Origin of the sequence: Parasphingorhabdus halotolerans (assembly GCF_012516475.1) — a bacterium.
GTDB classification, from domain to species: Bacteria; Pseudomonadota; Alphaproteobacteria; order Sphingomonadales; family Sphingomonadaceae; genus Parasphingorhabdus; species Parasphingorhabdus halotolerans.
In genome coordinates this window covers 460320-517990 of the sequence record NZ_CP051217.1, presented here as the reverse complement: position 1 = coordinate 517990, position 57671 = coordinate 460320, and the positions used below count along the sequence as shown (strand labels likewise).

At 53.4% G+C, this 57671-nt stretch carries 49 protein-coding genes, 2 pseudogenes and 1 riboswitch (2 of these 52 cut by a window edge); of the genes and pseudogenes, 30 read left to right on the top strand and 21 right to left on the bottom strand.

Translation table 11 applies throughout. The features are described 5' to 3' along the window. The 3 genes from HF685_RS02415 to murI form a co-directional block, all read right to left on the bottom strand. Nucleotides 1-579 carry the 5' portion of a ligase-associated DNA damage response exonuclease gene (locus tag HF685_RS02415; RefSeq protein ID WP_168818142.1) on the bottom strand. The gene continues 420 nt to the left of window position 1, outside the view, so only the first 579 of its 999 coding nucleotides appear in the window; the start codon lies at nt 577-579; its stop codon lies off the left edge, out of view. Between the two features lie 58 nt (nt 580-637). Continuing rightward, nucleotides 638-1852, bottom strand: coding sequence for a 5-aminolevulinate synthase (gene hemA / locus HF685_RS02410; RefSeq protein ID WP_168818141.1), 1215 nt, complete (start codon nt 1850-1852; stop codon nt 638-640). A 110-nt stretch (nt 1853-1962) separates the two neighbouring features. After that, nucleotides 1963-2775, bottom strand: coding sequence for a glutamate racemase (gene murI / locus HF685_RS02405; RefSeq protein ID WP_168818140.1), 813 nt, complete (start codon nt 2773-2775; stop codon nt 1963-1965). Between the two features lie 145 nt (nt 2776-2920). Between murI and plsY the strand changes: the two genes are divergently transcribed. From plsY to topA, 3 genes are all read left to right on the top strand, one after another. Then, entirely contained in the window at nt 2921-3514 is a 594-nt protein-coding gene (gene plsY / locus HF685_RS02400) for a glycerol-3-phosphate 1-O-acyltransferase PlsY (protein WP_168818139.1), read from the top strand. Next, entirely contained in the window at nt 3511-4641 is a 1131-nt protein-coding gene (gene dprA, locus HF685_RS02395; protein WP_168818138.1) for a DNA-processing protein DprA, read from the top strand. Before plsY ends, dprA begins: the two co-directional genes overlap by 4 nt. Before the next feature lie 103 nt (nt 4642-4744). Further along, nucleotides 4745-7318 carry a type I DNA topoisomerase gene (gene topA, locus HF685_RS02390; RefSeq protein ID WP_168818137.1) on the top strand — a complete coding sequence of 858 codons (2574 nt, stop codon included), beginning with the start codon at nt 4745-4747 and terminating at the stop codon, nt 7316-7318. Nucleotides 7319-7366: 48 nt separating this feature from the next. Here the strand turns inward: topA and era are convergent, their stop codons facing one another. Genes era through lepB form a run of 3 tightly spaced genes read right to left on the bottom strand, consistent with a single transcriptional unit; the run spans nt 7367 to nt 9725 of the window. Beyond that, a complete protein-coding gene (era, locus tag HF685_RS02385) occupies nt 7367-8260 on the bottom strand; it encodes a GTPase Era (RefSeq protein ID WP_168818136.1) in 894 nt (297 codons plus the stop codon). Beyond that, complete coding sequence (gene rnc, locus HF685_RS02380; RefSeq protein ID WP_246218709.1) at nt 8257-8925, bottom strand: ribonuclease III; 669 nt, start codon at nt 8923-8925, stop codon at nt 8257-8259. The genes era and rnc overlap by 4 nt, the downstream gene beginning before the upstream one ends. Then, nucleotides 8922-9725, bottom strand: a complete 804-nt coding sequence (lepB, locus tag HF685_RS02375; protein WP_168818134.1) for a signal peptidase I — start codon at nt 9723-9725, stop codon at nt 8922-8924. The genes rnc and lepB overlap by 4 nt, the downstream gene beginning before the upstream one ends. Nucleotides 9726-9862: 137 nt before the next feature. Between lepB and pgi the strand changes: the two genes are divergently transcribed. The 19 genes and pseudogenes from pgi (at nt 9863) to rnr (ending at nt 31772) form a co-directional block, all read left to right on the top strand. Then, a complete protein-coding gene (pgi, locus tag HF685_RS02370; protein ID WP_168818133.1) occupies nt 9863-11338 on the top strand; it encodes a glucose-6-phosphate isomerase in 1476 nt (491 codons plus the stop codon). A gap of 17 nt (nt 11339-11355) precedes the next feature. Continuing rightward, entirely contained in the window at nt 11356-12702 is a 1347-nt protein-coding gene (gene gor / locus HF685_RS02365) for a glutathione-disulfide reductase (RefSeq protein WP_168818132.1), read from the top strand. 123 nt (nt 12703-12825) lie between these two features. Further along, nucleotides 12826-14352, top strand: a complete 1527-nt coding sequence (locus tag HF685_RS02360) for an acyl-CoA carboxylase subunit beta (RefSeq protein WP_168818131.1) — start codon at nt 12826-12828, stop codon at nt 14350-14352. Between the two features lie 9 nt (nt 14353-14361). Then, the gene (locus HF685_RS02355) at nt 14362-14787 is read left to right on the top strand and encodes a hypothetical protein (protein WP_168818130.1); all 426 of its coding nucleotides are present in this window, start codon (nt 14362-14364) and stop codon (nt 14785-14787) included. 183 nt (nt 14788-14970) lie between these two features. Then, entirely contained in the window at nt 14971-15261 is a 291-nt protein-coding gene (locus HF685_RS02350; protein ID WP_168818129.1) for a GIY-YIG nuclease family protein, read from the top strand. A gap of 103 nt (nt 15262-15364) precedes the next feature. Then, nucleotides 15365-16309, top strand: coding sequence for a DUF808 domain-containing protein (locus HF685_RS02345; RefSeq protein WP_168818128.1), 945 nt, complete (start codon nt 15365-15367; stop codon nt 16307-16309). Further along, a pseudogene (gene mce / locus HF685_RS02340) lies at nt 16306-16739 on the top strand (methylmalonyl-CoA epimerase). The gene HF685_RS02345 and the pseudogene mce overlap by 4 nt, the downstream one beginning before the upstream one ends. A gap of 92 nt (nt 16740-16831) precedes the next feature. Further along, the gene (locus HF685_RS02335; RefSeq protein ID WP_168818127.1) at nt 16832-17614 is read left to right on the top strand and encodes an enoyl-CoA hydratase-related protein; all 783 of its coding nucleotides are present in this window, start codon (nt 16832-16834) and stop codon (nt 17612-17614) included. Continuing rightward, complete coding sequence (locus tag HF685_RS02330) at nt 17611-18225, top strand: glutathione S-transferase family protein (protein ID WP_168818126.1); 615 nt, start codon at nt 17611-17613, stop codon at nt 18223-18225. Before HF685_RS02335 ends, HF685_RS02330 begins: the two co-directional genes overlap by 4 nt. Nucleotides 18226-18236: 11 nt before the next feature. Continuing rightward, nucleotides 18237-20369 (top strand): methylmalonyl-CoA mutase, encoded by a 2133-nt coding sequence (gene scpA / locus HF685_RS02325; protein ID WP_168818125.1) that lies wholly within the window; start codon nt 18237-18239, stop codon nt 20367-20369. Then, nucleotides 20366-20488, top strand: a complete 123-nt coding sequence (locus HF685_RS16515) for a hypothetical protein (RefSeq protein ID WP_281352812.1) — start codon at nt 20366-20368, stop codon at nt 20486-20488. The genes scpA and HF685_RS16515 overlap by 4 nt, the downstream gene beginning before the upstream one ends. Then, complete coding sequence (bioB, locus tag HF685_RS02320) at nt 20488-21498, top strand: biotin synthase BioB (RefSeq protein WP_168818124.1); 1011 nt, start codon at nt 20488-20490, stop codon at nt 21496-21498. Before HF685_RS16515 ends, bioB begins: the two co-directional genes overlap by 1 nt. After that, a complete protein-coding gene (locus HF685_RS02315) occupies nt 21495-22250 on the top strand; it encodes an HNH endonuclease (protein WP_168818123.1) in 756 nt (251 codons plus the stop codon). Before bioB ends, HF685_RS02315 begins: the two co-directional genes overlap by 4 nt. Beyond that, a complete protein-coding gene (locus tag HF685_RS02310; protein WP_168818122.1) occupies nt 22251-24260 on the top strand; it encodes an acetyl-CoA carboxylase biotin carboxylase subunit in 2010 nt (669 codons plus the stop codon). A gap of 23 nt (nt 24261-24283) precedes the next feature. Beyond that, nucleotides 24284-25921: an MFS transporter gene (locus HF685_RS02305; protein WP_168818121.1), complete on the top strand. Its 1638-nt coding sequence runs from the start codon at nt 24284-24286 to the stop codon at nt 25919-25921. A gap of 19 nt (nt 25922-25940) precedes the next feature. Next, a complete protein-coding gene (gene alr / locus HF685_RS02300; protein WP_168818120.1) occupies nt 25941-26996 on the top strand; it encodes an alanine racemase in 1056 nt (351 codons plus the stop codon). A gap of 219 nt (nt 26997-27215) precedes the next feature. After that, complete coding sequence (gene phaR, locus HF685_RS02295; RefSeq protein ID WP_168818119.1) at nt 27216-27839, top strand: polyhydroxyalkanoate synthesis repressor PhaR; 624 nt, start codon at nt 27216-27218, stop codon at nt 27837-27839. A 25-nt stretch (nt 27840-27864) separates the two neighbouring features. Beyond that, nucleotides 27865-29400: a proline--tRNA ligase gene (gene proS / locus HF685_RS02290; protein WP_168818118.1), complete on the top strand. Its 1536-nt coding sequence runs from the start codon at nt 27865-27867 to the stop codon at nt 29398-29400. Beyond that, a complete protein-coding gene (gene rnr, locus HF685_RS02285) occupies nt 29400-31772 on the top strand; it encodes a ribonuclease R (protein ID WP_168818117.1) in 2373 nt (790 codons plus the stop codon). The genes proS and rnr overlap by 1 nt, the downstream gene beginning before the upstream one ends. A 6-nt stretch (nt 31773-31778) precedes the next feature. Here the strand turns inward: rnr and HF685_RS02280 are convergent, their stop codons facing one another. Next, a complete protein-coding gene (locus tag HF685_RS02280) occupies nt 31779-32234 on the bottom strand; it encodes a universal stress protein (RefSeq protein WP_168818116.1) in 456 nt (151 codons plus the stop codon). A 135-nt stretch (nt 32235-32369) separates the two neighbouring features. Between HF685_RS02280 and HF685_RS02275 the strand changes: the two are divergent. From HF685_RS02275 to HF685_RS02255, 6 genes and pseudogenes are all read left to right on the top strand, one after another. After that, nucleotides 32370-33700: pseudogene (locus tag HF685_RS02275) on the top strand (pyruvate dehydrogenase complex dihydrolipoamide acetyltransferase). 114 nt (nt 33701-33814) lie between these two features. Next, a complete protein-coding gene (locus HF685_RS02270) occupies nt 33815-34186 on the top strand; it encodes an endonuclease domain-containing protein (RefSeq protein WP_168818115.1) in 372 nt (123 codons plus the stop codon). A 57-nt stretch (nt 34187-34243) separates the two neighbouring features. Next, on the top strand, nt 34244-35641 hold the full coding sequence (gene lpdA, locus HF685_RS02265) for a dihydrolipoyl dehydrogenase (RefSeq protein ID WP_168818114.1): 1398 nt from the start codon (nt 34244-34246) through the stop codon (nt 35639-35641). 208 nt (nt 35642-35849) lie between these two features. Beyond that, on the top strand, nt 35850-36767 hold the full coding sequence (locus tag HF685_RS02260; RefSeq protein WP_168818113.1) for an aminotransferase class IV: 918 nt from the start codon (nt 35850-35852) through the stop codon (nt 36765-36767). Further along, complete coding sequence (locus HF685_RS16510) at nt 36764-36886, top strand: hypothetical protein (protein WP_281352811.1); 123 nt, start codon at nt 36764-36766, stop codon at nt 36884-36886. Before HF685_RS02260 ends, HF685_RS16510 begins: the two co-directional genes overlap by 4 nt. Further along, on the top strand, nt 36883-37626 hold the full coding sequence (locus tag HF685_RS02255) for a sulfotransferase (protein ID WP_168818112.1): 744 nt from the start codon (nt 36883-36885) through the stop codon (nt 37624-37626). Before HF685_RS16510 ends, HF685_RS02255 begins: the two co-directional genes overlap by 4 nt. Here HF685_RS02255 and HF685_RS02250 read toward each other — a convergent pair. From HF685_RS02250 to HF685_RS02235, 4 genes are read right to left on the bottom strand one after another with little or no spacing between them, the layout of a single operon-like run. Then, nucleotides 37608-38342 (bottom strand): ABC transporter ATP-binding protein, encoded by a 735-nt coding sequence (locus HF685_RS02250; protein WP_168818111.1) that lies wholly within the window; start codon nt 38340-38342, stop codon nt 37608-37610. The two genes, HF685_RS02255 and HF685_RS02250, sit on opposite strands and share 19 nt — an antisense overlap. Beyond that, a complete protein-coding gene (locus HF685_RS02245; RefSeq protein ID WP_168818110.1) occupies nt 38257-39312 on the bottom strand; it encodes a FecCD family ABC transporter permease in 1056 nt (351 codons plus the stop codon). The genes HF685_RS02250 and HF685_RS02245 overlap by 86 nt, the downstream gene beginning before the upstream one ends. Further along, a complete protein-coding gene (locus tag HF685_RS02240; protein ID WP_168818109.1) occupies nt 39309-40154 on the bottom strand; it encodes an ABC transporter substrate-binding protein in 846 nt (281 codons plus the stop codon). Before HF685_RS02240 ends, HF685_RS02245 begins: the two co-directional genes overlap by 4 nt. Before the next feature lie 23 nt (nt 40155-40177). Then, entirely contained in the window at nt 40178-42091 is a 1914-nt protein-coding gene (locus HF685_RS02235) for a TonB-dependent receptor plug domain-containing protein (protein WP_168818108.1), read from the bottom strand. An 81-nt stretch (nt 42092-42172) separates the two neighbouring features. Then, a riboswitch (cobalamin riboswitch) is annotated at nt 42173-42385 on the bottom strand. 224 nt (nt 42386-42609) lie between these two features. On the opposite strand from HF685_RS02235, the gene HF685_RS02230 reads away from it, so the two are divergent. Next, nucleotides 42610-42951, top strand: a complete 342-nt coding sequence (locus HF685_RS02230) for a hypothetical protein (protein ID WP_168818107.1) — start codon at nt 42610-42612, stop codon at nt 42949-42951. A 22-nt stretch (nt 42952-42973) separates the two neighbouring features. Here the strand turns inward: HF685_RS02230 and HF685_RS02225 are convergent, their stop codons facing one another. The 8 genes from HF685_RS02225 to HF685_RS02190 all read right to left on the bottom strand — a co-directional run bounded on the left by HF685_RS02225 (nt 42974) and on the right by HF685_RS02190 (nt 54636). Next, the gene (locus HF685_RS02225) at nt 42974-46090 is read right to left on the bottom strand and encodes an efflux RND transporter permease subunit (protein WP_168818106.1); all 3117 of its coding nucleotides are present in this window, start codon (nt 46088-46090) and stop codon (nt 42974-42976) included. Next, complete coding sequence (locus tag HF685_RS02220; RefSeq protein ID WP_246218708.1) at nt 46087-47157, bottom strand: efflux RND transporter periplasmic adaptor subunit; 1071 nt, start codon at nt 47155-47157, stop codon at nt 46087-46089. The genes HF685_RS02225 and HF685_RS02220 overlap by 4 nt, the downstream gene beginning before the upstream one ends. Nucleotides 47158-48082: 925 nt before the next feature. Next, nucleotides 48083-49312 carry a cytochrome P450 gene (locus HF685_RS02215; protein WP_168818104.1) on the bottom strand — a complete coding sequence of 410 codons (1230 nt, stop codon included), beginning with the start codon at nt 49310-49312 and terminating at the stop codon, nt 48083-48085. A gap of 5 nt (nt 49313-49317) precedes the next feature. After that, the gene (locus HF685_RS02210; protein WP_168818103.1) at nt 49318-49776 is read right to left on the bottom strand and encodes a MarR family winged helix-turn-helix transcriptional regulator; all 459 of its coding nucleotides are present in this window, start codon (nt 49774-49776) and stop codon (nt 49318-49320) included. 702 nt (nt 49777-50478) lie between these two features. Then, a complete protein-coding gene (locus HF685_RS02205; protein ID WP_211051309.1) occupies nt 50479-51621 on the bottom strand; it encodes a phytanoyl-CoA dioxygenase family protein in 1143 nt (380 codons plus the stop codon). 16 nt (nt 51622-51637) lie between these two features. Further along, nucleotides 51638-52147 carry an aldehyde dehydrogenase family protein gene (locus HF685_RS16505; RefSeq protein ID WP_281352835.1) on the bottom strand — a complete coding sequence of 170 codons (510 nt, stop codon included), beginning with the start codon at nt 52145-52147 and terminating at the stop codon, nt 51638-51640. Then, a complete protein-coding gene (locus tag HF685_RS02195; RefSeq protein WP_168818102.1) occupies nt 52057-53049 on the bottom strand; it encodes an aldehyde dehydrogenase family protein in 993 nt (330 codons plus the stop codon). Before HF685_RS02195 ends, HF685_RS16505 begins: the two co-directional genes overlap by 91 nt. A gap of 39 nt (nt 53050-53088) precedes the next feature. Beyond that, nucleotides 53089-54636 (bottom strand): acetolactate synthase large subunit, encoded by a 1548-nt coding sequence (locus HF685_RS02190; protein WP_168818101.1) that lies wholly within the window; start codon nt 54634-54636, stop codon nt 53089-53091. A gap of 166 nt (nt 54637-54802) precedes the next feature. Between HF685_RS02190 and HF685_RS02185 the strand changes: the two genes are divergently transcribed. Then, nucleotides 54803-55678, top strand: coding sequence for a TauD/TfdA dioxygenase family protein (locus HF685_RS02185; RefSeq protein WP_246218707.1), 876 nt, complete (start codon nt 54803-54805; stop codon nt 55676-55678). Nucleotides 55679-55697: 19 nt separating this feature from the next. Here the strand turns inward: HF685_RS02185 and HF685_RS02180 are convergent, their stop codons facing one another. After that, nucleotides 55698-56807 (bottom strand): enolase C-terminal domain-like protein, encoded by a 1110-nt coding sequence (locus HF685_RS02180; RefSeq protein ID WP_168818100.1) that lies wholly within the window; start codon nt 56805-56807, stop codon nt 55698-55700. Between the two features lie 30 nt (nt 56808-56837). Continuing rightward, on the bottom strand, nt 56838-57671 hold the 3' portion of the coding sequence (locus HF685_RS02175) for an FAD-dependent oxidoreductase (protein ID WP_168818099.1). 429 nt of this gene lie beyond the right edge of the window; the window shows 834 of its 1263 coding nt (coding positions 430-1263); its start codon lies off the right edge, out of view — the gene reads right to left on this strand; it ends in the stop codon at nt 56838-56840.

Genomic DNA, 57671 nt, shown 5'->3' with positions numbered 1-57671 from the left:
CGGATCATGATATCCGGCATCACGTAGTTCGCCAATAACCCGTTGGCATTTACCCAGCGCATAAGCACCAACCAGAACGCATCGATCCGGATTCGCATATTTTGCTTCCAGCAGTTTAGCAATCTCGTCGGCTGTTGGTGGGTGCTTGAATACCGGCAATCCAAACGTCGCCTCGGTGATGAAAATATCGCAGGGAATAACTGCAAACTGAGCACAGGTCGGGTCGCTACGGCGTTTGTAATCGCCCGTCGCAACCACTTTCTCGCCCTGATATTCCATCAGTATCTGCGCGGAGCCAAGCACATGGCCCGCCGGATGATAGCTTATTTTTACGCCACCAAGCTCAAATCCGTCACCATAAGGAATCGGTTGATCCGCCCGCGTTCCATAACGCAATCCCATAATTGCAAGCGTTTCCGGCGTCGCCCAGACATGCTGATGCCCGCCGCGCGCATGGTCGGCATGCCCATGTGTTACGAGCGCATTTTTGACCGCGCGTGAAGGGTCAATCCAGGCATCTGCCGGTTTGACATAAATGCCGTGGGGGTGAGGTTCAATCCAGTGGGAGCTTGCGGTCATGGCCTATATATGGGCGAGACAGCGAAAAGTTCCAGTAATGTTCTTGTTAGCTGCTTTGTTATGCAGCAAGCCGCAATTCCATCCGGCTCCAGATTTCAACCAACGCCTTGGTGAGGTCAACCATCATCTCTTCAGTGTGCACAGGCCCGGGCGTGAAACGCAAACGCTCGGTGCCACGCGGAACAGTGGGATAGTTGATCGGTTGCACATAAACACCGTATTCCGCCAACAAAATATCACTGATTTTCTTGGCCTTAACCGGGTCGCCCACTTGCAGGGGAACGATATGCGTTGTGGAATCCATGACCGGCAAGCCTGCATCAGCAAATAAATCCTTGAGCTTTTGCGCCGCAGCCTGCTGGCCGTCCCGCTCTTCGCACGATTGCTTGAGATGGCGAATACTTGCCAGCGCTCCGGCAACCAGAACCGGCGAAAGGCTGGTCGTGAAAATGAAACCCGGTGCGTAGGAACGGATCACATCCACGATTTTCTGGTCAGCTGTAATATAACCACCCATTACGCCTACCGCTTTGGCCAATGTGCCTTCGATGATGGTAATTCGATCAGCGGCTCCATCGCGCTCTGATATTCCGCCGCCATGATCGCCGTACATGCCGACGGCGTGCACTTCGTCACAATAAGTAAGCGCGTTATATTTATCAGCCAGATCACAAATCGCGTGGAGCGGCGCGACATCGCCGTCCATGGAATAAATGCTCTCAAAAGCGATCAGCTTGGGCAGGTCGGGATCCGATTCGGCCAGAAGTTCCTCAAGATGCTCAAGATCATTGTGCCGGAAGACGCGTTTTTCACAACCGCTATTTTTGATGCCCGCGATCATGGAAGCGTGATTAAGTTCATCGGAAAAAATAATGCACCCGGGTAAAATTTTGGTCAGCGTTGAGAGCGTGGCTTCATTGGAAACATAGCCCGATGTGAACAACAAAGAACCCGATTTGCCATGCAGGTCTGCAAGCTCTTTCTCGAGTTGAATATGGTAGTGCGTGTTACCACCGATGTTTCGTGTGCCGCCAGAGCCTGCGCCCACGTCATGCAGCGCTTCTTCCATCGCGGCGATCACATCGGGGTGCTGTCCCATCGCGAGATAATCATTGGAGCACCATACGGTGACTGGCTTGGGGCCATTGTGATGAGCAAAACAGCGCGCGTTGGGGAAGGAGCCCTTGTTGCGCAGGATATCAATAAATACCCGGTAGCGCCCTTCCGCATGGAGACGATCAATCGCCTGATCAAAAACTTTGTTGTAGTCCACTATGCCCGTTCCCTACGTCATTCCTGTCCGGTGCGATCCTTCTGGGAATGGCCTTTAACCGCCCCTTGTCAAAATTTCCAGCGCGAACGGTTCGCAATAAGGTTTTTGCATCACAAAGTCTCAACGTGCTCCAGCCCAAAACTCTGCAAAACTGGACGATAAGCGTCCATTTCGTCCAATTGACCCGTTGTAACAAAAATACCATTATCTGGGACTGATGGCCAAATTGTGCCTGCTGTAAGATGCTCTATCCGGCGTGCTATTCCTTTCGAGCCATCAACAAACTGAATGTCACGACCAATGGCTTCCTGTAACTCGGATTGCACTAAGGGAAAGTGCGTGCATGCGAGGATCATCACATCCATATTGTCGCCGCCCGGTTGAGACAGTAAACCATCGACAGCAGCTTGAATAACTGGCTGATCCGGCTTTTCACCTCGCAACTTTGCTTCGGCCGCGTAAACCAGATCGGGCGAACCGTGACGCAACAACGTCTTATTTGCCGCAAATTCCGATGCGAGGCGATCAACATAGCCCTGCCTGATCGTCGCCTGTGTTCCCAAAAGGCCGATAACGCCCGTTTTGGTCATAAGGCTCGCTGGTTTGATCGCCGGCACCGTTCCCACCACTGGGATATTTAGGGCCGCGCGAACATAGTCCAGTGCGATCGTAGATGCCGTATTGCAGGCAATCGTGACCAGTTGCGGCTTGTATCGCTCGACCAGCCGTCCCAGAAGAGCGGGAACGCGAGCAGCCAGTTCACCCTCGGACTTTGTACCATAAGGCAATCCTGCATAGTCTGCGGCATAAACGATCGGCGCGGTTGGAAGAAGTTTCCGTACTTCCCGCAGAACAGAAAGTCCGCCAACGCCGGTATCAAAAAATAAGAGGGGTGCTGTGGTGGCAATGCTCTGAGCTGACATGAAACTCTCATAGTCATTATCGCTGCGTGGTCGCAACTCTTTCAATTCATCTTGCAACCAATTGGTCTTGACTGTTTTTATATGGTGAGACTCTTGCCCAGCAGAGTTAATAAGGATAGCGACGAGTTAATAAGGGGTAACAACAATGCAATCCATGTGGATTGAACCTATTCTGGCGCTGATATTTGGCTACTTGCTTGGCTCGATCCCCTTTGGATTATTGCTCACACAACTATCTGGCGCCGGCGACTTACGCGCCATTGGCTCCGGCAACATTGGTGCCACCAATGTTTTGCGCACAGGCAACAAGGGAATCGCGGCGCTCACTCTCATTTTGGATATAGCAAAAGGTGCGGTGGCCGTCATTTTGGCTGGACTATTGTCCGAAGGTTTGGGCGTTCTCGCCGGATTAGGTGCATTTCTGGGACATTTATATCCCGTCTGGCTCCGGTTTAACGGAGGTAAAGGCGTCGCTACGTTATTGGGCGTGGTGACGGCGCTTAGTCCTTTGGCAGGTCTCGTGTTTGCAGTCACATGGCTTGGCTCACTGGCTATCTGGCGATATTCATCGGTCGGCGGAATGCTTGCCGCTGTCTCGGTTCCCGTAACCGCTGTCGTTATTGGCAAAATTGCCTGGGTGCCGATGTTCATCGGATTTGCTTTGCTGGTTTGCTGGAAACATCGCGGCAATATCGAAAGACTAATGGCAGGCGAGGAACCCAAAGTTGGTGCTTCTTGAATAGCCGGGTTGAATTTTCCCAAAATGATTTCGACCGGCTGCGGTTAATTCGTTCTGCCAATATTGGACCTGTCAGTTACCAGCATTTGCTCCGGAGATTCGGAAACGCAGCGGACGCATTGCAAGGTCTCCCGGATTTGGCCGCAAGAGGCGGTGGGCGAGCGCCCAAAATCGCAGATCAAAGCGCCATCGGAAAGGAACTGGCGGCTGTCAGAAATTTGGGCGCGAACCTGCTGTTTCTGGGCGATGCCAATTATCCAGGTTTATTGTCGGAACTGAGCGATGCACCGCCAGTCATTACCTGGCGCGGCAATTTGGAAATATTGCTTAGACCAGTCATAGCCATGGTTGGTGCGCGTAATGCTTCTGCTGCTGCCTGCCGCTTTGCCAGAGAACTTGCCCATTCTCTGACTCAATCCGGTATCGCAGTAGTTTCCGGCTTGGCACGGGGTATCGATACTGCAGCCCATCAAGGATCAATTGCAAGTGGCACAATCGGGGTCATTGCAGGAGGTATTAACGTCTATTATCCCCCAGAGAATAAGACCCTGCAGGATGACATCGCCACCCGCGGCTTGTTGATGGCCGAGCAGCCTGTCGGCACCGAACCGCGCGCGCGGCATTTTCCTTTTCGGAACCGCATTATCGCGGGATTGGCGCGAGGCACCGTCGTTGTGGAGGCGGCGCCAAGATCGGGTTCTCTAATTACCGCAAGGCTAGCGAATGAAAATGGCCGTCACGTCATGGCCGTACCGGGATCACCGCTCGATCCGCGCTCAAAGGGATGTAATAATCTCATCAGGGAGGGCGCAACTCTAGTGCAATCTGCCGACGACATCATCGAGCTTATTCAGCATTTTGATGATCGCGCTGAAACCGGAAATCAAAAATATGACTTTTTACAGCCTTCGGGCAATAACAATGAACTGAAAGAAAATGGATCAACCGAGGTCGATAACGCAGATCGACGATCGCTGATCGATCTACTTGGGATGACGGCGGTCTCCGTTGATGAATTGGTCCGGCAATCCGGGCTTCCACCAGCATCTGTGCAATTGATTCTGCTGGAACTGGAACTGGCAGAAAGACTCCAGCGTCATGCCGGCGCCAAGGTGAGCTTGCGGTAACAATATTGATCTAATTCCCAAATTATTGGAACTTCGCCCTTGACGAATGGCCATATACTGCCACAGCCTCGCGCGTACGTGAGAGAAATGAAAATCGAGAAATATGCAATTAGTTATCGTTGAGTCGCCGGCAAAAGCCAAAACAATCGAAAAATATCTCGGAAAGGACTTCAAGGTTCTCGCCTCCTATGGGCACATCCGCGATCTGCCGCCAAAGGATGGTTCGGTTGATCCCGACGATGGTTTCGCGATGACATGGCAGAATTATTCCGACAAAACCAAACAACTCAAAGCCATTACCGACGAATCCAAAAAAGCGACGCGCTTAATTCTCGCAACCGACCCTGACCGGGAAGGCGAGGCGATCAGCTGGCATGTTCAGGAAGTGCTGAGGGCGCGCAAGGCCCTGCCGGAGAAGGTTGACCGGGTTACGTTTAACGCGATCACAAAGGCTGCGGTCACTGAGGCTATGGCCCATCCCCGGGAACTCGACACCGATCTGATCGATGCATATCGTGCGCGCAGGGCGCTGGATTATCTCGTTGGCTTCACATTGTCTCCAGTGCTTTGGCGCAAACTTCCCGGCGCAAAATCTGCAGGCCGGGTTCAGTCCGTGTCGCTGCGTCTTATCGTCGAGCGTGAGCGCGAAATAGAAGCCTTCAAACCGACTGAATATTGGTCGGTTATTGCCCAAATGGAGCAGGGCGGACAAGCCTTTGAAGCGCGGCTGACTATTCATCAGGGCAAAAAACTCGCCAAACATGATCTTGCCAATGAAAAACTCGCGATGGCGGCTAAAGCATCGGTAGAAAACGGACTGTTCACGGTAGAAACGGTGGAAACCAAGCCGCTAACTCGCAATCCACCACCGCCGTTTACCACTTCGACATTGCAGCAAGAGGCTGCGCGCAAGCTGGGGTATTCCGCCAGTGATACGATGCGACTGGCACAGCAGCTTTATGAAGATGGCGCGATTACATACATGCGTACGGATGGTGTGCAGATGGATCACAGCGCTATATCGGCAGCCCGAAAGGCCATTTCCGATCGCTATGATGCAAGCTATGTTCCGGACAAGCCGCGCATCTACAAGTCCAAAGCGAAAAACGCCCAGGAAGCGCATGAAGCGATTCGCCCGACAAGTTTTACAACCGAAAAGGTTGGGAGCGGTGATCACGCCAAGCTTTACAACCTTATTCTAAAGCGCGCGATGGCAAGCCAGATGGCACCCGCCCGCCTCGAGCGGACAACTGTAGAAATGCTTGATGGCACTGGTCAAACCGGTCTTCGCACAACAGGGCAAGTCGTCAAATTCCCCGGTTTTCTTGCGCTTTATGAAGAAGGTCGTGACGACAGCGCTGACGAGGACGGCGGGTTGCTGCCGCCCATGTCCAAAGGCGATAGCCCTGCCAAGAAATCGGTGGAAGCCAACCAGCATTTTACCCAGCCACCACCGCGCTATAGCGAAGCAAGTCTGGTGAAGAAAATGGAAGAACTCGGCATTGGCCGACCTTCCACTTATGCCTCGGTCATTAAAACGCTGAAAGACCGTGCCTATGTGCGGACCGAAAGCAATCGCTTTTTCGCCGAAGATAGCGGTCGGCTACTCACCAGTTTTCTGGAACGCTTTTTCGAACGCTATGTTGCCTATGATTACACCGCCGGGCTTGAAGACGAACTGGATGAAGTCAGTGGCGGGCGCGCGCAATGGCAGAAAATTCTGGAAGCTTTCTGGCATGATTTCAAACCTAAGACGTTGGAAGTTATGGAAAAACTTCCATCGGAAGTGACCGAAGAACTTGATAAATTTCTGGGTTCATATTTGTTCCCGGAAAAAGAAGACGGGACCGATGCAAGACTTTGCCCGCGTTGCAATGAAGGCAAGCTAGCCCTGCGTGGTGGTCGATTTGGTGCCTTTGTTGCCTGTTCTAATTACCCGGAATGCAAATATACACGACGCTTCGGACAAGGTGGCGCCAATGCCGCAGAGGATGAAGGTCCGGAAGAATTGGGTATCGATCCCGATACAGACGAAAAGATTGAGAAAAAAGTTGGCCGTTTCGGCCCGTATGTCCAGAAAGGTGAGGGCAAGGAAGCGAAGCGTTCGTCTATTCCCAAAGATATTCCGGCGGATGAATTTGGTCTGGAATGGGCGGTCAAACTGCTCTCCCTACCTCGCGAAGTTGGCAAACACCCCGAAAGCGGAGAGCCGGTGATGGCGCAATTGGGGCGCTACGGTCCCTATCTCAGCCACAACGGTAAATCAGCGAGCCTTGATAACACCATGGAAGTGTTTGAAATCGGTATGAACGCAGCGGTAGCAAAGCTGGCAGATGCCGCCAATAAAGGACCGGGTCGTGGTCGCGGAAAAATGGAACCGCTCAAGATTTTGGGCAAGCATCCGCGCACCGAAGAAGAAGTCAAATTGATGGATGGTCGCTTCGGACCTTATGTCACAGACGGCACGACCAACGCGTCACTGCCAAAGACGGTCGATAAAGATGAACTGACTTTGGAAGAAGCAGCGCAGCTCATTGATATTCGGGCCGCCAAAGGGCCTGCCAAAAAACGCAAGAAGAAAGCAGCTCCAAAAAAGAAGCCGGCTGCCAAGAAAAAACCAGCGGCCAAGAAAAAGGCGGCTGCTAAGAAACCGGCGACCACGGTCGCTGCGAAATAATGCGCGAAGCCATTCCTGCGAAAGTAGGAATGGCAATTACAACATGGACTATTTGACCCAGTCCAGTCCCATGTCCTGATACAGACTCTGGTCTTCATCCCAGTTTGCACTGACTTTTACGTGCAAATAGAGATGTACCTTTTTGCCGAGAATATCAGAGAGTTCCGCGCGTGCCTTGGCTCCGATCTCTTTGATTTGGTGACCGCCTTTGCCCAAAATTATCGCGCGTTGGCTCGCTTTTTCGACGAGTATTTGCTGGTGAATCTCCAGGGAACCGTCTGGCCGTTCCTTATATTGCTCCATTGCGATCGCGGTCGCATAGGGCAGTTCAGCATGTAGTTGGCGGAATATTTGCTCGCGAGTAATTTCCGCTGCCAATATGCGTTCGCTGGCATCTGAAACCTGATCTCGGGGGAAATGCCAAGGCCCTTCCGGCATCGCCGCAACCAAATATGTTCTGAGCTCTTCCAAACCATCACCGGTTTTTGCACTGACAAAAAATGTCTCTTCAAAATCATGTATTTCGTGCAATTTTGCGGTGTGTTTGAGCATCTTGTCCTTTGCCGCGATATCCACCTTGTTCATCACCAATATGGTTTTTTCAGATCGATGCTTGATCCTCTCCACAATCGAGGTGACTTTGTCTCCAAGTCCAGCCCGCGCATCGACAAGCAGCACGATTATATCGGCGTCTTCAGCGCCATCCCATGCTGCCGATACCATCGCGCGATCGAGACGCCTGCGCGGTTCGAAAATACCTGGCGTATCAACCAGAAGCAGTTGCACCGATCCCTCAATTGCGATGCCAAGCAACCTCGTTCGCGTGGTTTGCGGCTTTGAACTGGTGATAGCCACTTTTTGGCCAACAAGGGCGTTGATAAGGGTCGATTTCCCGGCATTGGGCGCACCAATAAGCGCTACGACGCCGCATTTTTCGGTCATGTATATTTTTCCAAGAATAATTGTGCTGCCGCTGTTTCAGCGGTTTGAATGGAGGAAGCGGTCGCTTCGACTTCGCCGACATTGGGTACGCTGGCCTTTACCGTGAATCGCAGATCATGATGCGGGCCCGATTTCTCAACCAACTCATAGACAGGCATTTTCCGGTTCTTTGCGGCAGCCCATTCCTGGAGTGCTGATTTAGGATGACGAACATCTCTCGCCATGCCGGAAATCTTGCTTTCCCAATGACGCAAAACAAACTTTTGTGCCGCTTCCATACCGTGATCCAGATATACAGCTCCGATAAGCGCTTCCATAACATCACCGAGCACTTTTGCGCTTTGCCTAGCGCCATCGTCTCGGGCTTGTTTTCCCAAAAGCAAATGATTTGATGCACCCAGCGCATCAGCGATCTCGCCGCAGACTTTCCCCGAGACCAGGCCATTCAGGCGCTGCGAGAGCATACCTTCCGGTTCATCCTGGAAATTTTCATAAAGAAAGGAGGCGATCGTTAGCCCAAGCACTCTGTCTCCGAGAAACTCCAGTCTCTGGAAATCCTCTGGTCCAAAGCTGCCATGTGTCACAGCGCGAATGTACAGATTTTCGTCTTTTGGCTTTTTTCCGGCAATCTCGGATATCCAGTCAAGAAGCGCTGAGTTACTCAAAAACCCTCGCCAATTCTGTTCCAGCGGGCGGCTGTGAACCATGTCCACGGCTTGTACCAGACTGAAGATCCATCGGTCGAAAAAACCGAAACGAGCGCGCGCCCGACCAGATTTTCCTGCGGCACCATACCAATGGCCTCGCCATCCTCTGCCGGGAAACGACTGTCTGCGCTTCGGTCTCTATTGTCGCCCATCAAAAACATATAGCCATCTGGTACAACAAATGCCTCTGTGTTGTCACCTTCTGAGCCTTCGGTAACGTCCAGCACCTTGTATGATTTGCCGTTCGGCAAGGTTTCGAGAAATTGCGGATAGCGGCAGATTTGCTCGCCACGGTCGTTTGCCGCTTCGTACTCCTCACGATAACAGGGACTATTGGGTGAAAGCAGATGCGTGAAGTCTTCGATTTTTTCCTGCTGAATTGCATTGCCGTTTACCGAGACCACACCATCGGTAACCTGAATAATATCGCCCGACAGGCCAATCACGCGTTTTATATAATCATCCCGAACGCTCGGTGGCGCTTTGAAAACCACGACATCGCCTTTTTCCGGCGCATGAGCTAGTAATCGTCCCGGTATCACCGGGACATTGAACGGCATACTGTACTTGGAAAAGCCATAAGGCCACTTTGCTACGAGAAGATAATCACCCACCATCAAACGTGGCTGCATCGATTCGGAAGGTATATTAAACGGCGAAACAATGAAGCTCCGGAGGATTACTACGAACAATCCGAGCTTGATAAGAAACGCTATAAAATCGCGAGTTTCAGATTTTTGAGAGCTATTATTTGCCATCGCGCCCCTTTGCTTATTATGCCTGTCGCGGTCAAGCCTAACTCACAGGTTGATAACAGGCCTGTTCCATCATATCCGCGACGAGGGGATCACTTTACCAATTATAGAAAGTTTGTGGTTTGGAAACGTTGAGAGACATGGGAAATCATTCGCAGCACCGTTTGATTGAACTTTTTGCGGAGCAGAAGGATCGGGTCAATAAATATAGCTTTGATCAATCGAGCATATATTTTGACTTTTCGAAAACACATTTGAACGACGATCTGCTTATCGAGCTATCCGATTTTGCCAAGAAACAGGGGATAGAGCAGAAAATCCAAGCCTTGTTCAATGGTGATATTGTCAACGTCAGCGAACATCGCGCGGCTGAGCATACCGCCGAGCGTGGCGTGGGTGCTGCTGCCAGTGTTGATAATGCCACCCTGCTGCGCGCGCGAATGAAAGGCCTCGTTCAAGCGATCGATGCCGGAGCCCTTGGAGACATTGCGCATGTCATTCACCTCGGCATAGGTGGTTCGGCTCTTGGTCCGAAAATGGTTCTTGAAGCGCTGAAAATAGGGGACGAGAAATATGAAACCGCCGTGGTTTCAAATATTGATGGCACAGCACTGGAACCGTTGCTGGAGAGGTTTGACGCCCATAAAACCTTGCTTTTTATCGCATCAAAAACTTTCACCACGGCCGAAACATTTCGCAATGCTGATTCGGTTGTGAATTGGATGAAGCAAGAAGGGGTCAATGACCCGTTTGGAAAAATCATCGCATTGACTGCAGATCCCGATCAGGCGGTGAAGTGGGGCGTTGACGAAAGCCGCATATTGCCATTTTCTCCCTCTGTCGGCGGTCGTTACTCGATATGGTCGTCAATTGGAGCCAGCATCGCGCTCACACTTGGTTTCGATACGTTTGAAGACTTGCTTGCGGGCGCTGCCGAAATGGACAGACATTTCAAAGACTCTCCAGTGGATCAGAATATCCCGATTATCGCAGCCTTTACAGATCAGTATTATACACAGGCCCGAAATTGCCAGACGCGCGCAATTTTTGCCTATGACGAACGGCTAAAACTGGTGCCGGATTATCTTCAGCAACTGGAAATGGAGAGCAATGGCAAATCCGTCACGGCAAATGGTGATCCTCTGGAAATCAATAGTAGCCCGATCGTTTGGGGCGGCGTCGGTACCGATGCTCAGCACGCAGTGTTTCAGCTACTCCATCAGGGCACTCATTTGGTTCCGGTTGAATTCCTGGCAGTAAAGGAACCTGGCCATTCGTTAGATATCGCTCACCACGAGGAGCTGCTGCTCAATTGTTTTGCACAGGGAGCCGCCTTGATGGCAGGTAAAAAATCTGACGATCTTAATCGAAACTACCCCGGTGACAGGCCTTCCGTGACCATATTGATGGAACAAATGGATGCTCGAACCCTTGGAGCTTTGATAGCATTTTATGAGCATCGAACCTTCGCGAATGCGGCTTTAATGGGCATAAATCCGTTCGATCAATTCGGCGTCGAACTCGGAAAAGACATGGCACGGCAACTTTCATCGGGTGAGGGTAACCAATTGGATGCTTCGACCGAACAGTTGAAAATACGGGCGTTTGGGTCCTAGAAACAGAGGAATATGGAATGCCCGAATATGATTATGATCTCTTTGTTATTGGCGCAGGCTCCGGCGGCACCCGTGCTGCCCGCGTATCTGCTTCCTATGGTGCCAAAGTTGCCGTAGCAGAAGAATATCGCGTCGGCGGCACCTGTGTCATTCGTGGCTGTGTGCCAAAGAAGATGCTGGTTTATGGCTCCCATTTTTCTGAAGATCTCGAAGATGGCAAGAATTTTGGCTGGACTTGGGAAAATGCGAAGTTTGACTGGATAAAATTGCGTGATCATATTTTGAAGGACGTCGACCGGCTGAATAACGCCTATACCGAAACGCTCAAAAATCACGATGTCGAGATCATCCTCGAACGCGCCGAGATTGCTGGCCCGCATGAAATCAAACTGGCAAGCGGCAAGACCGTAACTGCAAAATATATCCTGATCGCGGTTGGTGCATGGCCCGATGTACCTGAGTTTCCGGGCAGCGAGCATATGCTGACCTCCAACGAGATGTTCCACCTCGATAAGCTTCCCGAAACAATTATCATTTCCGGCGGTGGTTATATCGCTAATGAATTTGCTGGTATCTTCAATGGATTGGGTAGCGAAGTCTTTGTCGTGAACCGGTCATCGGTGATTCTGCGCGGATATGACGAGAGCCTGCGCGACCGGTTGCTGCAGATAGCCCTTACCAAAGGCATCAATTACAAATTTAACTGCACGTTCGACAAGATTGAGAAACGCGAAGATGGTGCGCTGGATGTCTATATGGACGGCAAACCGGCCATGCGCGCAGATGTTGTTCTTGCCGCTACCGGACGACGCCCGAAAATCGACGGCTTGGGCCTCGAAAACGCTGGCGTCGAAACCAACGACAAAGGCGCGATCAAGGTCAATGAGTATAGCCAGACCAATGTCGATAATATCTATGCCGTCGGCGATGTAACAGATCGGGTGCAATTGACGCCGGTCGCTATCCGCGAGGGACAGGCTTTTGCCGAAACAGTGTTTAACAACACGCCCAAAACCGTCGACTATAGCTGCATCCCATCGGCGGTCTTTTCTCAGCCGCCAATCGCCTCTGTCGGTATGACGGAAGGCGAAGCGCGGATGAAATATGGCAATATCAAGGTCTATTCGTCGGATTTTCGGGCGATGCGCAACGCATTTGCCGACCGCCCCGAACGCAGTCTCTATAAAATGATTGTAGAGCAGACGACTGAAAAAATCCTCGGCCTGCACATGATAGGCCCCGATGCCCCAGAAATACTTCAAGCCGCGGCAGTGGCAGTAAAAGCGGGCCTGACCAAACAGGCTTTTGATGATACTATCGCGCTACATCCGAGCATGGCGGAAGAACTTGTATTGCTAAAGTGACGCTACGGCATGCATTAATTACAAATGCAGTTTAATCGGACAATTAATCAATCTTGACGATTGCCTTACCCGGCGTTCATTGACTAGGGCATATCGCATCGAATGATTCACCCTGGGGGACCAATGCCGGACATAATTGCACAACTGGAAGCCAAACGCGCGGAAGCCATGCTTGGCGGCGGGCAAAAACGTATTGATAGCCAGCACGCCAAGGGCAAACTCACTGCGCGCGAGCGTCTCGAAATTCTGCTCGATGAGGGCTCGTTCGAAGAAATCGATATGTATGTCGAACATAACTGCGTCGATTTTGGCATGGAAGAAACCAAGATTGCCGGTGATGGTGTTGTTACCGGCTCTGGCACAATTAACGGCCGGTTGGTGTTCGTTTTCTCTCAGGATTTCACCGTATTCGGCGGTTCCCTGTCAGAACGCCATGCGGAGAAAATCTGCAAGGTTCTGGATAACGCGATGAAAGTCGGCGCACCGGTCATTGGCATCAACGACAGCGGCGGCGCGCGTATTCAGGAAGGCGTGGCGTCATTGGGCGGCTATGCTGATGTGTTCCAGAAGAACGTGCTAGCCAGCGGCGTTATCCCGCAGCTTAGTCTAATCATGGGACCATGTGCAGGTGGCGCGGTTTATTCGCCCGCGATGACCGACTTTATCTTCATGGTGAAGGACAGCAGCTATATGTTCGTCACTGGCCCTGATGTGGTCAAAACCGTGACCAACGAGATTGTGACGCAGGAAGAATTGGGCGGAGCGGTGACACATACCACCAAGACCAGCGTTGCCGATGTCGCATATGAGAATGAAATTGAGGCGTTGCTCGCAGCGCGTGATTTTATCGACTTCATGCCGCTATCAAATCGCGAAGAAGTCCCAGAGCGACCAACAGCTGATCCTTGGGATCGCATCGAGGACAGCCTCGACACGCTGATCCCGGCCAATGCCAACCAGCCTTACGATATACACGAGGTTATTCGCAAAATGCTGGACGAGGGCGATTTCTTTGAAGTCCAGCCCGCCCATGCCGGAAATATCATCTGCGGTTTTGGCCGGATGGAAGGGCGCACCGTGGGCGTGGTGGCGAACCAGCCTATGGTTCTCGCTGGTTGCCTCGATATCAATGCGTCCAAAAAAGCCGCGCGTTTTGTCCGGTATTGCGATGCATTTAACATTCCGATTATCACTCTGGTCGATGTTCCCGGCTTCCTGCCCGGCACTTCGCAGGAGCATAATGGCATTATCAAACATGGTGCAAAACTGCTGTTTGCCTATGCCGAGGCAACGGTGCCGAAAATCACGATCATCACCCGTAAAGCCTATGGCGGGGCTTATGACGTGATGGCCTCAAAGCATCTGCGCGGCGATCTGAACTATGCGTGGCCAACTGCCGAAATCGCGGTCATGGGCGCAAAAGGCGCGGTCGAAATTATCTTTCGCGGCAAGACCGAAGAAGAAATTGCCGAGAAAACGCAAGAATATGAAGCGCGCTTCGCCAACCCGTTTATTGCGGCGCAAAAGGGCTTTGTGGATGAGGTGATCCTGCCGCATTCGACGCGGCGTCGGGTGGCTCTGGGTTTAAGGAAGCTTCGGAATAAGGAATTGGAGAATCCTTGGAAGAAGCATGACAATATTCCGTTGTGAGGAGAATTTATGAGCATTGCAGTGTCGCAAATATATTATCCAGAAGGCGATAAGTTTTTTCGCACGGAGCAGGTAGGTGGGGTGTCTGTTCGCGTGTTTGACGAGCAATTTTGGTTGTCGACTGATGGCGGCTTGGAAACTGGAGGCAATGGCCTGTCCGTTAGCATCGAAGGTAACGATGGCTCACGACACTTTGCAACCACATGCGATCTGATGATCTTTTTCACTCAGCTAGAACAGTCACTTTTTGCTTTGGCCAGCTTAGAACTCGACGATCAACTGGATGCTTTGTCCGAAGCAGAAGCTGACGCTGAACGAGCCAAATACTTGGAACACGTAAAGTCGTCTTACCCATCAAAATTTAGCGAACTAGCGAGAATCACTGGCAGGATTCATGAAATGCTTCGCGAAAAAATGGTCACTGTCGGTCACTGAACTATGATCGATTTTGATCGTACCGTTTTGGTCTCCGTCATTGCGAGCGCAGCGAAGCAATCCAGGGCGTCGCTTAGTCTCTCTGGATTGCCGCGCTCCCTTCGGTCGCTCGCAATGACGACGATTATAGAGCAGCGAAGTCGTCTTCGGCTCCTCGCAATGACGGGCGTGAGGGCGTTGTGAATGAAGCAGCCTGCAGTTTATATCATGGCGAACAAGCGGAATGGAACCGTCAATACGGGCGTCACATCCAATCTGCCTCAGCGAGCTTGGCAGCATCGAGAAGGTGTAATGGATGGTTTTTCCAAGCGATATGGCTGCAAGATGCTGGTCTGGTTTGAGATGCACGACAATATGGAAGCGGCAATTCTGCGCGAAAAGCAGATAAAGGCTGGTTCGAGGAAGAAGAAATTGGCACTGATTGAAGAGAATAACCCGCAATGGAAGGATTGGTTTGATGAAATTGCACAATAGTGTCATTGCGAGCGAAGCGCGGCAATCCAGAGCGACACGCGCTGACGCTCTGGATTGCCGCGTCGCTGCGCTCCTCGCAATGACGGGCTGGGCCATCGCCTAAATGCCAACCGGTTTAGTAGCCCTTCTCGACGACGTCGCAGCCATTGCGAAAGTCGCCGCCGCGTCGATGGACGATATTGGTGTCGCCGCCGCGCGTGCGGGCACCAAATCTGCGGGCGTGGTGATTGATGACGCCGCCGTTACGCCGCAATATGTGACCGGTTTCGATCCATCGCGCGAACTGCCGATGATTGCGAAAATCGCCAAGGGATCGATCAAGAACAAGCTGCTATTTCTGCTCCCCGCAGCGGTTTTACTTGGCCAGTTCGCGCCGTTTCTGATCCCGATTATTCTGATCTTTGGTGGTCTGTTCCTTTGTTATGAAGCGGCGGAAAAGGTGCTGGAATGGCTCCATATTGACGAGACGACCAAGCATGATGAACCCGCGATAATCGAAGGCCCGGGCCGCGAGGATGAAATGGTGGCCAGCGCCATTCGTACCGACCTGATCTTGTCCGCAGAAATTATGGCCATCGCCCTGTCCGAAGTCACCGATCAGGTCTGGTGGCAGCAAGGACTCATTCTCGCGCTGATCGGTATTGTGATCACCGTTGGCGTTTATGGCGCGGTCGCTTTGATTGTGAAGATGGACGATGTCGGCTTGCATCTCGCGACGAAGAATGACGGCGCAGTGGCTTCCTTTGGACGCGGGTTGGTGACTTTCATGCCCAAATTGCTCACCGGAATTTCGATCATCGGGACATTGGCAATGGCATGGGTCGGCGGCGGATTGCTTGTCCATAACATCGCAGCGGTTGGCTGGCATGGGCCGGAGCATCTTATCGATATAATCTCGCATCCCATGGTCGGATTATTCCCCGAAGGCGGCCAGACGTTTGCCAGCGGCATCAGTTTCGCAGTTTTGTCGGGAATATTGGGCGTTGCCATTGGGGCTATGCTTGCCCCATTGATCCATAAATTTATCCCGCATGGAGAAGGACATTGAAACTAGGCCGTCTGAACCACATCGGCGTTGTGACGCCATCCATAACCGATAGCATAGCCCATTGGCGCGATGTTATGGGTGCGACCTCGATTTGCGAACCCTTTGATTTGCCGGCGCAGGGCGTGAAGGTTTGCTTCGTCGACACGCCCGCTGATGGTCCGACAAACGGCACGCAGATCGAATTGATCGAACCACTCGGCGAAGACAGCCCCATTCACGGCTTCCTTGCGAAAAATCCACTGGGCGGACAACATCATATCTGTTTTGAAGTACCAGAAATTCACGCCGCAAAGGCTGAATTCGAAGCGATGGGCAAGCGCGTGCTTGGCGAACCGCGCATCGGCGCGCATGGTACGCTTATCTTTTTGTGCATCCCAAGGATATGGGCGGGATGCTAACCGAGATTATGGAAACGCCGAAGGGGCATTGATTCAGAAAATAACCGTTCGTGCTGAGCCTGTCGAAGCATGAACTCGCAAGAACTGCCCTTCGACAAGCTCAGGGCGAACGGAGTGTAATAAAATGACCTACGAAAATATCAAACTCGACATAGCGGAACAGATCGCGACGATCACGCTCAACAAACCTGAGCGCCTGAACGCCTGTTCGCTTGATATGGCAGATGATATTTTCATCGCGTTAGATAAGCTGGAAGATGCGCGCGCTGTAATAATCACCGGAGAGGGGCGCGCCTTTTGTGCCGGGGCGGATTTGCAGGCAAAAAACGATAGCGCTCTGAGCGGTGGTCAGGGTAGCTATGCGGCACTGAACCAGCATTATAATCCACTAATGGTGAAGCTTGCCAAGCTGGACATTCCGACGATCACCGCAGTGAACGGCCCTGCCGCCGGTGTGGGGTGCTCGATTGCGCTGGCCAGTGACTTTGCGATTGCCGGGAAGTCAGCCTATTTCCTGCAGGCATTCGTTAATATCGGCTTGGTACCCGATGGCGGTGCAAGCTGGATGCTTACGCGACTGGTTGGTAAAGCACGAGCGACAGAAATGATGATGCTTGGCGAGAAAATTCCTGGTGAAAAAGCCGCAGAATGGGGATTGGTCTATAAATGTGTTGAAGATGATGCACTGATGGGCGAAGCGCAGGCACTCGCCAAGCGCTTGGCCAACGGGCCAACCGTCGCCTTGGGCGTGATGCGTCAAAATTTGGCTGCTGCGCTGGAAAGCGACTACGCAACTGCATTGCTAAAAGAAGCAGAGGGGCAACGAAAGGCCGGAGATAGCAATGACGCAAGGGAAGGCGCGATTGCCTTCCTGCAAAAACGCAAGGCGGAATTTAAAGGCAAGTGATTTTCTATAACAGTCCTAATCCCGCGCCAAACCCACAGCGCGTCCGCATTTTTGCTGCCGAGAAAGGGATTGATTTACCCACTGAAGACATTTCGATCATGGCGCGAGAGCAGAAATCTCCGGAATTTCTGAAGATCAATTCGCGTGGTCAAACGCCGGCATTGAAATTGGACGACGGATCGGTGCTAACAGAAAGCGTCGCTATTTGCCGTTATCTCGAGGCGCTACATCCCGAAAACCCTCTTTTTGGCGAGACACCAAAAGAGATTGGCGTGATCGACATGTGGATGCGGCGCGCGGAAATGCTGGTCATGGAGCCGGTTGGCAAGGTTTGGGTTCACACCCATCCTCTAACCGCAAAGCTACCGATCCAACATTTTCCGGAATATGGCAAAAGCAATCGCGGACGTACTTTTGATGGCTTTTCGATGTGCGACGAAAGGCTCGGCGAAACGGATTTTTTAGCGGGCTCACAGTTTACTATGGCTGATATAATTTTGTTTTCGACGGTGGAGTTTGCCAAATTTATAGGCATAAGCATTCCGAAGGAGCTTGATCATTTGCTAGATTGGCATGCGCGCATTTCGGCGCGGCCAAGCGCCAATGCGTGAAAGACGAAATTATGACAAAAAAGACCATTGATGACTGGAAAGCCTTAGCGGACAGCGAAGTCAAGGGTCGCGATCTGACTTGGGAAACACCTGAGGGTATCTCTGTCAAACCGCTATATACTGCTGAAGACGCTGGCGATCCGGGGTTGCCAGGTTTTGGTCCGTTCACCCGTGGCGTCAAGGCGTCGATGTATGCGGGACGCCCGTGGACGATCCGCCAATATGCCGGTTTTTCAACTGCCGAGGAGTCCAACGCCTTTTATCGTCGCAATCTGGCTGCGGGGCAGAAGGGACTTTCGGTTGCCTTCGATCTGGCGACCCATCGCGGTTACGACAGCGACCATCCGCGCGTAGTCGGCGATGTCGGCAAGGCGGGTGTGGCGATTGACAGCGTTGAGGATATGAAAATCCTGTTCGATCAAATCCCGCTTGATGAAATGTCGGTGTCGATGACGATGAACGGTGCTGTTATTCCGTGTCTGGCCTTCTATATCATCGCGGCGGAAGAGCAGGGGGTATCACAGGAAAAACTCTCCGGCACAATCCAGAACGATATTCTCAAAGAGTTCATGGTGCGCAATACCTATATTTACCCGCCAGCGCCCAGCATGCGCATAGTGTCGGACATTATCGCCTACACCTCCGAACATATGCCGAAATTCAACAGCATTTCGATCAGCGGCTATCATATGCATGAGGCCGGCGCGACTGCTGTTCAGGAACTGGCCTTCACCATCGCCGATGGCAAGGAATATGCAAAGTCGGCGATGGAAACTGGACTAGATATTGACGCCTTTGCAGGACGTTTGAGTTTCTTCTTCGGAATTGGTATGAACTTTTTCATGGAAGTAGCCAAGCTTCGCGCCGCACGGACGCTGTGGCACAAGGTTATGACGGATTTAGGCGCGCAATCGGAGCGTTCCAAAATGCTGCGGACGCATTGCCAGACCAGCGGCGTCTCGCTCACCGAACAAGATCCTTATAACAACGTAATCCGAACGACGATTGAGGCAATGGCCGCTACCTTGGGCGGCACCCAATCGCTCCACACCAATGCTCTGGACGAAGCCATCGCGCTTCCCACTGATTTCTCAGCCCGTATCGCACGTAATACGCAGATCGTCCTTCAGGAAGAAGCGGGGATTACCAAAGTCGTCGATCCGCTGGGTGGCAGCTATTATGTTGAAGCCCTCACTGACGCACTGGTTGAGAAGGCGTTGGAAATTATGGATCGCGTCGATAGCGAGGGCGGCATGGCCAAGGCGGTTGCCGATGGCTGGCCCAAGGCGATGATCGAAGAAGCGGCAGCGGGACGTCAGGCAGCGGTGGACAAGGGCGATGCGGTGATTGTCGGGGTGAACAAATATCGCCGTGACGAAGAAGACGCGATGGACACGCTTGATATCGACAATGCCAAGGTCCGTCAGGGTCAAATCGCCCGGCTCGACAAGATGCGCAAGGAACGTGACGAAGATGCTTGCCAGGCAGCGCTCAAGGCGCTTACGGAAGGTTCCAGGGGCGGCGGTAATGTTCTGGCTCTTGCTGTCAACGCTGCTCGCGAACGAGCCTCGCTCGGAGAGATATCCGACGCGATGGAGGCGGTGTTTGGCCGCTATGAGACGAAGCCAACGCCCGTAAAAGGCATTTACGGCACGGCCTATGCAGGTGATCCGCAATATGCGCTGGTTGTCGAGGGCGTTGATGCCGTGTCGCAGCGGCTGGGCCGCAAACCCAAAATCCTGGTCGCGAAAATGGGGCAGGACGGCCATGATCGCGGGGCCAATGTGGTCTCCAGCGCATTCACCGATATGGGCTTTGACGTCATTTCCGGGCCACTCTTCCAGACACCCCGCGAAACCGCCGATCTGGCGCTTAGTGAAGGCGTCGATGCGGTCGGTGCCTCCAGTTTAGCCGCAGGTCATAAGACGCTTATCCCCGAACTTATCAACATCCTGAAAGACAATGGCGGCGGCGATGTGAAGGTTTTTGCTGGCGGTGTCATTCCGCCGAAAGATTATGAATTTCTCCGCAAATCCGGGGTGGTCGGAATCTATGGTCCAGGCAGCAACATTGTGGAATGTGCTGCGGATATATTGAGATTATTGGGGCATAATATGCCGCCGGAAGAGGAAGCTGCGGAATGAGCATAGTTCCAATCAACATCGTCATTGCGAGGAGCGGAGCGACGCGGCAATCCAGAGCGATTGTGAGCAACGCTCTGGATTGCTTCGCTTTGCTCGCAATGACGAATGAGGATAGTTAATGACCGAAATACGCACCGACTGGACCCGCGAGGAAATCGCGACGTTGTTTGACCTACCGTTCACCGAATTGCTGTTCCAGGCCGCAACCGCGCACCGCACCTATCACAAGCCCGATGAAGTGCAGCTTTGCACGTTGCTTTCCATCAAAACCGGTGGATGCCCGGAGGATTGTGGCTATTGCAGCCAGTCCGTCCACGCCGACAGCGGCGTCGAAGCCACGAAGCTGATGGACGTGCGCGCGGTACTGCAATCGGCAGCGCAGGCGAAGGATGCAGGCTCACAACGTTTCTGCATGGGCGCCGCGTGGCGCAATCCCAAGGATCGTGACATGCCTGCGATTGTCGAGATTGTGAAGGGTGTCGCCTCAATGGGCATGGAAACCTGCATGACGCTGGGTATGCTGACGCCGAAACAGGCGGATATGCTGGCTGAAGCAGGGCTCGATTATTATAATCACAATATCGACAGCAGCCCGGAATATTACGAAAAGGCGATTTCGACGCGCAAGATGCAGGACCGGCTCGATACGCTTGGCGAAGTGCGGCGGGCGGGGATCAATGTCTGTTCGGGCGGGATTATCGGTATGGGCGAAACCCGCGAAGATCGGGTTGGCTTTGTCCACACACTTTCGACGCTGGAACAGCATCCTGAAAGCGTTCCGGTCAATGCGCTGGTGCCGGTCAAGGGCACAGTGCTGGGCGATATGCTCGCCGATACGCCGATGGCGAAGATTGACGACATCGAATTTGTCCGCACCGTCGCAGTGGCGCGGATTACCATGCCGAAATCGATGGTCCGTCTGTCCGCTGGCCGCGAGAGCATGAGTGAGGCGACGCAGGCGCTCTGCTTTATGGCCGGAGCCAATTCGATTTTTACCGGCGACAAGCTGCTGACTGCGCCCAATGCAGGGGATGATAGCGATGCGGCCCTGTTTGCGCGGTTGGGATTGAAGGCGCTGGCGGGTGAGGAGCCCTTAAGGGCGGAAAAAGCGTTGGAGGGGGTTGAGTGAAAACCATATTTGTAGAAAGCCTCTCTGATATTGAGCGGAATGTCGATACACTGATCAATGCAATACATTCCGATTCCCAAGACCGACAGAAGTTTGCCGACTGGGTAAAGGCAGGGGCAGTTTTTTATCCGTATCAGTTTGGTCGCATTATTGCTTTCGCTCCATCACGATTTATTGGCTACAAAGATAACTCACGTGAAAATCATGAAAGACTGATTGCAAATCGCACCGCTGACGGAAAGGATACGAACCCTGTAATAAGTAAGATTGTCGGCTCGAAAAATGCCCATGACACTCGCCTAGAACAAGCCTTTCAACGATACTGTTCACTAATCGGTGTGGAACCTTATAACAAAAAGCGCTCCTTCTGGACAAGTTCCAGGATTGTACACGCATTCAACAGCCAATTCTCCGCAATCGACGACATAGACGAAACTGAAGTTGGGAACGACTCTCCTGAGTACCGGCGACGAATGGCAGGTAGTTATGTCCGCGACCAAGAAGTCCGCAAGCAAGTACTAAAACGGGCTAATGGCGTTTGTGAATATGGCGGATGCGTAACGTTCAAAAAAGAAAATGGGCACACCTATCTTGAAGCGCACCATGTTATCAGCCTATCGGAGCAAGGTGTCGACAAACACAGCAATGTGATCGCACTTTGCCCAAACCATCATCGCGAGGCGCATTTTGGCGAGAAGTGGCAAATGCTCCAAGACGAATTTATTCAAATGCTTAAGAAATTGGCTTCCTAGATGTTCAAAAAAATCCTAATCGCAAACCGGGGCGAAATCGCCTGTCGTGTTATCCGCACCGCCAAGAAAATGGGCATTGCCACAGTTGCGGTTTATTCCGACGCTGATGCACGCGCGCCGTTTGTCAAAATGGCCGATGAAGCTGTGCATATCGGGCCATCGCCAGCTGCGGAATCCTATCTGATCGCGGAAAAGATCATCGCCGCCTGCAAGGAAACCGGCGCAGAAGCTGTCCATCCGGGCTATGGCTTTCTCTCCGAACGCGCGAGTTTCGTCGAGGAACTGGAAAAGAACAACATCGCCTTTATCGGGCCACCAGTGGGTGCAATTCAGGCGATGGGTGACAAGATTGAATCCAAGAAGCTCGCCAAGGAAGCGGGCGTCAATGTGGTCCCCGGCTTTGTCGGCGAGATTAAAGACACCGATCACGCAGTCGAGATATCGAACGACATTGGCTATCCGGTGATGATGAAGGCCAGCGCTGGCGGCGGCGGCAAGGGAATGCGGCTTGCCTATGACGAAAAGGACGTGCGCGAAGGCTTTGAGGCGACCAAGCGTGAAGGTCTGAACAGCTTTGGCGATGATCGCGTTTTTATCGAGAAATTCATCCTCAACCCCCGCCATATCGAAATCCAGATTTTGGGCGATAAACACGGCAATATTCTTTATCTGAACGAGCGCGAATGCTCGATCCAGCGCCGCCATCAAAAGGTTGTGGAAGAAGCGCCATCGCCTTTCGTCACGCCCAAAATGCGCAAGGCCATGGGCGAGCAAGCTGTCGCCCTTTCCGCAGCCGTGGACTATCATAGCGCGGGTACGGTCGAACTCATCGTTTCCGGTGCAGACCCGACGGGCGAAAGTTTCTATTTCCTCGAAATGAACACGCGTTTGCAGGTGGAGCATCCGGTTACCGAAGCGATTACCGGCATTGATCTGGTCGAACAGATGATCCGCGTCGCCTATGGTGAGAAGCTGGAGATAACGCAGGATGACATCGGCATTGATGGCTGGGCGATAGAAAACCGGGTCTATGCCGAGGACCCCTATCGCGGTTTCCTGCCCTCGACAGGCCGGATAGTCCGTTATGATCCGCCGGTTCCAGGATGGACAGGCGATCCTATCCGCGGCGTTGATGGTGTCCGCGTTGATGATGGCGTGATGGATGGCGGCGAAGTCAGCATCTTCTACGATCCAATGATCGCCAAGCTCGTAACGTGGGGTGAAACCCGCGATGAAGCAGCGGATAAGCAGATTGCGGCGCTTGATGCGTTCGAACTGGAAGGCGTTGGTCATAATATCAATTTTCTGTCGGCGCTCATGCAGCATCCGCGTTTCCGTTCTGGCGAGATAACCACCGGTTTTATCGCCGAAGAATATCCTGATGGTTTCCAAGGGGCTCCTGCTTCGGAAGACCTGCTGCGCAATCTGGCCGCCATCGCGGCGTTTGCCGGGGCAGCCCATGCGGATCGCGCGCGGCGGGTAGACAATCAGCTGGGCAGGCGGCTTGACCCTCCCGGGGAATGGCAAGTCAAAATCGGCGACAGCATTCAACATGTCAGCGTTTCCGAAGATGGTATCACCGTCGATGATCAGGATGTTGATCTCTCCACGGAATATACGCCGGGAGACAGTTTGATCGAGGCTAATATCGGCGATGAATTGCTGATCGTCAAAATCCGCAAAACGACAACTGGATTTGCGATGAACACGCGCGGCGCAAAATTCGATGTGCGCGTATTGCCCGCCAGTATCGCGCGGCATGCCACTCACATGATCGAAAAAATACCCCCCGATCTTTCCAAATATCTGCTGTGTCCCATGCCTGGTTTGCTTGTTGCACTCCATGTAGGTGAGGGCGACAAGGTCGAGGAAGGTCAGCCTCTTGCGGTTGTCGAGGCGATGAAGATGGAAAACATCCTGCGTGCCGAGAAAAACGGAGTGGTCAAATCGGTGGAAGCCGCGCAAGGGGATAGCCTTGCCGTCGATGCGGTGATACTCGAACTGGAATGAGTAAAGCCTTGGGGAGGGCGTAAATGGCCAGTGAAGCAGCAATAGCAGGACAGCGTGAACCGACGGACAAGGAAATCCGGCTGGTCATCGGTGCGTCCTCTGCCGGAACCATCTTCGAATGGTATGATTTCTTCATCTATGGCACGTTGTTCTACATCATCGGCCCCACATTTTTCCCGAGCGGAAATGAAACGCTCGAAATCCTGATGGTTTGGGCTACATTTGCGATTGGCTTCGGATTTCGTCCGGTTGGCGCGATATTATTCGGCTTTTTGGGTGACAAATTGGGGCGAAAATATACGTTCCTTGTCACCGTCACCTTAATGGGCATTGCAACCGCTGGTGTCGGATTGATTCCAAGCGCAGAAACCATAGGTCTTGCGGCTCCGCTAATCGTGATATTTTTGCGCATATTGCAGGGTCTTGCTCTGGGCGGCGAATATGGCGGCGCGGCCATCTACGTCGCTGAACATGCCCCCACCGAGAAACGCGGCTATTACACCAGCTATATTCAGGCCAGCGTGGCGGGTGGATTTGTGTTGTCCATCGGCGTGGTTCTGGCTTGCCGTTTCCTGATCCCCGAACAGGAATTTAACGACTGGGGCTGGCGGGTGCCATTCCTGCTGTCGATCATCTTGCTCGGCATTTCACTCTGGATGCGGCTGAAATTGAACGAAAGTCCCGTCTTTCAGGCAATGAAAGCAGCTGGCGAAACAGCCAAAAATCCTTTCACCGAAAGCTTTACCTATCCGGGTAACAAGAAACGCATTTTTGTCGCGCTGTTCGGGATCACCGGCATATTGACCACCATCTGGTACACCGCGTTTTTCTCGGGCATGTCCTTGCTGCGCGGACCGATGAACGTCGATAATCTGACGGTCGATTTGATCCTTTTCTTCTCCGGGCTGATCGCCATGTCTTTCTATCTCATTGTCGGAAAATGGTCTGACAAAGTCGGGCGCAAGAAGCCGATCATAGTTGGCGCATTGCTTGCTTTGCTGCTGCTCTTCCCATCCTTCTGGGGTCTGGGTCAACTGGCCAATCCGGGACTATCAACGGCCGCTGAAGCAACGCCGGTTCGGGTGGAGGGCCAAGCCTGTAGCACGGACCCGTTTGCAGAGCTTTTCAGCCGTGAACAAAGTGATTGCGGCAAAGTGCTGGAAACGCTGATCGCTGCCGGAGTGGCTTACGAGCTTTCACAAGGCGATACCCTCAAACTGACGGCTGGCGGTGAAGAGATTGTTATCAACCAGCAATGGCTGACCGACGGGAAAGCACGGAGCAACGGCATTCGCGATGGCTTGAGCCAATATGGCTTCGATTTCAACAAGCAAGAGCTGGGGGTAGCCAGTATATTGGGTATTGTTGCGATTTTGCTGGTGCTCGGCGTATTGAGCGCACTGACTTACGGCTCAGTGGCGGCACTGCTTGCCGAGATGTTCCCGCCAAAAATCCGCTATAGCTCAATGTCCATTCCTTATCATATCGGGGCTGGTTATCTGGGCGGCTTCCTGCCGTTGATCGCGGGTTATATTGTTGCGCGTTCTGGAGATATTTACGCCGGCCTGTGGTACACTTGGGTTGTGGTCGCCTTCGGTGTCATCATTGCTTGGTGGGGTATTCCCAGTGATCCCGAAGCAGCACTCGACGAAGACCGTTGAAGCCACTAATCTATCATAGATGAGTATCGCTGCACCTGACATTCCGGCAACCGCCAGGTTGCAGCTAAGCGGTGATGCGCTCGTCGCCAATTGGCGCGCATTAAACAGATTCAGCGGAGCGGCATCTGCCGGCGCTGCAGTAAAAGCCGATGCTTATGGGTTGGGCGCACTACCCGTCGTTCAAAAATTGCTGGATGCCGGTTGCCAGGATTTCTTTGTGGCCAACTGGCAGGAGGCTCGCGAGATAGAGGCTATTGCGGCGGGAAAAGCATCGATCTCCGTTCTCAACGGCGTTCGTGAAGAAGATATGGCCTTTGCGGTGAAATCCTCCGCCAAGCCGGTATTAAACAGCATCGAACAGATACTGCGCTGGTCCACAACTTCACTACCATGTGACGTCATGATCAATAGCGGCATGAACCGCCTTGGCATTAATCCGGGTGATCTTGGGCATGGCTGCATAGCTAATCTTGATATCGATCTCGCTATGAGTCATTTGGCCTCCGCGGACGAAGACTGTAAGCAAAATACGGACCAGCTTGCGAAATATCTTTCGGCCCTAATCGACCTCCAATACAAAAGATCTAGCTTCGCCAACAGCGCTGGTATCATGCTGGGAACCGACTATCATTTTGATGTGACCCGCCCCGGCTTGTCGCTTTATGGGGGCAAACCAAGGCCGGAATTGGCGGATCAAATCCAACAAGTCGCAACGCCGCAAGCGCAAATATTGCAAGTTCGACATGTGAGGCCGGGCGATAAAATCGGGTATAACGCGAAATATATAGCGGACCGCGATCTTCGTATCGCGATTTTGGCTATGGGTTATGCAGATGGCTACTTGCGCGGTTTTTCAAACAAGGGATGCTTTCTGGCAGACGGGGGAAAGCTTCGCGTCATCGGGCGCGTTTCAATGGATCTTACCGCCATTGATCTTACCCAAGCACCGAAATTGGAAGAGGGCGATTGGGTTGACTGCGACTATGATCTGCCTGAAGCTTCGCGCATATCCGGATTGTCGCAATATGAACTGATTACCGGGCTTGGCCAGCGCCTGCCACGGATATGGCAATAGCTTGCGCATTTTTCCGCAACCGCAATATTGCGGCCGCAAAGGCTAAAACGACCGCAAAACTTGCATAACTGGCCGAAAATGCTGCAACAATGCTGCGCAATGACGGCTTTGGTTGCGGCATTGCACAATTTTGTCTACTGTCTTGCCATTATTTAAATCATCGCAGCGCTAATTTGTTGTTCAAGGCATTCAGCAAATATCGTTTCGTCAGGAGTTACAATGGCAAAAACTAACAAAAAGGATCCAAACGGTCCGATCACGATAAAAAAATACGCCAATCGTCGTCTCTATAACACCCAGACTTCAAATTATATTACGCTGGATTTTCTGGCGGATATGACACGCAATGACATTGATTTTGTCGTTGTGGATGCGAAGACGGGCGAAGATATAACGCATAATGTTCTTACCCAGATTATTGTGGACGAAGAGAGCAGTGGACAGAATATGCTACCGGTGAAATTCCTGAGGCAATTGATTTCGATGTATGGCAACTCGATGCAGTCGTTGATGCCGTCTTATCTTGAAGCTTCGATGGACAATTTCCGCAAGAACCAGAAGCAGTTTCAGGAAGCTGTAGAAGGAGCCTTGAGCAAAAATCCGCTCGGCAAAATGGCGATTGAAAATCAAAAGCAATTTCAGGAAGCAGTCGAAAATGCACTGAAATCGAGCCCGATAGCCGGTGTTGTAGGAAAGGCTCTGAATCCTCTTGGCTTAGGAAAAAATAGCACCGTGGAAGATGAACCGGTAGAAGAAGAACTGTCAGAAAAAGATCGCGAGATCATGGATTTGAAACAGCAGCTCGCTGACATTCAATCAAAAATCGATAAGCTCGACAACTAAAGCAAATATTGCAGGAATTACATAAGTGAAAAAAAACGCCCTTTCGGTCACCCGCGAAGATGATTTCGCTGGCTGGTATCAGCAAGTTATTTCGGAAGCGGATCTTGCCGAAGAATCTGGCGTGCGTGGTTGCATGGTTATGCGCCCCTGGGGTTATGGCATTTGGGAACGTGTGCAATATTTGATGGATCAGCGGATCAAAGCATCGGGTCACGAGAATTGCTATTTTCCATTGTTTATCCCGCTAAGCTATTTCGCAAAAGAGGCCGAGCATGTTGACGGTTTTGCCAAGGAAATGGCGGTCGTCACCCATCATCGGTTAATGAAGGACGGCGATGGCGGTTTGATTGTTGATCCTGATGCAAAGCTTGAAGAACCGCTAGTAGTTCGTCCGACTTCAGAGACTGTGATTGGCACTGCTTTTGCCCGCTGGGTGCAAAGCTGGCGCGACTTGCCGGTGATGATCAATCAATGGGCCAACGTCGTTCGCTGGGAAATGCGCACACGGATGTTCCTGCGCACAAGCGAATTTCTCTGGCAAGAGGGTCACACAGTGCATGCCACCAAAGAGGAAGCAATGGTAGAAACGCTCGATATCCTTGAGCTATATCGGAGCTTTTCGGAAAATGTGCTTGCGATGCCAGTCGTCGCAGGAGAAAAGCCGGAAAATGAACGCTTTCCCGGCGCAGATGCGACCTATTCCATCGAAGCGATGATGCAGGATGGCAAGGCGTTGCAAGCCGGCACAAGCCACTTTTTGGGACAAACATTCTCGAAGGCCCAGAATATCCGCTTTCAGGATAAAGAAGGCGAGTTCCAGTTTGCTTATACCACCAGTTGGGGAACATCGACGCGGCTTATCGGCGGCGTCATCATGACGCATGGAGATGATGATGGCCTTCGTGTGCCGCCATTGATTGCGCCGCATCAAGTTGTGATCATTCCATTACTGCGTGACAAGCCGGAAGACGAAGAAGTTCTGCAATATTGCAAAGCGCTGACCAGGGAAATTGCACAGGGTAGGGCGCTCGATGAGAATATCCGCGTCAAGCTGGATATCACTGGCGCCAAACCTCAAACCAAACGCTGGTCGTGGGTTAAAAAAGGCGCGCCGCTGATTCTCGAAATTGGGCCCCGTGATGTGGCGGAGGGCAAAGTCGCGATGCTGCGCCGCGACGCATTGTATAAAGAGAATGGCAAGCTTGATAATCACTTCCTGACCAAAGAGGAATTTGTGCCGACTATTCCGGATTTGCTGAAAGATATTCAAGATCGACTGCATGGCGAAGCCAAAACGCGTCTGGATGCGAATATTACACGCGGCATAACCGACTTTGCCGGACTCGAAAAATTCTACAAGGAAAACAAGAAATATCCCGGGTGGCTTGAGGTCCAATGGTGCCGCGCCACCGGCGACGCACTGGAACAAATTGACCAAAGATTGAAAAAGCTCAAATTGACCATTCGCAATGTGCCGCAAAACGCAGCGCCGGTTGATGGCCCATGCATTTTTACCGGCGAGCCTGCAGTCGAACGGATACTCATCGGCAAATCATATTAATGGCCGGATATCCGAAAAACCCCGGTAGCAAAAAAATTGGCACCAAAAAATCAGGCAAACCTGTTCAGAAGAAGCGCGTCAAAAATCCGAATATTCCGGGCGCGATTCCGAGCCGCAAAAAAATATTGGACTTTATCGCGCAGTCGGAAAAACCTGCCGGAAAGCGGGAAATTGCAAAAGCTTTCGGATTGCGTGGATCAGACAAGATTGCGCTGAAAGCCTTGCTCAAGGATATGGCTGACGAAGGATTGATTGACGCCAGCCCGGGCCGCGCGTTTCACAAAATGGGTGGCGTGCCGAAAGTCACCGTTCTCAAGATCGTTGAAATTGATGGCAATGAAGCGATCGCTGTCCCTGATAAATGGGAAGCCGATGACACGCCTGCGCCAAAACTGCGCATTAAAGAAAAAGGCCGCAGGGCTGCTCTGGCCATCGGTGACAGGATATTGGCGCGTACTGAAGAGCGCGGGCAGGGGCATATCGCCTATCTGATGAAGAAGCTTGCGGAAGCGAGCGAGATGCTGATGGGCATCGTCGAGAAAGACGAACGGGACCGGTTTTGGCTCAAACCTGTCGACCGGAAAATCCGTCGCAGCACGCCGATTTCTGATTTGGGGGAAGCCAAAAGCGGCGACCTTGTGCGCGCCGAACCACATGGCCGCGGTTCACAGATACAGGCGCGGGTGAAAGAGGTCCTTGGAGACCCGTTCGCGCCCAAGTCTTTCAGTTTGATCGCGATTGGCAAGTTTGAAATTCCGGATGTCTTTCCGGACAATGTTCTCGCCGAGGCCGAGCAGGCGACCAAGCTGGAATTGGGTACCGAGAAACGCGAAGATCTTCGCCATTTGCCAATTGTTGCGATTGATCCAGCGGATGCGCGCGATCATGATGACGCAATCTGGGCTACACCAGATGATGATCCCGATAATAAAGGCGGCTACAAAGCGTTGATCGCCATTGCCGACGTATCCTATTATGTTCGCACCGGCAGTGCACTGGACAGGGAAGCTTATAAACGCGGCAACAGCGTTTATTTCCCTGATCGGGTCGTGCCTATGCTGCCAGAAGCTCTTTCCACTGATGTTTGTTCATTAAAACAGGATGTTGATCGCGCGGCACTGGTTTGCCACTTGCAGATTGATGCCAAAGGAAAGATGCGTTCTTCCCGCTTCACCCGCGCCATTGTCAAATTGGCTGGCAATATCGCCTATGAAGATGCGCAGGCCGCGATTGATGGCCGGATCAAGCATCCCTTGACATCCACCGCTCTTAAACCGGTTTGGGATTGCTGGAAGCTGCTGGCAAAAGCGCGAGATGATCGCGAACCGCTGCATCTTGATTTACCTGAAAAGCGCGTTGTTCTTGATGAACAGGGCAGGATTGCAGAAATCGCGGTGCGCGAGCGTCTTGATGCCCATCGTGTTGTCGAAGATTTCATGATCGCCGCCAATGTCGCTGCCGCAAAAATGCTTGAGTCAAAAAAGTCACCACTGATTTATCGCGTTCATGAAGTGCCTTCTCGTGAGAAGCTTATCGCGCTGAAGGATTATCTCAAGAGCTTTGATGTCAGCTTTGCGATGGGGCAGGTCATCAAGCCATCGGTTTTCAACCGCTTGATCGAACAGGTTGGCGAAGCAGAAATCCTGCCGCTGGTGATGGAACAGATATTGCGCAGCCAGACACAGGCTTATTATGGCCACACCAATATGGGGCATTTTGGACTGTCGCTGGGCAGCTATGCCCATTTTACCAGCCCTATCCGCCGCTATGCCGATCTAATCGTGCACCGCGCGCTGGTTTCCGCCTGCAAGCTGGAACAGCCCAAGCCTGCGAACGAAAATATCCCGGCGAGTAGCGGGTTAAGCGAGGATGAGGCGGGGCGGCTTGAGCTGATCTCTGAAAAAATTAGCCAGCTTGAACGCCGGGCGATGAAGGCCGAACGTGAAACTGTGGATCGTTATATCTCCGCGCATTTATCAGAGCGGGTCGGGCAGATATTAAAATGCCGCATCACCGGCGTCCAGAATTTCGGCTTTTTCGCGACTGTTGAAGAACTGGGCGGCGATGGCCTCGTTCCGGTGCGGACATTGGGTTCGGATTATTATGAATATGATGAAGCGAGCCAGGAATTAAAGGGTCAGAAGACCGGAGAAACATACAATATCGGGCAAAAACTGGAACTGCGTCTGATCGAGGCTAACCCCGCGACCGGCAGTTTGCTGTTCGAACTTCCTGAAGGGGGCAACCACAGCCGCGAACGTCCATCACAACGTCGACCCGGCCAGCGAAAGCCACCAAAAAGCGGCCAACAACACAAAAAAGGCAAGCGCGGTCGCCCCGCCAATATCAAACATAATAGCCGCAAAAAATAAGCTGAGCTAACTCAGCCGGTCAATCTCTTCCTTACTGAGCGATCCGGGGACAACCATCACCGGGCAAGGCAAGGAACCGGCTTCGGTCGCGGCAAAATGGGCTACCAGCGGTCCAGGCGCGCCATCAGCTGACGCGCCCAGAACCAGAGCCGCGAGCCCGTCGACTTCTTCCATCATCTGACGGACGACCTTCGGGCCTTTTCCTTCTTTGACCGTTATCGACGGGCGAATGCCGGTTTCGTCAAAAAGTGTTCCGGCAGCGCTGGAAACCAGGGCCTCGGCGCGGTTCTTGGCTTCTTCTTCCAAAGTCGCCTGCACACCGCCCCAGGCGACAAAGCCCTCACTCTCAACCAGCGCCAATATGTGCAGCGCGCCGTTTGTTTTCATTGCCCTGCGAGAAGCAAAACGCAGCGCAATGCTGGCCTCGTCGGTTTCGTCTATCACCACCAGATATGTACGCATGCCCAGTCCTTATCTTGTCAATATTGGTGCTTGCGACAAAAAAAGCCGCAAAGCAAGGGAGCGCCCTTGACGACTATGCTCCAATGTTGGACAGATTAAAGCTATAGCGACTTTATCAAGGAAAGATTTCCGGCCATGCCAATCAACCTTCAAATGCCTGCGCTTTCACCCACAATGGAAGAAGGGTCGCTCGCCAAGTGGCTCGTCAAAGAGGGCGACAGCATCTCTTCGGGTGATTTGCTGGCCGAGATAGAGACAGATAAAGCGACGATGGAGTTTGAGGCGATCGACGAAGGCGTGATTGCCAAAATAGTTGTTCCTGAAGGAACCGACAATGTGAAAGTTGGCGATGTCATCGCGATTATTACAGAAGAGGGGGAGGATATCGGTGACGTGGAAGCAGCCCCTGCACCTGCTCCCCGCCAGCAGCCAAGGAAGCGGTACAGCCCGAAGCCAAAGTGGAACCGACAAAGGAAGAACGGCAACCTGAACCTGTTTCCGAATCTCCCGAGACGCCCGTACAAGTTCGGCATGCCGAGAACGGGGCGACCCGTATCAAGGCCAGCCCATTGGCTCGCCGTCTCGCCGAACAGAAAGGCGTTGACCTTTCTGCCTTGGAAGGTTCCGGCCCTAATGGACGGATCATCAAGGCGGATATTGACGGCGCTGAAGGTGGAACCCTTCGACAAACTCAGGATGAGCGGGTCGGTGGAGAAGCCGTTCGTGCTGAGCCTGTCGAAGCACAGCCCACCCCGGCACCAGCTAGCGAATTCGATATCCCGCACGACAGCGCCAAACTTTCAAATATGCGTAAAACCATCGCGCGGCGGCTGACAGAGGCGAAGCAGACGATCCCGCACATCTATCTCACTGTAGATATCCAGCTCGACAAGCTGCTCAAATTGCGCGGCGAACTCAATGCGACGCTCGAACCGCGCGGCGTGAAACTGTCGGTCAATGATCTGCTGGTAAAGGCGCTCGCAGTCTCGCTGATGCAGGTACCAAAATGCAATGTCGCGCTGGACGGCGATATGCTGAAAAGCTTCCATCGTGCTGATATTTCCGTTGCAGTGAGCATCGACGGCGGGCTGATAACGCCAATTGTTACGAGCGCCGACACCAAATCGCTCTCCGCGATCTCAACCGAGGTCAAGGAACTGGCGGGCCGTGCCAAAGAAGGCAAGCTGCAACCCCACGAATATCAGGGCGGCACTGCGAGCATCTCCAATATGGGTATGTTCGGTATCAAGAATTTCGACGCAGTGATCAATCCGCCGCAAGCGATGATCATGGCGATTGGTGCTGGCGAGAAGCGGCCGTATGTGATCGACGATAGCTTGCAAATCGCCACGATCATGAGCGCTACGGGGTCTTTCGATCACCGGGCGATCGATGGCGCGGATGGGGCGGAATTGATGAAGGTGTTTAAGGAGCTTTGTGAGAACCCATTGGGGATGTTGGCTTGAGAATATGCAGGGTATTTTGGGTTCATTTTTCCTCTCCCCCTGAGGGAGAGGATAGATTTTGTTGCAAACTTGTTTGCTACTAAATCCTGGTGAGGGGTTGAGGTTAAGAGCGGTATGACTGGCTATTCTTCTCGCACGCTCCACCACGCCAGAAGCTTGCGCCGTGAAATGACGTCGCAAGAAAGGATGCTTTGGAACCGTTTGCGCAATCGACAGCTTGGCGGGTTTAAATTTCGCAATCAACAACCGATAGGACCCTTTGTTGGCGATTTTGTGTGTCAGGACGAGAAGTTGATTATCGAAGCAGATGGTTCGCAGCATGCTGGTAGCGCATATGATCAGAAGCGCGATGCACGGTTGAAGAGTCGAGGATATTCAATATTACGGTTTTGGAATAACGAGATTGACAAGAATTTGCAGGGTGTTTTGGAGGCTATATTGGAAGCTCTTTCCAGAGCCCCCTCACCAACGTCGCCTAAGCAATAAATTGCTAAGGCTTTGGTATCCTCTCCCTCAAGGGGAGAGGAAAAAGGAGTAAGACAATTGGCCAATAACTACGACCTCATCGTTCTCGGTTCCGGCCCCGGTGGCTATGTCGCCGCGATCCGCGCTTCGCAACTCGGCCTGAAAACCGCCATTGTCGAACGCGAAAATCTCGGTGGAATTTGCCTTAACTGGGGCTGTATTCCGACCAAGGCGATGCTGCGCTCGGCGGAAGTTTTTCATAATATGAAGCATGCTGCCGATTATGGTCTGGTTGCAGAGAAGATCAGCGCTGATCTGGATGCCATTGTCAAACGCTCACGCGGGGTGGCGAAGCAGCTGAATCAGGGCGTCACCGGCCTGATGAAGAAGAACAAGATTGATGTTCACATGGGCGATGGCAAGATTACCGCCAAAGGCAAAATCACGGTTAAATCCGACAACGGTGAGGAAGAGCTTACCGGAAAAAATATCATCATCGCCACCGGCGCCCGCGCCCGCGATCTGCCCTTTGCCAAGGCCGACGGCAAACGCATCTGGACCTATCGCCACGCCATGACGCCGCCCGAAATGCCGACCAAATTGCTGGTCATCGGCTCCGGCGCAATCGGCATCGAATTTGCAAGCTTCTATAACGACATGGGCGTTGATGTGACCGTTGTGGAAATGCTTAACCGGATCGTGCCGGTAGAAGACGAAGAAGTCTCCGCTTTCCTTGAGAAGTCTCTGAAAAAGCAGGGGATGAATATCATGACCGGCGCTGGCGTTAAGTCTGTCGACGTCGGCGACAAGAGTGTGAAAGCCGAGATTGAGGACAAGAAGGGCAAGAAGGAAACCACCGAGTTCAGCCATGTGATTGTCGCAGTCGGCATCATGCCCAATATTGAAACCATCGGGCTTGATGAGCTGGGCGTGGAACCCGACGAGCGGTTCCATATCAAGACCGACTCCATGTGTCGCACCAACATCGATGGGATTTACGCGATTGGCGATTGCACCGCCGGCCCTTGGCTGGCGCACAAGGCGAGCCATGAGGGCGTGATCGCAGTGGAGGCCATCGCTGGCGGCCATCCGCACGCAATGGATCCACTCAATATTCCCGGCTGCACTTATTGCCACCCGCAAATCGCCAGCGTTGGTTTGACCGAGGCCAAGGCGAAAGAGGCGGGTCATGACGTCAAGGTCGGGAAATTCCCGTTTATCGGCAACGGCAAGGCGATTGCGCTGGGCGAGACCGAGGGCTTTATCAAGACCGTATTCGACGCGAAAACCGGAGAATTGCTGGGCGCACATATGATTGGCGCGGAAGTCACCGAACTGATTCAGGGCTATACGGTCGGCAAAACGCTGGAAACCACCGAGGCGGAACTGATGAACACCGTCTTCCCGCATCCCACGCTAAGCGAAATGATGCATGAAAGCGTGCTGGATGCCTACGACCGTGTTTTGCATATGTGATTGGAATATCGTCTCGCTTGGGGGAGAAGGTTTTTGCAAATCTGTATCCCGCAACATAATTTCCAACATTAGCAATAATCCATCCAACATAGCGGATATATGATCGACCTGGCCTTACCCTTCTTCCACTTCCGCAATCACCCCTTTCATACTCATGTCATTTTTCGCTAAGACACTGTTTGCAGCGCTGATCACAAGGATTTAGAAAATGGCCAAAGGCACGCACGATTTCACCGCTGACCCCCGCAATGAAACAATATTGATCAACGTCAATGGTACGATGACACCGCGCGCGGAGGCGACCGTATCCGTCTTTGACAGTGGTTTCATGCTGGGAGACGGGATCTGGGAAGGGCTGCGGGTCCACAACGACAAGATCGCGTTTCTGGAAGCACATCTCGACCGGCTGTTTGAAGGCGCGAAAGCCATTGCGATGGATATCGGAATTTCGCGGGAAGCACTGGTCGAACGACTCTATGAGACAATCACCGGCAATGGCATGGTTGACCAAGAGGGCGTGCATATCAGGCTGATGGTGACGCGGGGCATCCGCTCCACACCTTATCAGGATCCGCGCGTGGTTATTTCCCCTGCAACTATCGTGATAATCGCGGAATATAAGGAAGCGCTGCCCAGCACCGTCGAGAACGGTATCCGGCTGTTCACAGTCCACGTCCGGCGCGGTGATCCGGCGGTGCAGGATCAGAAACTCAATTCCCACAGCAAGCTCAACTGCATCACTGCCTGTATTCAGGCAACACAGGCTGGCGCTGATGAGGCATTGATGCTCGATCCGCATGGTTTTGTGGCGACTTGCAATTCCACGCATTTCTTCATTGTCCGCAAGGGCGAGGTCTGGACGTCGAGCGGAGATTATTGCCTGGGCGGAATTACGCGGGCGAATGTGATCCGCATTTGCCGCGAGAATGATATTCCGGTGTTTGAAAAGAACTTCTCGCTGACCGATGTCTATGGCGCTGACGAGGCTTTTGTAACCGGCACTTTTGCTGGAGTTGTGCCTGCCACTGAAGTTGATGGCCGGACGCTGACCGAGGGCAGGGGACCGATGGTGGAACGCCTGCAAAAGCTCTACAAGGAGCTGATCGACCGCGACGTGACGGCATGACGTCAGAGCCGAAAATTGGCCGTCATTGCGAGGAGCGCAGCGACGCGGCAATCCAGTGGATTATGAGTACCGCTCTGGATTGCTTCGCTGCGCTTGCAATGACGGGAGCCGATGAATGAGCACACCCCTCCGCATCGCCATGTGGTCCGGACCGCGCAACATCTCGACTGCTATGATGCGTAGCTTTGGCGCGCGTTCTGATTGCGCCGTAACCGATGAACCTTTCTATGGCGCATTTCTGAAAAAGACGGGTTTCCAGCAACCTATGGCGGATGAGGTTATTGCCTCGATGGACTGTGACTGGCGATCGGTAGCTGAAACCTTGCGCGGGCGGGTGCCCGGCGACAAAGCGATTTGGTACCAGAAACACATGCCGCACCATATGGTCGATGATATTTCCATCGCTGACTTTCCCGATCACCGCCACGCCTTCCTGATCCGTGATCCTGCGCGGGTTGTGGCAAGCTATGCCGCCAAGCGGGTAGAGGTGACGGCCGATGACTTGGGCTATGAACGGCAGGTCGAATATGCGGACCAAGCGGCGCAAATGACTGGCAAAGCCCCAATTGTGCTGGATAGCGCTGATATTTTGAGCGATCCGGCAAGCCATCTGAAGGCCCTTTGCGTGGCGCTGGCAATTCCCTGGGATGGCGCAATGCTCCAATGGCAACCCGGTGGCCGTAAAACTGACGGAGTGTGGGCGGCGCACTGGTATAACCGGGTGGTCGAAACCAGTGGTTTTGGCGGGCCGGAAGGAGCGGCAAAGCCGCTAACGCCTGCGCAACAGAGAATAGCCGATAGCTGCAGGCAATATTACGAGAAAATGACCCGATACAGACTTCAACCTATCACAAAGTAATCGCTATCAATATCATGTTTTTTAATGGAAATATCGTATAATTTACTCAGGTTTTGTGCACTCAGCTTTGTCGATGCATTTCCGCTGGCCAGGACAGCACCGTCCTTGAGCATCAGCACATTGTCAGCCAGTTTGGCAGCAAGATTAATATCATGAAGCACGATGATTACCGCCGTTCCTGTCGCCGCAATATCGCGGAACCGGGAAACCATATCCAGTTGATAGGCAGGATCAAGGCTTGCCAGAGGCTCGTCAGCCAAAATCCAGTCAGGCTTTCCCGCCAGCACCCTCGCAAGCATGACCCGCGCGAGTTCTCCACCCGACAGTTGCCCTGTTGTGCGCGCCGCGAAACGCCCGGTATCAGTGACTTGCATCGCGTCTTCAATCGCAGTCAGATCGCTGTCATCGTGAGCATAACGCCCCATTGCGATGACATCACGAACAAGGATATCCCAAGCTATCTGATAGTTTTGCGGAAGATAGGCGAGCGACCTGGCCCGTTGCTTGACGGAAAATTGCTTCAAATTCAGGCCAGCAAGTTCAATTTGGCCCGAATAAGACACGAGCCCGGCAATAGTCTTCAGCAGTGTGGATTTACCGGCCCCGTTCGGTCCCAGCACAACATGGATTTTACCTTTGGAAAATGCACAGCTTACATCGCGGAGAATCGGCTTTCCCGAGAGTTCGACCCCGATGCTCTTTAGGTTCAGCCCCATGATAGCCGCCCCGCAGTTTGACCAAAATACCAAAGAAGAACGGCGTGCCAATCATCGCCATGGCGATACCCAGGCGTACTTCCCCGGCACCGGGCGTCAACCGAACCAAAGTATCGGCCAGTAATAGCAATATAGCGCCAGCGAGGGCAGATGGCAGCATGATGTCACTGGGCTTCTGGCCAACAAAGGGACGGACGAGGTGGGGCACGATCAAACCGACAAAGCCAACCACGCCGGTAACCGCCACAGATGCGCCCACCGCGAGGCCAAGACCCAAAATGATTATCCACAGCAGCTGCTGCATGTTGACCCCCATCGTCCGCGCTGTCTCCTCTCCCAGACTGAGAATATTGAGCGCCTTTCCGGTCGATGCCAATAGCAACATGCCGAACGTCATGAATGGCAGGGCGATGAGCAAATCATCAAAACCCCGGTCGGTCAGCGCGCCCATCAGCCAGTTGACAATCTCGGACGTCGCGAAAGGATTGGGCGAAATACTGATCAGGAATGCAGTGAGCGAGCCGGTGAGACTGGAGAGTATCATACCGGCAAGGATAAAGGCGACCGGGCTAGCGGATCGACCTGAGAGCAAGCCCAACAATGTCATCGCGCTTGCAGCGCCGATCATCGCCGCGCCAAAAACGACCCAACCTGATTGGGATAGCCCAAGGAAGATCGCCAGTACGGCGCCAAAAGCTGCGCTAGAGGATATACCGACAATCGCTGGGTCGGCCAAAGGATTGCGTAAAAATCCCTGGAGCACGGCACCGGAAAGCCCGAGAACCAGCCCGATTACAATGGCCAGCAAACTGCGCGGCAATCGCAACTCGCTGATGATCCACATGTCTCTTGCATCGATTGCGCTGGAGAAAGGGTTTATCCAGACTTTGCCGCTCAGCAACGAAACAACGAGCAGCAAAGCGATTATCAATACCAACCCGATGTTTATCGAAAGGTGACGCCTGCTCATGTGCCATTCTGCCTTTGATAATCATTGCGTGCGTTTTTCAGCACGTTCATCGCAGATATTATCGTTGTGCCGCCGCAGTGCAGCAAATTTTCCGGAATATCAGCGGTTACCACCTGATCGCCAAATTTCTTCAGAAACTTCGTGCGCAAATGCACATTCCGGCTTTCACCCGATTTTGCGCTGCTGGGGCTCAATATCAAGTCTGGCGGGTTTTTGGCCACAGGCTCAAGCGGCAAAATGTCCCACATGGCGAGACGATAGTCAGCGCTTGCATTTGCAAAACCGGCCAAGCCAATCATATCATCAATTAACGTGCCTTCTCCGGGAACCAATCCGCCGGCTTGCCAAATTAGCAGTTTTGGCCTGGCTTGTTTCGCACCTGTGCTAGCCGCATCGACAGCGGCGCGGATTTTTGACTGCAAAATGTCACCTCGCGGTTTCTCGTTCACCGCCAAAGCAATCTGCTCAATCTGGTCAAGGCTTTGCGCTACACTATCGGGTACGCCTATCAGATGAACTTTTATGCCAGATGCCTGCAGAGCATCGAGGGTCGCCTTCGGAGTATGTGATCCCAGGAGAACGATATCCGGATCAAGGGCGATGATTTCTTCTGCCGTGCCGCCATTGGCCGGAAACCGGCTTGCCAAAGCAATATCCATCGAAGAGGAACCAGCGCTATGCGAATAATGGCTGAGCGAAGCTATCCTCTCGGGCTCCACTAGCTCGACTAATATCGCATCGACACAAGGGTTTGCCGAGACAATTGTTTTCACCTCTCGTTTGTCGTCTATGATGGCATCTTGCTCAGCCGAATAGGCTGAACAGGAGGCCAAGAGCATCATTGCTAATATGGAAGCAACCCGGATCAAAAGCGTGCTCTCACGCCGGCGTAAGCAGAGCGGCCGAATGTCCCAAAATCGGTTGCCGTTTGATAATCTTCATCAAACAGATTTTCGACCCTTCCGAATATCTCGAAGCTTTCCGCAATGGGCAGGCTGGTACGAATGCCAACCAGCGCATAACCATCTATCCGCCGACTGTTGGCGAGATCATCAAAGCTGTCGCCAACAATTTGCAAATCACTGCCGAGTTTCAATCCAAATGCTGTTTGGTAGTCGATGTTCAAATAGAGACTGCTTGATGGCCTGCGAGCCAGTTCATTACCCAAGTTTGAACCGTTGGAACGGTTCTCCGCATCAAGGAAAGTATAGTTGGCATGGATCGTAAGTTTTTCGGTTGGTTTAATAGTCAAAGCGGCTTCGACGCCCGTTGTTCTGGTGCGCTCAATATTGAGCGTCGTGCCAAATGGTCGCTGGTTATTGGCGCAAATCGCCGGCGCTGGATCCGGCAGGACAGGGCAAGCGGCAAAAGCAATCTGGTTACGGATATCGCGCCTGAAAACGATAACTGACGTCGTGACAGCGCCCGCCAGCCAGGTTTGTTCAAGCCCCGCTTCATAAGATTTGGCTGTTTCAGGTAATAAGTCAGGTGTTCCAAAACCAAACGGACGTCCATCCAAGTCTATTAGGGAAGGCCCACGGAAACCTTCGGCGTAGCTTGCGCGCAATACCGGACCGTCAGCGCTGAATTGATAAGCCAAATTGCCAGCTATGCTGGTGCGACCACCGAAATCGTCGTGCTCATCGTGCCTGACACCACCGGTAAGTGTCATCCGCTCTACCGGGCCGATAATGGCCTGAAAATACAAGGAATCTATTCCGGTGCGGTCGTTTACGCCTGCGTTTTCATAGCGGCTGTTTTCCATCTCTGTTCCGAAAACCAGTCTTATCATCCTGGCGATCTCAAAATCTCCGCGATATTCAAACCGCTCGGTGCGACCACGGGGCAGGGACGTGAAGAACGGACTGATAATATCGCGGTTGATATCAGCCAGGCTAAATGCAAACCGGTTCTTGAATCGCCCGTCAAAAGCATCAGCCGATACTGCGACATTGCCATAAAATTCTTCTGCCAAGGAATATTCTATGCTTTCCGAACTGAAAGGCGGGAAGACACTATCGCTTTCGACACGGTTGTCTGCATAATAGCCATTGGCTTCAAACCGGATGTTATCCGCAAGATCAACCATCAGACTGGCATTTGCAGAATATTGGCGATAGCCATCGCTCTCTGTACCTTGGTCAAACGCGCTTATGCCATCCGTTTTGATATAACCGCCACCAACGGAAATGCCTAGCGGTCCGACCTTTCCGGAAGCATTGCTAGTCAGTCGTAGCGTGTCCTGCGCCCCATATTCTCCCTGCGTGAACAGCTCAAAACTATCGGTTGGGCGCTTAGTGGTGATATGTACGACTCCACCAACCGCCTGACTGCCCCAAGCGACGCCATTTGCGCCGCGAAGCACCTCGATCCGTTCGATATTGCTGGCCAGTAAATTGCCGAAATCAAAGCTGCCATCGGGAGAAGAGGGATCATTGACTCTGATGCCATTGATCAACACCAGAGTCTGATCGGATTCAGCGCCCCGGATACGCACCGAGGTTTGACTGCCGATGCCGCCGCTTTGGGTTACATTGACGCCCGGAAGTTCTTGCAAAAGCGATGAAACTGAAATTGCTTGCTGGGACAATATTTCAGCATCGGTGATAATCGAAATTGCGGTGCCACTATCCTTGATATTTTGCTGCGCACCCGTTGCAATAACAATAATGGTATCATCGTCCTCTTGCTCGTTTTCGACTTGCGAAAACGCAGGAGTTGCATAGAAAAATGCAGCAGAACAAAGAATTTGTGGTAGATATTTGATAATATTATTCATCTGGAGAATTCCCCGGTTAAGTGACATAAAATGCCGCTATCAGAGGAAGACCTCCGTTCACCTGACACACCCCGTCCAGACGAAGAACGACGATACATGGCTGGTCTCCTGACTCGCGGATCGCTGCAGATATGCCGCCTTCCCAGATCGAAATGACCCAGTGGCATTTGGCATATCGGCTAGCCGCTTACAGTTGCGGGGGCAGTACCGGATTTGGAGTTGACCAAAAGCCAATCCCTCACCGGTTTCCCATTTCATTCCCAATTAAGGAAAACCCGATATCTGGGCTGCTATTGGTAGTTTCCTGTCGAAAGTGCAAGATTGAATTTTTCGGAATAACGCGAGTCGTTTCCCAACCATTTGACAGCTTTGGCCTGAAGTATTGCTTGTCGCCCTCAGAATTCGAACCAACCATCTGATAATAATAAATATATTCTGATGATGTAACATCATATTTTGTTGTTACGAGGCTTTCTTTTCGTGATATAATCTGCGTTAGAGTTTAAAGGGAAAGTGTCATGTTCACGTTATACGGATTCGCATTGCTTTCATCGGTTGCGGCGTTTGCAACAGACGCAGAAGCAACCCGGGTGAATTACTCAAACTGCCTTACGGACTTCACCGTCGAGCACCTTGATTTAAAATCGTCCTCAAATGTTTTCAAAAAGGCCGCGCCGTCTGCTTGTGCCAATGAACGCAGCGCGATGCTTGCGGCTATAAAGAAAGATGAAAAGCAGTTTGGCAGTAGCGAAGCTGAGGCAACAGAATTTGCGACCGAGGAAGTTGATGGCGTTCTGCAAAGCTTTGTTGATGGATATAGCGGTTACCTGAGTTCCAGCACCAAGCCGGTTAAATCATAAACTGACTGCCTGCTAGTTTGGCTCATGCGTTGGTTGACACTCCTCTGCCTTCCCTTTGAATTCTAAGACGGCGCGTCACGGCAAGCGGACTTCCGGTATTTCGGGCCAGCAGATAATAGAATGACGGAATTACCACCAGCGTGAGCAACGTGGAAATGCTGACGCCCCAGACCACCACGATTCCGATCGCTTCACGGCTGGCTCCACCCGCTCCGGTAGCCAGCATCAAAGGCGTCGCGCCGGCAACAGTGGCAATCGAAGTCATAAGTACCGGGCGGAAACGGCGCTTCGCAGATTCTAGGATTGCTCTTTCAAATTCCAAACCTTCATCACGCAACTGGTTGGCAAACTCGACGATCAGGATACCGTTCTTTGCGGCAAGTCCGACCAGCATGATCAACCCGATTTGGCTGTAGAGATTGAGCGTTCCGCCCATTGCTGTGAGACCAAGCAGGCCTCCGCTTACCGCAAGAGGAACACCCAGAATGATGATCAGCGGACTGACGAAACTCTCAAACTGGGCGGCGAGCACCAGATAAACAAGGATAATGGTAAAACCGAGAACCAGCCAGATCGAACCGCCGGTTTGACGCAGCGCCCGGCTTTCTCCTTCATAACCAATAGCAACCACCTCCGGCAGCGATGCCGCTTCCGTTTCGAGGAAAGTCAGTGCTTCGCCAAGGGAATAGTCCGGTGCAACCGTCCCTTCGAGGGTGATGGCGCGGAGTTTGTTAAAACGGTTCAGTTCACCGGCCTCGGCCCTGCTATCCAGCGTAACCAGACCCGACAACGGAACCAGCGTATCATCACGGCCACGGACATAGACATTGGTAAGATCGGCGGCGGTCACCCGGTCTTCCGGCTCAGCCTGCATGATTACGTCATATTCCTCACCCCGATCGACATAGGTACCTGCATTGCGCGAGCCCATCATCGATTCAAGGGTCCGCCCGATTTCCTGAACGGACACTCCGAGATCGGCGGCCCGCACCGTGTTGACGTTAACGACGACCTGCGGCCGGGTTTCCTTGTAATCGGACTCCAGTGTCTCGATACCCGGGTACTCGCCAGCAGCAACAAACAGCGCATCGCGCGCGCGGGTCAATTCATCATAGGTATCCCCTGCAATAACAAAGCGGATCGCTTCGCCGCCTCTGCCGCCGATCGTCGACCCGCCAGATGCAAAAACCTGCGCGGCCGGATAATCGCGAAAGCGCTTGTTTACCTCGGCAACGGTTTCTGCGGTCGTCATGTCCCGTTCGTCCCAAGGTTTGAGAAACATGATGATGCGGCCCGACGAAAAATCGCCTGACGGGCCAAAGGAAGCGGGTGCACGAAATAAAATTCGCCGCAGCGGGCCGTCATCTTCTGTCATAGGCAACACGATGGTTTCAAGGTCATTCATGACCTTAACCAGCCGGGGCCAACCAGCACCTTCCGCAATTGATGCGTTGCCGAATATAAATCCGGTGTCTTCGGGTGGGGCCACTTCGGACTTGAGCGTCGTCAGCCCGATGGCTGCGAAAATTGCGGCCATCCCGAACGCTATTCCGCCGAGCAGAAATGGCCTGCGGATCCAGCGGGATAAAACGCTTTCATACCTGATGCTAGTCTGCTGAAACTTTTCGTCAACAAAGCGGCTCATCGAGGTTTCGCCGCCGCCTTTTTTGAGGATTTTCGAACACATGACCGGAATTAGCGTAAGCGCCACAAAGGTCGAGATTGATACCGCAACGATCATGGTAATCGCCAGTTCACGGAACAACAGACCGGTTTCACCGGGCAAAAACATCACCGGAACAAAAACAGCGATAACAACGGCGGTGGTTGCAACAACGGCGAAACCGACTTGACGGGCACCTTCGAAGGCTGAGACTAGGCGGCTTTCGCCGCGTTCAATCCGCGCGTAGATATTTTCCAGCACCACAATCGCATCATCAACAACTAGGCCGATTGCCATCACCAGTGCCAGCAACGTCAGCAAATTGATCGAAAGTCCAAGGAGCCACAGAACAAAAAATGTTCCCATAAGCGAAATCGGAACGGTGACAGCCGGAATAAGGGTGGCACGCACCGACCCGAGGAAAAGGTAGATGACGGCGATCACCAGAAACGCGGCAAAGACTAGCGTTTCCCAAACATTTTCAATCGCCTTGTCAATGAAGACGCTGCTGTCATAGCTGACCGCCAATTGAACACCAGAAGGCAATAGCGGCTTTATCTCTTCAATCCGGTCCTTGATATCATTGGCAACTTGCAGTTCATTGGCGCCCGATTGCCGGATAATCCCCATCCCGACGCCGGGAAGCCCGTTCGAACGAAAATGGTTGTAAACATTTTCCGGTCCCAGTTCGACTCTTGCGACATCGGCGAGCCGCAAGAATGATCCGTCCGCGCTCCGGCGGATGACCAGCGCCTTGAAATCATCGACACCGCCATAGGCTCTCGCCACCCGCACGGTGAGATTGAGGTCCGATGATTCGACGCGGCCAGCGGGAAGTTCGACATTCTCGCGGCGCAGCGCTGCTTCAACATCATTCGGAGACAGACCGAAAGCGGCCATTGATTTGCGGTCGAGCCAAATCCGGATTGCTGGTCGTGCCGCCCCACCAGCCTGAACCCTCGCCACGCCATCGATTGATGAAAACCGGTCGGTCAATACACGATCAGCATAATCTGCCAGCCAGAGGGAATCCCGGCCTTCACCGGTAAGATTTAGCCACATGAACGGTCGGGCATCTGCATCAACCTTGTTAATTTCGGGTGGGTCCGATTCTTCGGGCAGATTATCAAGCGCACCCGAAACACGGTCGCGAATATCATTGGCTGCTGCATCGACGTCCCGGTCGGGCGCAAACTCAACCGTAATATCCGACCGCCCATCACGAGATGAAGAGCGGATCATTTCGATGCCTTCAACCCCGGCAATGCGGTCTTCAAGTATCTGGGTTATTCGGGATTCAACAACATTTGCCGCAGCACCGGGATAGTTTACATCGACCGAAACAATTGGCGGTTCAATGGCGGGGTATTGGCGAACGGGTAGTTGAAGAAAAGCGATTATCCCTGCGAGCACAAGCAACAGGCTAAGCACGACTGCAAACACAGGGCGCTTGACCGAGACGTCAGAGAGAATCAACGGTCTGCGCCTTTGGCCTTGGCATCGCGACCACTGACTGCTTTCGATTTACTGGGTGACTTCCCGACGGGTAACACTGCTTTGACGGGAGCGTCGTCCCTTACTTTTACGGTGCCATCAGCGACTATCTTTGTCCCCAAAGCAACACCGCTTAGCACTTCGATCATGCCATCGGAACGCAGGCCGACCTCGATGGAGGTGCGCCGCGCGATGCCTTCCTTGTCTACAACAAAGACGAAATTCTGGTCACCCTGCGCGATCAACGCTGTTTCCGGAATCGCAAGACCGGTGCGGGTTTCCGATACAATCCGGACAGTGAGCAACATGCCAGGGCGGAGTAAGCCGCTGTTATTGGGCAATATCGCACGTACGGTGATGCTGCGCGATAGCGGGTCAACCAGCGGGTCTATATTATCAATTGTGCCGAAGAAACTCTGGTCCTGATAAGCGGCGGATCGCGCCTCAATCACCTGACGTTTTTCTATAGATGTAAGAAAAGCCTCGGGAACGGTAAAGTCGAGTTTGATCGATGAAATATCACTGATCGTTGCTATCGGGCTGCCGGATGTGACCACGGTTCCAGGAGAAATGGTGCGCAGGCTAAGTACGCCGCTAAAAGGTGCACGGATAACCCGGTCTGATATACGCGAGCGAATGGCATTGGCATCTGCCCGAGCGCCATCGCGTAAAGCCAATTGCTCATCCACAGCGGCGTCGGTAGCAAATCCTCGTTTCTGCAAAGCGGCTAACCGGTCGAGCTTCTTGTCCGCTTCTCGCGCGCGCGCCTCAACGGCGTTTAAATCAGCAGATTCTTCACCCCGCGATAACTGAGCAATCATCGCCCCCCGCCGAACAACATCACCATCGGCAAAGCCAAGTTTTTCAATACGCTCGGTCACTGGCGAAGTGATGACGGTTTGTTCATTGGCAAAAGCAGTGCCAACGGCTTCGATGTCGCTGACAAATTCAGCCTGGGTTACAGCCCCGCCAACCACTGTCGGTGCATCGCCCGATCTACCACCTTCGTCTGCGCCGCTGCTACAGCCAGCGAGGGTTATCGATAGCAATCCTAATAGCCAAAATCTGTGTGTTGTCATGAGAGAAAAATCTTTGAACCTCGGTTGCATAATCCAAATTTCTGCGTCTGATCGAAAGCTCCAATGATTACGCCTCCCAAACGAACCACTAAACAGCAATACGATAGAGCATTAGGATTATTCAGCCTAGTGGATAAATGTCACAAAAAATATCCGATCTCATACTCCCGACGGTTTGCGTCAGTATGCAGTCATACTCTCGCTCCTGCGCCTTGATTTCAGTCAGCCATCCCGCTGCTTCGATTTGTGGTGATCACGTGATCAGCCGCCCAAACCTCCGTTTCCCGGACGATCTGCGAAACACAACGGGCCTGATCACTTTGTTTGGGAATGCCGTCACATATTTCACCCACACATATCGCGAGCAGCTATGGATAATTGTAAGAACATCTGAAAATCACCCAAGCCGAAAAAATATTGAATCGCATTGCCTTAAGACACGATACGCGACGTTCCCGGATGATATAGCTGGCGGACAGGGTGAGTGCAAGATTCATCTTCTAACCAACTGGTAAATATCGAAATTGATTGTAAGATCAGAAAACTATCCCACACTTCCTCCCACATACTGCATCCGCAGAAACGGTTATGAGCTCGGAGCCCGCCATTATTAAAACTTCGCTCCCAGATACAGGCCCAAGTGGTGCTGGCTATAATCCGCTGTTGGCAGGTTAGATGAATAATCCCTATTTTCGTATTCTGTAAGGGCGAAGAAAACATCGGTAATTGGAGTTTTTTCAACAGAATAGGGCCGATTGCGGAAGGGCCGCTTGGGGGCGTGATTGAGAATAGCTGATGTACGGGAATGACCCTCTAAGGGCGTTTCAGATTGCTACCCTTAGCGACCGTTTCGGGCGCGAAGGTGGCACAAGGATGTCGATGCCAGCAAGTTTGACTAGTTGCTGGCGATCCGTAAAGGCACGTTCAATATCCCATGCACAAACGGGTTATTTGCTCGGACAATATCACCTTCGAGCTCAAAACTCATTTTGCGTTTCACCATTTCCGAAAGCAAAATCTGAATCTGCAACTCCGCAAGGCGAGCTCCAACGCATCTGTGAACTCCATAACCGAAAGACAAATGTCGTCTGGCATTTTCCCGATCAGCTATAAACTTGTCAGCATTGTCAAAAACGGCTTCATCGCGGTTGGCAGAGATGTACCAGAGTATAATCTTGTCGCCTTCGCGGAATTTGTGACCATGAAACTCGGCATCTGCAACCACAGTGCGGCGCATATGAGCGACCGGCGTTTGCCAGCGGATCACTTCGCTGGCGGCATTGGGAAGCAGGCTTTCATCATTCTGGATTTTTGCCCATTCATCCGGATATTGGCTGAATGCAACCGGAATAGCAGACATGCTGTTTCGGGTCGTATCGTTGCCGCCAACGATAAGAAGCGCCATGTTGCCAAGAAATTCCTGAGCATCCATTTTGCCCAAGGCGTCAGAGTGGATCATCATCGAAAGCAGGTCTGGCGTCTGCTCGGATTTTGATCGTAAATCCCAGAGCTGGTGAAACGCCGTAACCATTTCAAAGATCAGCGCCATGCGCTCTTCCGGATGATTTTCGATCATGTCGAACGACGTGATGGCATCGGACCAAGTGATAAGCTTGTGTCGTTCTTCCCAGGGGTAGTTGAACAAAATTGCGAGCATATCGGTGGTTAGCGGCACCGACACCCGTTCTACCCAGTTAAACTCTTCATTCCGTGGCAATTCATCCAGCAGGTCTGATGTGCGTTGACGAATTCCATCCGAAAGCCGGGTCATTTCTGATGGTGTGAAAGCCGGTGAAACCGTACGGCGTTTAGCCGTATGGCGCGGCGGGTCCATTGCTATGAATGTTTCCATCGACATTTGGTCGATTGCCGCCGACTGGTCCAGAATAGAGATGCCTCCACGCGCGCCTTCGGACGAAAAAATTGCTGGCAGCGCTTCAATCTCGATGATATCCCGATGCTTGGTAATCGACCAGTAGGGCCCGTAAGGACTGTCCGCGCCGTGGTGGATGGGTGCTTCCTTGCGCAACTGCCTCATTACGTCATGAACCGATCCGTCAACGAAGCGCTCGCGAACGCTGGGATCAATGGCGTCAGTTACTTTTTGGTCCAGTTGCGTTGCCATTTTCTTCAATCTCCAAAATTAACCATGATCCGGTCTAGGTAGCTGTGCAGTTTATCAATCTCGGCAGCGGAAAATCCCCGAAACATCTGTTCATATATTTCGTTGATCGTGTCGCGGAGTTCAGGCAGCAGTTGCCGTGCCTTGCGTGTCGGCATTATGCGCCAGACCCGCCGGTCTCCGGGTTCTTTTGTGCGCTCCAGCAATTGTTTGCGTTCAAGCGCATCAATTGCCTGGCCGACGCTGGCACGCTCGAGTTCCAGGCAACGGGCAAGTTCTGTCTGGGTCATGCCTTCTTCGCGCAAAACATAGGCGAGCAGACGCCATTGTGTCCGGCTGAGCTCATAACCATACAGCGCGGAATCGACGGTCCTTCGAAGTAACCTCGGCACATCCTCAAACCGGAAAGTCAAAGCATCGAGCGTGGTTGGAAAGGCTCTGGCGGGTTGGTCTTTTACAAGTTCCATGAGTCGACATTATCACCGCTGCAGAATTATGTAAAGTTACATACAATAAGGCTGTAATCTAAAATGACTCCCTAAGGCTTGAAAGTAAGGATGCTTGAAGCTCCTGCGTCCTCTTCCGGAACAACGCAAACGTCTGATAGTTTTTTAGAAATCAAGTCTGGAAATGGGCCGTTTGCTGTATGTCGGCTTTTATTCTGCGATACCGACAAAGCAGACGTTGTGATTAGCATTTCAGGAACTTTCGCTTCCGCCCCAATTTCGGTCGTTGCCGACAGCACATTCGTTTCCTGAAAACCGCTATTCAATCCGGCAGAACATAAGGGCTACTAACGAACCGATATCGGGCCGACGGTCTGTGAACGTAGAGCGACGGATAGCCGCTATTAGCACCGTTCACAACGCTTGGTCGCTCTCCGCCTAAAAGTCGCCAGTTAGGGCTAAGACGAGTTATCCCAAGGCCGTCATTTGTTTATAGCAGTCTCGATGATGCTTAATCACAAACAAGGATAATAAGCCGCTCCGATCGACCCAAGACCTTCGAGCGCCTTACATCATATAAAAACAATTCAGAACTCTCCGCCCGGCAGAGATTGCAGGATCAGAACTGTTATTCTCTTCCGTAGAGTACCACCTACCCAAAGCTGACCCTTTGCAGACAAAAGCGTATTGCTCAGATGCTGAGATCGAGGAGGTTGTAGTCCTTCAATCCCGCTTTTGCTTGCGCATTCCAGACAAAGGTCTCGCCCGAATTTGCGAATGGCTTATATTCGTATGGCTTCTCACCGGGGTATTTTTGGACCGGGCTTCGATTGCATATCCTATGACTTGAGAACGGGTTCTAATCAGTTCAGCATCATAAACGGCGACTGGGCTGTGAATACCAGCACCTTCGACATTGAGCACCGACGATCGGCGGTGGAAGCCGAAATTGATCGTCAGGCGCGGTTCGAAACCGCTGTTGGGGAACGAGCCATGCACCAGTTGGCGGTTGCAGATCACGACGTCTCCGGGCGCACAGACCAGCGGGACCGCATCTTTCAGCCGCTCACTGCCCGATTCCCTGACCATCTCCTTGATGTCCAGCTTGCCCAGCTTGTGGGTTCCGGGAACTACCCAGACGCCATTTACAGGCGTGCTTCCGTAAGCCTGGGCCATGAAGTTGAAGCCGTGGATGTCCTGGTCGAAATCGGGATTGTCCCAGTGGGTATCGCCGTCCTGATGCCATGAAACTGCCGCACCGAACCCGGCGTCCTTGATGAACAGGACTTCGTTAAAGGGGACGAAATCATCGCCGTTTATGGCCGCCGCAACCTTCAGCAGATCGGGATGGCCATAGGTCCGAAGCGCGGCCTCGGAGAACTGGAGCGAACCCATCAGAATGAATGGGGTATCCTCAGGCGCTTCGTCTGCGGGCTTCAACTCCTTGAGCTTGATCTGGTGGCGACCTCTGGCGAGGTCCGTGCCACCCAGCGGATCACTAAGCGGTTTGCTCCACATCAAACCGGGGCCCTTGCAATCGGCCCCGATCGCCGGGCGTCCCTGCGAATCTACATTGGAGCCGGGGCCGGTCGGGAAGCGGCTGCGCAGCTCCTGCAGGTCCTCTTCGATGTCGGCCAGTTCCTGCTCGCCCAGCACGCCTTCAAACACATAGAATCCGAACTGGTGATAGGCATCGAGGATGTCGGGATGAAGCTTGCCGTTGTCTTCAAACCGGATGGGCCCTCTGTTGCCCAGCGTCAGGGCTTTCTCCTGACCTTCTAGCATGTAGGTCTTAACAGCCTCAGCGTCGTCACCGTAATGGGCGGCGCAGGCCTCAATCGAACGTGTGAAGTCAAATTTGGTCACTGTTTTCTCTCCCATCTTATTGGCCTTCGCCGGTAATCGCGGACAGCAATGCGGTGGCTACATCTCCGTATGGCGGGGCGATATTCAGTGCGAGGGCATCCGGATCGAGGTCGACCACGCCGCGCGGGTTGGTGAATTCGCGAAAGCCTTCGATCCCGTGATGTCTCCCGTAGCCGCTGAGGCCGGACCCACCGAAGCCGATATTGGGCTGAGCTGCCTGAAAAGCGCAGCCATTGAAGGTCACTCCGCCGGAATGCGTATCAGACAGCAACCGGGCTTTGAGCGCCTCGTCTTGTGTGAACGCATAGACCCCGAGCGGCCGTTCGTTACGGGCGATATAGCTGACCGCTTCTTCAAGCGTATCGTAGGGCACGATTGGCAGGACGGGACCGAAAATCTCCTCCCGCATCAGATCGGAGTCCAGCGACGGGTCGATCACCAGTCGCAGAGGCATTCTGCGGCCATTGGTCTGGCTGTCTTCACCCAGCGTGACGATTTCAGCACCACCCGAAGCCGCGCTTTCCAGCAGGCTTTCGATGCGGGCGATATGGCGGTCGGCGATGATGCCCGTGACATTATCGCTGACGGCGTAGTTCGGAGCGGCTTCTGCGATAAAAGTGCGCGCATGATCGACGAAGGGGCCGATCTTGGTGCGGGGGCGAGCACATAGTCGGGCGCGACGCACATCTGCCCGTTCTTGATCATCTTGGTGCGCAAAACGCTGGAGACATCTTCGCGCGTGACGGAGCTTTCCGTGAACAGGGCCGGACATTTTCCGCCCAGTTCGAGCGTCAACGGCACCAGATTCTGCGCTGCCGCCACGGCAACCGAGCGGGCGACGTCGGGATTGCCCGTGTACATCAGATGGTCCCACGGCAGGGTGGGGAAGGCCTTTGCAAGGTCGATATTGCCCGGCACCACGGCCACGATGTCCTTGTCGATTGCAGCCAGCAGGATATCCTTCATCACGGCGCTGCAAGCGGGCGTCATGTCCGAGGGCTTTATGATCACCGAGTTCCCGCCGGCAAGCATTTCCGCGAGCGGGCCGATGCCGATATCGAACGGAAAATTCCATGGCACCATATTGCCTATCACACCCTTGGGCTGGGGCGTGACGAAAGCGCGACTGGCGCCATACATGGCCGGGTCCAGATCGCGCGGATCGGACCTGGTCCATTCCTCCAGCATCGATTTGGCGAATTGCAGGCGTCCAGCAACCCCGAAAATCTCGACGAAATCCGCCTGGGCGCCGGGGTGCGCGCTGAAATCCTCGCGCAGCGCCTCGTGAATACGTTCGCGATTGGAGACAACAGCGCCGGTGATCGCATCGAGACGCTCTGCGCGCTGCTTCAGCGAGGGATTGGGATTGGCCGCAAAGGCTGCCTTCTGGCGTTCGAACAGTGCCTTGAGTTCAGCGATGGTGGTCATGGCATTCTCTCCAATTGCTATTGTGCATCGCCATATCGGTCAGATCATCGCTTCGATCAGGCGCGGACCCTTGTGTGCCAGCGCCTCGGCCAGTGCTGCATCGAACTCTTCTGCGGTGGTCGCCTTTTTCGCGGGAACGCCCATGCCGTGGGAAATCGAAACCCAGTCGATCGCTGGGTTGCGCAGGTCGAGCATGGACAGGGCTTTCGGACCGGGGTTCTGCACGCCGACACGCGCCAACTCGATGTTGAGGATCGCGTAGCTGCCATTGTTGAGCAGGATCACGGTCACATCGAGGTTCTCGCGCGCCATCGTCCACAAGGCCTGGCAGGTGTACATCCCGCCGCCATCGGCCTGCAGCGCGATGGTTTTGCGATCAGGGCATGCCACCGCGGCCCCTGCCGCAAGCGGTAGCCCCATGCCGATCGACCCGCCGGTCAGCGTCATCCACTCATGCTGGGCGGCCCCCTGCGTCGCCGGGAAAATCGGTGGACTAGAGGTTGCTGCTTCATCAACAACAATGGCCTGATCGGGCATCACTGCGGCCAGGATAGCGCCGATCTTGGCCGGGTCGAGCTTGCCTTCGGGAGCGGGTGGACGAACTGCCTCCTGGATCAGGGCAGACTTTGCTGGCGCACCAAGCGCATCAGCGAGACCCTGCAATGCGCCTTCCGCTTCCTCTTCCTTCGAGGCAAGGCGGATCAGCTTGGCTCCTTCGGGCGATAGCCAACTCGGTTTGCCCGGATAGGCAAAGAAGGAAACCGGCGGTTCGCAGCCGCAGAATACGATGGTCTTGAAGTCTTTAAGATATTCTTCGGCCTGTTCGCCAAAATAGGGCAGCCGCTCAACCGGCACCCGCCCCGCACCACGCTGCAACCGCGCCGGGAAGGTTTCGCAGATCAGTCTCGCCCCGGTCTTGGTGGCAATCCGGCCAGCATGTTCCAGAGCGCCTTCGCGCAATGCGCGCCCGCCCAGGAAAAGCGCGATTGGACCTGCGGCATCGCTCAATGCCTTGGCCGTGTCGCTGATCACCTGAGACGGGACTGTCTGGACGGCTGGCGCGGCGCCAAATTCGGCAATAGCGCTTCCTTCGTCCCATGCATGGTTGGCCGGAACCACTACGGTTGCGATCTGGCCCGGATAGCTGATCGCAGCCGAGAAAGCCTCAGTTCCGATCTGCGCCAGATCCCGTTCGGACTTGGAGACTTTGACCCAATGCGACATCGGGCGTGCCACGCCTTCCAGATCGCTTGTCAGGGGCGAGTTGTATTGCAGATGGTAAGTCGCATGATCGCCGACCAGATTGATGATCGGCGATCCGGCGCGCTTTGCATTGTGCAGATTGGCGACGCCGTTTGCGAGGCCCGGCCCGAGATGGAGCAAAGTAATCGCAGGCTTGTCCGCCATCCGGCCGTAGCCATCGGCAGCCCCCGTCACGACCCCTTCAAACAGGCCGAGGATGGCGCGCATGCCGGGCTGCTGGTCAATCGCTGCGACCAGTTGCATTTCCGACGTACCGGGGTTGGCAAAGCAGACGTCAACGCCCGCATTGCCAAGTGTTCCAATGAGTGCTTCTGCGCCGTTCATGTCTCTTGTCCTCCACCGCACCGGACGCTTAAGCGTGTCCTTGACCACCATTAATTATACAAATATATAATTTATTGCAACCGAAAGTGGTGGTAAGTATGACATTCATAGCTTTTGATGTTGAGTGTTGGTGGCTCAAGCCTGAGTAAATTATGGAGGCGCGGCAGTGCGGATCGATCAGAAAAGCCCATTCCGGCTGCAGCCGTTGGATAAGACTTTCGGCATGGTCGTTCGAGATATCGATGTCCGTTCGCTAGACGACACTGCCTTCGCAGAGCTGTATCAAGCATGGCTCGACTATGCCCTGCTGATCATTCCCGCGCAGCATCTGAGCGATAGCGAGCAGCAGGCGTTTGCTGAGCGGTTTGGCAAGCTGGTGGAAGGCCTCGAAGCCATCGAGATCAGCAACGTCCTGCCAAACGGACAGCTCAGAGACGCGCCCGACGACGACATGATGAAGATCATCCGCGGCAACATGCATTGGCATCAGGACAACACCTATATGCCGCTGCAGGCCAAAGGTGCCGTGTTCAGCGCCAAGCGGGTTCCGTCTTCCAAAGGCGACACGGCCTTCGCCGATATGCGCGCCGCCTATGACGCACTTGACGATGGCACGAAGGCCTTGATCGCCAAACTTTCGGCCCATCATTCACTCGCGCACAGCCAGGCCGAACTGGGCGAGGAAACCAAGGCTGGCGACAGCGAATATATCGGTTATGGCCTCGATGTTGCGGAAGTGCCGCTGCGACCGCTGGTCAAGATTCATTCCGAAACGGGGCGAAAGGCGCTGGCCGTCGGCAGGCACGCCTATGGCATTCCCGGCATGACCGATGCGGATTCATCGGCCCTGATTAATCGCCTCCTCCAATTCGCCGTCGCGGATGAAAGCTGCGTGTATCAGCACGGTTGGACCGCTGGCGACGTGGTTGTGTGGGACAACCGCTGCCTGATGCACCGGGCGTGCGACTGGGATTATTCCGAGCCGCGGGTGATGCTCCATTCGCGGATCGCCGGCGACCCCGTGTCGGAAGCCGCGCTTTAGTGTCAGCTGCGCGGCGGATTCAGCTCAGCACAGCAATCTTCTGCCGCTCGACCAGATCGAGATCGATTTCGTAACCAAGCCCCGGCTTGGTTGGCGCATGGACGAAGCCATCGGACCCGATCTGAATCTCTTCGACAAGACCATGCCACCACGCCTCGTGGGGAAGCAGAACTTCCATGAAGCTGGTGTTCGGGATCGCCATCTGGACGTGGAGATTGGCTACATCGTTCATGGAATTTCCGCCGTGATGAATTTCCAGCTTCATGGCGAAAGCTTCTGCGAGATGGGCAATCTTGAGCATCGAGGTTATGCCGCCTTTAATCATCACGTCGCCGCGCAACATGTCGGTGGCTATGTTCATGATCCACGGGGCGTAGTCATCAATCCAGCCCGCCGGAAATTCGGTGGCCATTACCGGGATATCGAGCTTTTCCCGCAGCTTGGCATAATTGTAGATGTCGGTCGTGGGCAGGGGATCTTCGTACCACTGGAACCCCAACTCCTCGATCGCGCGACCGACCCTCACGGCCTCGCCTAGATCATAGGCCGAACGGGAATCCAGCATCAGGTTGAAATCATTGCCTACCGCCTCGCGCACAGCCTGACAGGCGGCTATATCTTCCCGCCAGCGCTGGGTCGGGTGAAGCTTGTAGCCGTGCAACCCGCGTTCCTTGATGGCCAGTGCCTGCTCCGCATAGCCTTCAGGCGTTTCATGCTGTTCAGAGCTCGCGTAGACGGGGATCTTGTGGCGGAAAGTGCCCATCAGGGCATAGATTGGCAGGCCGCTGATCTTGCCAGCAAGGTCCCACAAGGCGATGTCGAGCGCGCAGACAGCAATCGTGTTGACCTGAGCCCGCATACGCGACATGCTCTGGAACAGCCGCTCGCGGTCGAGCGGGTCCTGGCCCATCAGGATCGGCTTGAGGAAGCGGATGATGTAGGGCGCCTCAAGCCTGGCCGGGTCGACGCACAGGCCCAACAAGGCATGGCCTTCGATGCCCTCATCTGTGTGTATCCGCACTAGGCCCAGGTCGGTGCTGTTGCCCTTAACTTTGACTTCGTGATCGTAGCTCTTGGACGGGATATTTTCCCATTTAAACAGGGTGACCGTCACGTCGGTAATTTTCATTTCGCCCTCGCGAAAATCTGTGGCTGTCGTTCAACCGAACTTGCGAAAGTCGTCCGCCGAAGCGTTCGGCTTCCTCTCGATTAGATCGGCCAGCAATTCCGCCGACCCGCTGGCCATGGTCCAGCCCAGATGGCCGTGCCCGCAATTGAGCCACAGGCCATCTCGCGGGGATTTTTGAATGATTGGTCTGCCCTCGGCGCTCATCGGGCGCAGGCCCGCCCATGGCCGCGCATCCGATAGATCGAGATTGCTCACGAGATCGGGATACACGCGCTCGAACAAAGCAATCAGGTTATCGACACGGGGTTGGTCGATCCGACGATTAAATCCGGCGAATTCGGCCGTCCCGACAAAGCGCAGACGGTGCCCTAAGGGCACCACAGCGGCGTGCATGGCATCGTCGATTACCGGCAGGCGCGGCATGCGATTGCCCAGTGCGCCCGCTGCAACCGAAACGCTGTATCCCTTGGCCGGCTTGACCGGGATCGGCAGGCCGACCTGCCGCGCAAGCTCCGGGCTCCAAACGCCTGTGCACAGGACAACTTCGCCGTGGTGTTCTTCTCCGCCAGAAGCGACACCTTCAATCCGGCTGTTGCGCGTGAGCAATTTGTCCACTCGTGCGCCCAGTCTGATCGTGCCGCCCAGCTCGCGCGCTTTCTCGGCCAACGCGAGAACGAACTTGCGCGCATCACCCACCCCATCGTCGGGGAAACGCAAAGCGCCAGCGATGCGATGCCCGATAGCCGCAAGCTGGGGCTCCGCTGCCACCGCACCTGCGGCGTCCAGCTTGTCGAACCGCAGGCCTGCCTCGGCCAGCCGATCGGCCAGCTCCAGAGGGCCAGCCATGGCCTGTGCGCTCTCAAA

Excerpts from the sequence above, each read along its gene's own strand:
- murI (WP_168818140.1), bottom strand. The coding sequence starts at position 2,775 with ATGTCAGCTCAGAGCATTGCCACCACAGCACCCCTCTTATTTTTTGAT.
- plsY (WP_168818139.1), top strand. The coding sequence starts at position 2,921 with ATGCAATCCATGTGGATTGAACCTATTCTGGCGCTGATATTTGGCTAC.
- topA (WP_168818137.1), top strand. The coding sequence starts at position 4,745 with ATGCAATTAGTTATCGTTGAGTCGCCGGCAAAAGCCAAAACAATCGAA.
- era (WP_168818136.1), bottom strand. The coding sequence starts at position 8,260 with ATGACCGAAAAATGCGGCGTCGTAGCGCTTATTGGTGCGCCCAATGCC.
- lepB (WP_168818134.1), bottom strand. The coding sequence starts at position 9,725 with ATGGCAAATAATAGCTCTCAAAAATCTGAAACTCGCGATTTTATAGCG.
- pgi (WP_168818133.1), top strand. The coding sequence starts at position 9,863 with ATGGGAAATCATTCGCAGCACCGTTTGATTGAACTTTTTGCGGAGCAG.
- gor (WP_168818132.1), top strand. The coding sequence starts at position 11,356 with ATGCCCGAATATGATTATGATCTCTTTGTTATTGGCGCAGGCTCCGGC.
- HF685_RS02360 (WP_168818131.1), top strand. The coding sequence starts at position 12,826 with ATGCCGGACATAATTGCACAACTGGAAGCCAAACGCGCGGAAGCCATG.
- HF685_RS02355 (WP_168818130.1), top strand. The coding sequence starts at position 14,362 with ATGAGCATTGCAGTGTCGCAAATATATTATCCAGAAGGCGATAAGTTT.
- HF685_RS02350 (WP_168818129.1), top strand. The coding sequence starts at position 14,971 with ATGAAGCAGCCTGCAGTTTATATCATGGCGAACAAGCGGAATGGAACC.
- HF685_RS02345 (WP_168818128.1), top strand. The coding sequence starts at position 15,365 with ATGCCAACCGGTTTAGTAGCCCTTCTCGACGACGTCGCAGCCATTGCG.
- HF685_RS02335 (WP_168818127.1), top strand. The coding sequence starts at position 16,832 with ATGACCTACGAAAATATCAAACTCGACATAGCGGAACAGATCGCGACG.
- scpA (WP_168818125.1), top strand. The coding sequence starts at position 18,237 with ATGACAAAAAAGACCATTGATGACTGGAAAGCCTTAGCGGACAGCGAA.
- HF685_RS16515 (WP_281352812.1), top strand. The coding sequence starts at position 20,366 with ATGAGCATAGTTCCAATCAACATCGTCATTGCGAGGAGCGGAGCGACG.
- bioB (WP_168818124.1), top strand. The coding sequence starts at position 20,488 with ATGACCGAAATACGCACCGACTGGACCCGCGAGGAAATCGCGACGTTG.
- HF685_RS02310 (WP_168818122.1), top strand. The coding sequence starts at position 22,251 with ATGTTCAAAAAAATCCTAATCGCAAACCGGGGCGAAATCGCCTGTCGT.
- HF685_RS02305 (WP_168818121.1), top strand. The coding sequence starts at position 24,284 with ATGGCCAGTGAAGCAGCAATAGCAGGACAGCGTGAACCGACGGACAAG.
- alr (WP_168818120.1), top strand. The coding sequence starts at position 25,941 with ATGAGTATCGCTGCACCTGACATTCCGGCAACCGCCAGGTTGCAGCTA.
- phaR (WP_168818119.1), top strand. The coding sequence starts at position 27,216 with ATGGCAAAAACTAACAAAAAGGATCCAAACGGTCCGATCACGATAAAA.
- rnr (WP_168818117.1), top strand. The coding sequence starts at position 29,400 with ATGGCCGGATATCCGAAAAACCCCGGTAGCAAAAAAATTGGCACCAAA.
- HF685_RS02280 (WP_168818116.1), bottom strand. The coding sequence starts at position 32,234 with ATGCGTACATATCTGGTGGTGATAGACGAAACCGACGAGGCCAGCATT.
- HF685_RS02270 (WP_168818115.1), top strand. The coding sequence starts at position 33,815 with ATGACTGGCTATTCTTCTCGCACGCTCCACCACGCCAGAAGCTTGCGC.
- HF685_RS02260 (WP_168818113.1), top strand. The coding sequence starts at position 35,850 with ATGGCCAAAGGCACGCACGATTTCACCGCTGACCCCCGCAATGAAACA.
- HF685_RS16510 (WP_281352811.1), top strand. The coding sequence starts at position 36,764 with ATGACGTCAGAGCCGAAAATTGGCCGTCATTGCGAGGAGCGCAGCGAC.
- HF685_RS02255 (WP_168818112.1), top strand. The coding sequence starts at position 36,883 with ATGAGCACACCCCTCCGCATCGCCATGTGGTCCGGACCGCGCAACATC.
- HF685_RS02250 (WP_168818111.1), bottom strand. The coding sequence starts at position 38,342 with ATGGGGCTGAACCTAAAGAGCATCGGGGTCGAACTCTCGGGAAAGCCG.
- HF685_RS02245 (WP_168818110.1), bottom strand. The coding sequence starts at position 39,312 with ATGAGCAGGCGTCACCTTTCGATAAACATCGGGTTGGTATTGATAATC.
- HF685_RS02240 (WP_168818109.1), bottom strand. The coding sequence starts at position 40,154 with ATGATGCTCTTGGCCTCCTGTTCAGCCTATTCGGCTGAGCAAGATGCC.
- HF685_RS02235 (WP_168818108.1), bottom strand. The coding sequence starts at position 42,091 with ATGAATAATATTATCAAATATCTACCACAAATTCTTTGTTCTGCTGCA.
- HF685_RS02230 (WP_168818107.1), top strand. The coding sequence starts at position 42,610 with ATGTTCACGTTATACGGATTCGCATTGCTTTCATCGGTTGCGGCGTTT.
- HF685_RS02215 (WP_168818104.1), bottom strand. The coding sequence starts at position 49,312 with ATGGCAACGCAACTGGACCAAAAAGTAACTGACGCCATTGATCCCAGC.
- HF685_RS02210 (WP_168818103.1), bottom strand. The coding sequence starts at position 49,776 with ATGGAACTTGTAAAAGACCAACCCGCCAGAGCCTTTCCAACCACGCTC.
- HF685_RS02195 (WP_168818102.1), bottom strand. The coding sequence starts at position 53,049 with ATGACCACCATCGCTGAACTCAAGGCACTGTTCGAACGCCAGAAGGCA.
- HF685_RS02190 (WP_168818101.1), bottom strand. The coding sequence starts at position 54,636 with ATGAACGGCGCAGAAGCACTCATTGGAACACTTGGCAATGCGGGCGTT.
- HF685_RS02180 (WP_168818100.1), bottom strand. The coding sequence starts at position 56,807 with ATGAAAATTACCGACGTGACGGTCACCCTGTTTAAATGGGAAAATATC.